52 protein-coding genes, 1 tRNA gene and 1 riboswitch (1 of these 54 running past the window's edge) are annotated in these 55,904 nt (G+C 66.2%); of the genes, 14 read left to right on the top strand and 39 right to left on the bottom strand.

The window, feature by feature from the left end:
- Both KW835_RS27090 and KW835_RS00010 read right to left on the bottom strand, forming a co-directional pair.
- Nucleotides 1–1,257, bottom strand: a 1,257-nt coding sequence (locus KW835_RS27090) for a DUF6531 domain-containing protein (RefSeq protein WP_339385476.1), incomplete at its 3' end; no start/stop codon positions are given.
- Between the two features lie 474 nt (nt 1,258–1,731).
- Nucleotides 1,732–1,836: riboswitch (SAM-I-IV-variant riboswitch) on the top strand.
- A 645-nt stretch (nt 1,837–2,481) separates the two neighbouring features.
- A complete protein-coding gene (locus KW835_RS00010) occupies nt 2,482–2,847 on the bottom strand; it encodes a helix-turn-helix transcriptional regulator (protein WP_339385477.1) in 366 nt (121 codons plus the stop codon).
- A gap of 84 nt (nt 2,848–2,931) precedes the next feature.
- Here KW835_RS00010 and KW835_RS00015 point away from each other — a divergent pair, with 84 nt between their 5' ends.
- The 3 genes from KW835_RS00015 to KW835_RS00025 all read left to right on the top strand — a co-directional run bounded on the left by KW835_RS00015 (nt 2,932) and on the right by KW835_RS00025 (nt 4,729).
- Nucleotides 2,932–3,324, top strand: coding sequence for a hypothetical protein (locus KW835_RS00015; protein WP_218380249.1), 393 nt, complete (start codon nt 2,932–2,934; stop codon nt 3,322–3,324).
- Nucleotides 3,325–3,334: 10 nt separating this feature from the next.
- The gene (locus KW835_RS00020; RefSeq protein WP_218380250.1) at nt 3,335–4,315 is read left to right on the top strand and encodes a DUF2569 family protein; all 981 of its coding nucleotides are present in this window, start codon (nt 3,335–3,337) and stop codon (nt 4,313–4,315) included.
- Nucleotides 4,316–4,435: 120 nt separating this feature from the next.
- Nucleotides 4,436–4,729 (top strand): hypothetical protein, encoded by a 294-nt coding sequence (locus tag KW835_RS00025; RefSeq protein ID WP_218380251.1) that lies wholly within the window; start codon nt 4,436–4,438, stop codon nt 4,727–4,729.
- A 31-nt stretch (nt 4,730–4,760) separates the two neighbouring features.
- On the opposite strand, the gene KW835_RS00030 is transcribed toward KW835_RS00025, so the two are convergent.
- The 7 genes from KW835_RS00030 to KW835_RS00060 form a co-directional block, all read right to left on the bottom strand.
- On the bottom strand, nt 4,761–7,289 hold the full coding sequence (locus KW835_RS00030) for a TonB-dependent receptor (RefSeq protein ID WP_218380252.1): 2,529 nt from the start codon (nt 7,287–7,289) through the stop codon (nt 4,761–4,763).
- Nucleotides 7,290–7,469: 180 nt separating this feature from the next.
- Complete coding sequence (locus KW835_RS00035) at nt 7,470–8,513, bottom strand: FecR domain-containing protein (RefSeq protein ID WP_218380253.1); 1,044 nt, start codon at nt 8,511–8,513, stop codon at nt 7,470–7,472.
- Nucleotides 8,510–9,025 carry a sigma-70 family RNA polymerase sigma factor gene (locus KW835_RS00040; protein ID WP_218380254.1) on the bottom strand — a complete coding sequence of 172 codons (516 nt, stop codon included), beginning with the start codon at nt 9,023–9,025 and terminating at the stop codon, nt 8,510–8,512. Before KW835_RS00040 ends, KW835_RS00035 begins: the two co-directional genes overlap by 4 nt.
- Before the next feature lie 27 nt (nt 9,026–9,052).
- Nucleotides 9,053–9,271 carry a hypothetical protein gene (locus KW835_RS00045; protein WP_218380255.1) on the bottom strand — a complete coding sequence of 73 codons (219 nt, stop codon included), beginning with the start codon at nt 9,269–9,271 and terminating at the stop codon, nt 9,053–9,055.
- A gap of 303 nt (nt 9,272–9,574) precedes the next feature.
- A complete protein-coding gene (locus tag KW835_RS00050; RefSeq protein WP_218380256.1) occupies nt 9,575–10,234 on the bottom strand; it encodes a hypothetical protein in 660 nt (219 codons plus the stop codon).
- A 78-nt stretch (nt 10,235–10,312) separates the two neighbouring features.
- Complete coding sequence (gene mobV, locus KW835_RS00055) at nt 10,313–11,125, bottom strand: MobV family relaxase (protein WP_255593154.1); 813 nt, start codon at nt 11,123–11,125, stop codon at nt 10,313–10,315.
- Nucleotides 11,112–11,327, bottom strand: coding sequence for an AlpA family transcriptional regulator (locus KW835_RS00060; RefSeq protein ID WP_218380258.1), 216 nt, complete (start codon nt 11,325–11,327; stop codon nt 11,112–11,114). Before KW835_RS00060 ends, mobV begins: the two co-directional genes overlap by 14 nt.
- A gap of 889 nt (nt 11,328–12,216) precedes the next feature.
- Here KW835_RS00060 and KW835_RS00065 point away from each other — a divergent pair.
- Nucleotides 12,217–12,903, top strand: coding sequence for a Crp/Fnr family transcriptional regulator (locus tag KW835_RS00065; protein WP_218380259.1), 687 nt, complete (start codon nt 12,217–12,219; stop codon nt 12,901–12,903).
- Here KW835_RS00065 and KW835_RS00070 read toward each other — a convergent pair.
- The gene (locus KW835_RS00070) at nt 12,884–14,638 is read right to left on the bottom strand and encodes an AMP-binding protein (protein WP_218380260.1); all 1,755 of its coding nucleotides are present in this window, start codon (nt 14,636–14,638) and stop codon (nt 12,884–12,886) included. The two genes, KW835_RS00065 and KW835_RS00070, sit on opposite strands and share 20 nt — an antisense overlap.
- Nucleotides 14,631–15,392 carry a nitroreductase gene (locus tag KW835_RS00075; RefSeq protein WP_218380261.1) on the bottom strand — a complete coding sequence of 254 codons (762 nt, stop codon included), beginning with the start codon at nt 15,390–15,392 and terminating at the stop codon, nt 14,631–14,633. The genes KW835_RS00070 and KW835_RS00075 overlap by 8 nt, the downstream gene beginning before the upstream one ends.
- Before the next feature lie 879 nt (nt 15,393–16,271).
- Here KW835_RS00075 and KW835_RS00080 point away from each other — a divergent pair.
- The 5 genes from KW835_RS00080 to KW835_RS00100 are packed head-to-tail and all read left to right on the top strand — an operon-like array spanning nt 16,272 to nt 22,914.
- Nucleotides 16,272–17,492, top strand: coding sequence for a GTPase-associated system all-helical protein GASH (locus KW835_RS00080; RefSeq protein WP_218380262.1), 1,221 nt, complete (start codon nt 16,272–16,274; stop codon nt 17,490–17,492).
- A 34-nt stretch (nt 17,493–17,526) separates the two neighbouring features.
- On the top strand, nt 17,527–18,456 hold the full coding sequence (locus KW835_RS00085; protein ID WP_218380263.1) for a hypothetical protein: 930 nt from the start codon (nt 17,527–17,529) through the stop codon (nt 18,454–18,456).
- The gene (locus tag KW835_RS00090; RefSeq protein WP_218380264.1) at nt 18,453–19,301 is read left to right on the top strand and encodes a hypothetical protein; all 849 of its coding nucleotides are present in this window, start codon (nt 18,453–18,455) and stop codon (nt 19,299–19,301) included. The genes KW835_RS00085 and KW835_RS00090 overlap by 4 nt, the downstream gene beginning before the upstream one ends.
- The gene (locus KW835_RS00095) at nt 19,301–21,778 is read left to right on the top strand and encodes an effector-associated domain EAD1-containing protein (RefSeq protein ID WP_255593155.1); all 2,478 of its coding nucleotides are present in this window, start codon (nt 19,301–19,303) and stop codon (nt 21,776–21,778) included. Before KW835_RS00090 ends, KW835_RS00095 begins: the two co-directional genes overlap by 1 nt.
- Entirely contained in the window at nt 21,775–22,914 is a 1,140-nt protein-coding gene (locus KW835_RS00100; protein ID WP_218380266.1) for a caspase family protein, read from the top strand. Before KW835_RS00095 ends, KW835_RS00100 begins: the two co-directional genes overlap by 4 nt.
- Nucleotides 22,915–23,306: 392 nt before the next feature.
- On the opposite strand, the gene KW835_RS00105 is transcribed toward KW835_RS00100, so the two are convergent.
- Nucleotides 23,307–23,396, bottom strand: a tRNA-Ser gene (locus tag KW835_RS00105).
- A 246-nt stretch (nt 23,397–23,642) separates the two neighbouring features.
- Between KW835_RS00105 and azu the strand changes: the two genes are divergently transcribed.
- Nucleotides 23,643–24,092, top strand: coding sequence for an azurin (gene azu, locus KW835_RS00110; protein ID WP_218380267.1), 450 nt, complete (start codon nt 23,643–23,645; stop codon nt 24,090–24,092).
- 104 nt (nt 24,093–24,196) lie between these two features.
- Here azu and serS read toward each other — a convergent pair whose 3' ends face one another.
- Together serS and KW835_RS00120 are read right to left on the bottom strand one after the other, a co-directional pair.
- Nucleotides 24,197–25,522, bottom strand: a complete 1,326-nt coding sequence (serS, locus tag KW835_RS00115; protein ID WP_218380268.1) for a serine--tRNA ligase — start codon at nt 25,520–25,522, stop codon at nt 24,197–24,199.
- A gap of 147 nt (nt 25,523–25,669) precedes the next feature.
- The gene (locus tag KW835_RS00120; RefSeq protein WP_218380269.1) at nt 25,670–26,614 is read right to left on the bottom strand and encodes a threonine/serine dehydratase; all 945 of its coding nucleotides are present in this window, start codon (nt 26,612–26,614) and stop codon (nt 25,670–25,672) included.
- 194 nt (nt 26,615–26,808) lie between these two features.
- Here KW835_RS00120 and KW835_RS00125 point away from each other — a divergent pair, with 194 nt between their 5' ends.
- A complete protein-coding gene (locus KW835_RS00125) occupies nt 26,809–27,504 on the top strand; it encodes an HPP family protein (protein ID WP_218380270.1) in 696 nt (231 codons plus the stop codon).
- A gap of 246 nt (nt 27,505–27,750) precedes the next feature.
- Here KW835_RS00125 and ispH read toward each other — a convergent pair whose 3' ends face one another.
- Together ispH and KW835_RS00135 are read right to left on the bottom strand one after the other, a co-directional pair.
- Nucleotides 27,751–28,746: a 4-hydroxy-3-methylbut-2-enyl diphosphate reductase gene (gene ispH, locus KW835_RS00130; protein ID WP_218380271.1), complete on the bottom strand. Its 996-nt coding sequence runs from the start codon at nt 28,744–28,746 to the stop codon at nt 27,751–27,753.
- Nucleotides 28,746–29,210 carry a peptidylprolyl isomerase gene (locus KW835_RS00135; RefSeq protein ID WP_218380272.1) on the bottom strand — a complete coding sequence of 155 codons (465 nt, stop codon included), beginning with the start codon at nt 29,208–29,210 and terminating at the stop codon, nt 28,746–28,748. The genes ispH and KW835_RS00135 overlap by 1 nt, the downstream gene beginning before the upstream one ends.
- An 89-nt stretch (nt 29,211–29,299) precedes the next feature.
- Between KW835_RS00135 and radC the strand changes: the two genes are divergently transcribed.
- Both radC and KW835_RS00145 read left to right on the top strand, forming a co-directional pair.
- Nucleotides 29,300–30,013: a DNA repair protein RadC gene (radC, locus tag KW835_RS00140; protein ID WP_218380273.1), complete on the top strand. Its 714-nt coding sequence runs from the start codon at nt 29,300–29,302 to the stop codon at nt 30,011–30,013.
- A gap of 182 nt (nt 30,014–30,195) precedes the next feature.
- Nucleotides 30,196–30,984, top strand: coding sequence for a Smr/MutS family protein (locus KW835_RS00145; RefSeq protein WP_370633570.1), 789 nt, complete (start codon nt 30,196–30,198; stop codon nt 30,982–30,984).
- 38 nt (nt 30,985–31,022) lie between these two features.
- Here the strand turns inward: KW835_RS00145 and KW835_RS00150 are convergent, their stop codons facing one another.
- The 3 genes from KW835_RS00150 to KW835_RS00160 are packed head-to-tail and all read right to left on the bottom strand — an operon-like array spanning nt 31,023 to nt 33,945.
- Complete coding sequence (locus KW835_RS00150; RefSeq protein WP_255593156.1) at nt 31,023–32,537, bottom strand: sensor histidine kinase; 1,515 nt, start codon at nt 32,535–32,537, stop codon at nt 31,023–31,025.
- Nucleotides 32,537–33,211 carry a response regulator transcription factor gene (locus KW835_RS00155; protein ID WP_218380274.1) on the bottom strand — a complete coding sequence of 225 codons (675 nt, stop codon included), beginning with the start codon at nt 33,209–33,211 and terminating at the stop codon, nt 32,537–32,539. Before KW835_RS00155 ends, KW835_RS00150 begins: the two co-directional genes overlap by 1 nt.
- Nucleotides 33,211–33,945: a PepSY domain-containing protein gene (locus KW835_RS00160; RefSeq protein ID WP_218380275.1), complete on the bottom strand. Its 735-nt coding sequence runs from the start codon at nt 33,943–33,945 to the stop codon at nt 33,211–33,213. Before KW835_RS00160 ends, KW835_RS00155 begins: the two co-directional genes overlap by 1 nt.
- A gap of 207 nt (nt 33,946–34,152) precedes the next feature.
- Between KW835_RS00160 and KW835_RS00165 the strand changes: the two genes are divergently transcribed.
- The gene (locus KW835_RS00165; RefSeq protein ID WP_218380276.1) at nt 34,153–34,797 is read left to right on the top strand and encodes a PepSY domain-containing protein; all 645 of its coding nucleotides are present in this window, start codon (nt 34,153–34,155) and stop codon (nt 34,795–34,797) included.
- Nucleotides 34,798–34,844: 47 nt separating this feature from the next.
- Here KW835_RS00165 and KW835_RS00170 read toward each other — a convergent pair whose 3' ends face one another.
- The 20 genes from KW835_RS00170 to KW835_RS00265 form a co-directional block, all read right to left on the bottom strand.
- Nucleotides 34,845–36,914 (bottom strand): bifunctional 2',3'-cyclic-nucleotide 2'-phosphodiesterase/3'-nucleotidase, encoded by a 2,070-nt coding sequence (locus tag KW835_RS00170; protein ID WP_218380277.1) that lies wholly within the window; start codon nt 36,912–36,914, stop codon nt 34,845–34,847.
- 100 nt (nt 36,915–37,014) lie between these two features.
- On the bottom strand, nt 37,015–37,242 hold the full coding sequence (locus KW835_RS00175; protein WP_218380278.1) for a hypothetical protein: 228 nt from the start codon (nt 37,240–37,242) through the stop codon (nt 37,015–37,017).
- Between the two features lie 13 nt (nt 37,243–37,255).
- Nucleotides 37,256–37,744, bottom strand: coding sequence for a RidA family protein (locus tag KW835_RS00180; RefSeq protein ID WP_218380279.1), 489 nt, complete (start codon nt 37,742–37,744; stop codon nt 37,256–37,258).
- A gap of 64 nt (nt 37,745–37,808) precedes the next feature.
- Nucleotides 37,809–38,378, bottom strand: coding sequence for a DUF2199 domain-containing protein (locus tag KW835_RS00185; RefSeq protein WP_218380280.1), 570 nt, complete (start codon nt 38,376–38,378; stop codon nt 37,809–37,811).
- Nucleotides 38,379–38,431: 53 nt separating this feature from the next.
- A complete protein-coding gene (locus KW835_RS00190; protein ID WP_218380281.1) occupies nt 38,432–39,523 on the bottom strand; it encodes a M48 family metalloprotease in 1,092 nt (363 codons plus the stop codon).
- A 169-nt stretch (nt 39,524–39,692) separates the two neighbouring features.
- Nucleotides 39,693–40,289: a LemA family protein gene (locus KW835_RS00195; protein WP_218380282.1), complete on the bottom strand. Its 597-nt coding sequence runs from the start codon at nt 40,287–40,289 to the stop codon at nt 39,693–39,695.
- 340 nt (nt 40,290–40,629) lie between these two features.
- Nucleotides 40,630–41,070 (bottom strand): group II truncated hemoglobin, encoded by a 441-nt coding sequence (locus KW835_RS00200; RefSeq protein ID WP_255593157.1) that lies wholly within the window; start codon nt 41,068–41,070, stop codon nt 40,630–40,632.
- Between the two features lie 72 nt (nt 41,071–41,142).
- Nucleotides 41,143–43,662, bottom strand: coding sequence for an ABC transporter permease (locus KW835_RS00205; RefSeq protein WP_218380283.1), 2,520 nt, complete (start codon nt 43,660–43,662; stop codon nt 41,143–41,145).
- Between the two features lie 94 nt (nt 43,663–43,756).
- Nucleotides 43,757–45,361, bottom strand: a complete 1,605-nt coding sequence (locus KW835_RS00210) for a C13 family peptidase (RefSeq protein WP_218380284.1) — start codon at nt 45,359–45,361, stop codon at nt 43,757–43,759.
- A gap of 70 nt (nt 45,362–45,431) precedes the next feature.
- Nucleotides 45,432–46,382: a formate dehydrogenase accessory sulfurtransferase FdhD gene (locus KW835_RS00215; RefSeq protein WP_218380285.1), complete on the bottom strand. Its 951-nt coding sequence runs from the start codon at nt 46,380–46,382 to the stop codon at nt 45,432–45,434.
- Between the two features lie 82 nt (nt 46,383–46,464).
- Nucleotides 46,465–46,866: a hypothetical protein gene (locus KW835_RS00220; protein WP_370633560.1), complete on the bottom strand. Its 402-nt coding sequence runs from the start codon at nt 46,864–46,866 to the stop codon at nt 46,465–46,467.
- 13 nt (nt 46,867–46,879) lie between these two features.
- Nucleotides 46,880–48,106 carry a formate dehydrogenase subunit gamma gene (locus tag KW835_RS00225; RefSeq protein WP_218380286.1) on the bottom strand — a complete coding sequence of 409 codons (1,227 nt, stop codon included), beginning with the start codon at nt 48,104–48,106 and terminating at the stop codon, nt 46,880–46,882.
- 8 nt (nt 48,107–48,114) lie between these two features.
- Nucleotides 48,115–48,354 (bottom strand): hypothetical protein, encoded by a 240-nt coding sequence (locus tag KW835_RS00230; RefSeq protein ID WP_218380287.1) that lies wholly within the window; start codon nt 48,352–48,354, stop codon nt 48,115–48,117.
- Nucleotides 48,355–48,359: 5 nt separating this feature from the next.
- Nucleotides 48,360–48,977, bottom strand: a complete 618-nt coding sequence (gene fdh3B / locus KW835_RS00235) for a formate dehydrogenase FDH3 subunit beta (RefSeq protein ID WP_218380288.1) — start codon at nt 48,975–48,977, stop codon at nt 48,360–48,362.
- A 25-nt stretch (nt 48,978–49,002) separates the two neighbouring features.
- Entirely contained in the window at nt 49,003–51,969 is a 2,967-nt protein-coding gene (locus KW835_RS00240; protein WP_218380289.1) for a formate dehydrogenase subunit alpha, read from the bottom strand.
- Nucleotides 51,970–51,981: 12 nt separating this feature from the next.
- Nucleotides 51,982–52,194: a formate dehydrogenase gene (locus KW835_RS00245; RefSeq protein ID WP_218380290.1), complete on the bottom strand. Its 213-nt coding sequence runs from the start codon at nt 52,192–52,194 to the stop codon at nt 51,982–51,984.
- A 137-nt stretch (nt 52,195–52,331) separates the two neighbouring features.
- On the bottom strand, nt 52,332–52,946 hold the full coding sequence (locus KW835_RS00250) for a molecular chaperone (RefSeq protein WP_218380291.1): 615 nt from the start codon (nt 52,944–52,946) through the stop codon (nt 52,332–52,334).
- Nucleotides 52,947–52,960: 14 nt separating this feature from the next.
- The gene (locus KW835_RS00255) at nt 52,961–55,036 is read right to left on the bottom strand and encodes a 4Fe-4S binding protein (protein ID WP_218381006.1); all 2,076 of its coding nucleotides are present in this window, start codon (nt 55,034–55,036) and stop codon (nt 52,961–52,963) included.
- Nucleotides 54,996–55,700 (bottom strand): DUF3306 domain-containing protein, encoded by a 705-nt coding sequence (locus KW835_RS00260; protein ID WP_218380292.1) that lies wholly within the window; start codon nt 55,698–55,700, stop codon nt 54,996–54,998. Before KW835_RS00260 ends, KW835_RS00255 begins: the two co-directional genes overlap by 41 nt.
- Nucleotides 55,693–55,904: the 3' end of a DUF3305 domain-containing protein gene (locus KW835_RS00265; RefSeq protein ID WP_218380293.1), read on the bottom strand. Its footprint extends 337 nt past the window's final position; the window shows 212 of its 549 coding nt (coding positions 338–549); its start codon lies off the right edge, out of view; the stop codon is at nt 55,693–55,695. Before KW835_RS00265 ends, KW835_RS00260 begins: the two co-directional genes overlap by 8 nt.

The raw sequence follows: 55,904 nt of genomic DNA on the forward strand, positions 1-55,904 counted from the left end.
GTGGGGGAAGGCGGTATTCTCGTAGAGGAACTGGCGGGTGGTGTTGCCTGGGTAGGTGACCGTGGCCAGGCGCCCTGCACTGTCGTAGGCGTAGCCGATGACGCTGCCGTCCGAGGCGGTCACGGAGGTGAGCTTGTCGCCCTGGGGGCCATAGGCGAACGTCAGGCTGCGGCCGAAGGCGTTGGTAACGGTGGCCAGGCGGCCGGAGTTGTTGTAGGTGTAGGTGGTGACCCAGCCGTTGCGGGCGGTCTTGGTGAGGAGCTTGCCTTCCAAGGAGAAGCGCAGGGTGCTGCCGTCGCTGGTGGTTTGCAGCGTCCAGCCGGTGGTGTCCGACAGCAGGGTGTCCGCGTTGTTGGTGGCGGTCCAAGCGCCTGTGGAGGTGTTTTTGGCGAAGGCTTTGAGGGAGTCGCCGCCGAAGGTTACTGACACTGTGGCGGGAGCGGTATTGGGGAAACTGTACGGTTCAACGGTGAGGACCACGCGGTGGTTGTGGTCCCAGACCATGCCCAGGTTGTCTGTTGCGCGGCTAGTGTCTGTGGCCCAAGAGCTGCGGTACGTGCGGCTCAGATAGAGAGCGTCCGCACCGTCACCTGACCAGTCGGTTTCTGAACGGAATTTCTCGCCAGATGCGGGCAATATGGGACGGCCCGCAGACCCGCCATCGGAGAAAGAGAAATTACCGCCAGAGCCGCCACCGCCGAAGGCAGGGCAATATTGAGGTGGCTCATTTTTTGGCGGATTATTAGGAGGCGGGTTGCCGGCCGCTCGACACATACCAGCTGCGTTATCTTCCTGATATCCGGGGTTGCACTCGCACGTGCCGTTGATCGCAGTACTATTTGCGGGGCAGTACGGAACGAGCTTTACTGCCAGAGATTGATTATGCCTAGCTTCTCCACTCCAGGGATTAATCGTGAAATAGACGCAATCACCAGCATAGGTCCCGTACCAAGGGCGCGGGGTATCTACAGGCCCCACATAGCGATAACCCAAGAGTCCCGGATTATACTTTTCATATTCCCCCACCTCTTTAGCGAACATATCTCGACATGCAGCGTCCTTGCTTGGAAACCACTTATCTAAAGCCGGGTCATGATTGTGATGATAGTTCGGCACCTGAAATTCATTGGCCGGCCGCATCCCCGCATGCGCCGGATTAATCGCAATACATAAAAACAAAGACAGCGCCATCAAAAAAACCGCATTCTTGAAAGACAAGAAAACGGCCTTGGAATATTTCAGAATACGAACAATCACAACCACTCCCTCCCAACAGAATTATTTTCTCGACCGCCACACCCGAGCACGAGATATATTTCGGTGCACGGTTTCAATGATGGCTACCTGGTTAGCCTTGGACTTAAGGCATAGCATCAGTCTTTTTTTCCGCGCCCGCACTATGCACAAAAATTTTCAACCAACTGTACAAAATTTACAGCTATAAAAAATTATTGTGTCGGAGCGCCTACCCGCTCGTCTCGACTCCACCCACTCGCGCTTTACCGATACAGCTTACTGGGGAAGCGAGAAATCGCGCATAAGCCTCATGCGCGAAAATTGTTACCAAAGGCACTACCGGAAACGAGCGAGGCGCAGCACGCTATAGCAGTGTCGTGACGTGACCACGCGATGCCGAATAGGACCGTTTGAACCACCGAAGCCGATCGATTTCCCCACCGGAATGGCCGCATCGCGGAGTCTTGCAAAGGGCTGCAGAGTCCGTCTAGAATGAACCCACATCAAGAGTCGGGCTGACGCTCGCACCAACCTGCCTCCGGGGCAAGGTGGTCCGCCAAATGGCGATGTGGCCCCATCAAGGCAACGAAGCCCGTGCAGCGTCATCCCTCCTCGTGAGGGATTTTTCGTTTCTGGCTTGGTCTGCCACCCATTCTGGGGAAGTTGACTGGGGGGATTTCCGTCCGAATTGCAGCCCCCGGCACCACGCCATCGCTGCTAAAGAGGAGCAGCTCATGCATGAGCTTGGAAACTTCACGCTGGCCCGCGCTCGACGCTTGGCCGTAGTCACCCAGTGCATCCCCGAGCAGATCGAGCTTGCTCGTGTACTACGAAGCCTATCGGGCAGGCTCAACTTGCACCGCCCCCGACCAGCTGCCATACGGCGTCGTTCGCAGTCCATAGGCACGCCACAGGGCTGCAGAACGGCAAGAACATGAAATTGAAATGCCGAGCAGGCGACCTCGCGCTAGTGATCCATGACGAACCCGGTTGCAAGGCCAACATTGGCCGCATCGTGCGATTGCAGGGGCCGGCCGCACATAGCAAATACTACGCGCGCTATTGTTGGTTGATCTTCCCAGTCGACGATCGACCCTGGCTGGTGATGCGGAACCACGGCCCCGAAGAGGTGCCAATCGCGCCGAACCACCTGATCGATCACCCCGATCAGTGGTTGATGCCGTTGCGGACCGCGGAGGGCCTTGCACGACACCGCTCCCGTTGTCGACATCAAACGAAGCGCGCTTAAGAGGTCTTGCCAAGTGGTCGCACGTGGTAGCTCGCCAAAGATTCAAGCAACCGCTGCTTGTCGGTAGCTGGCAATGCTGCGACTGCGAGGATGAGCTCTGCGAGGACCTCGTCATCGCAGTAGAGATATGGCAAAGGCACCTTGAGCGCCTTGGCGATCAAGCGCGCCGTCGCAATCTGCGGCTCATGCACGCCGGTTTCATAGCGGCTCATGCGTGCACTGGCGCTGCCTTCATCGATGCCAATGGCCACCCCAAGACGGTCCTGCGGCATCCCTAGGCGCTCGCGTGCCATGCGCATGCGCCGACCGAATGTGGTCGATCTGGACGCTTTGGCCGGCTGCTGAACAATCGTGGAAGACACCCTTCGAATTTCGTAAATTCGCCATAAAATTTCTCTACGAAATTCGAAGATTTCATGTAACAGCAACCAAATGACGGAGCGGATATGAAAGCAAAAAGTCTTGCGAGGAACGCACTCACCGTCCTCGCGCTCATCCAATTGGCGGGATGCACTGGGCACCTCAAGCTCGTGGAAGATGGCAAGGTCCACTCAGGCCGGTACGACCAGCTGTCCAAGTCGTTGGAGATCAATGTGGACGGCGTGCTGTACCGCGGGAGCTTCGTGCAGGGAGTTTCCGCCGGCTTCGGCACCGCCATGACGGGCACCCGGGTTGGCATCAGCACGGTGATGGTCACTGACGGCAGCGGGCAAGCACTGCTCACGTCTCCTGAAGGCAAGGTGCTGCGATGCGTCTTCGGCCCCGTGGTGGCGTGGCGCGGCCAGGGTCAATGCCAGACCAATGAAGGCCGCCTCTTCGACCTGCTGATTGGGCAGTAGGAGTATCACTATGGCCCCATCTTCCGCGTGGATTGAAGTCTCCCAAGAAGAGGCCAGGAAGCACCCTCTATACGGCGTGCGGGGCTGGCTGCTGCTGTTTGCAGTCGGCATGCTTCTCGCTGCTGTCAAGTCGCTGGGCGATGCGGGTTCGATGGCTAAGGATGCAGGGCTGACTCTCAGCCAGATGTTCGAGCTCGGGATCCCCCTCGTGCGCTTCTACAAAACTGCACTAGGGGCCCAGGTCCTTCAAACTACTGTCGTTCTCTGGATGATGCTTGCCAAGCCGGCAGCATTCCGTGTGATGACGAGCTGGATTCTGATCATAGGTTTTCCCGCCACCGCTGTCGTGCAGTTGGTCCTGGCCCCCTTCGACGGCAACACCGCCACGCTGAGCGAGATGTCGATCCTGTGGGCCATTTCCTGCGCCACCTCGGTCACGTATCTCAACCTTTCGCGTCGAGTGCGCGTGACCTTCGAACACCGGATTCGCAGCGACGATGCGATGATGGCCGTGGTCGCGGCGCCGCCCAGTGCACTTACGAGGGAACAACGCGAGGTTCCGTCTGCACAAGCGCCGGCTCGCCAGCATGTCCACCCGGCCATCCACAGTTCAGCGGCAAGCGAAACCGTGACCGACGAGGATCACTGGGCGCAAGCCTTGGCGGAGTTCGACGGACCAGGGCGCCGCCCGGGACTGTGGGCTCGCTCATTCGTCCAGGCTCAAGGTGACGAGATCAAGGCCAAAGTGTTCTATCTTGGTGCCCGGGTAGATGAACTTGCCCGCACCAGGTGCAAGCTCGCAGAGGGCGATGGTCCAGCGAACGCAAACACATCGGCGTCGGCGACCGCAACGTCAAGTGCACCTCAGCAGAAGGCGACTTGCCCAAACTGCTCGAAACCACTGATGCTCACGGACCAAGAGTGTTCGCACTGCAAGGCGATTTTTGGTCCTGGCGCTACGTGGGGTCCAATCCCTCTGGCAACAAGCTGATCAGCGCCTACACCTCGTCGCAGAGGCGTCTGCATTCGGTGCTTCTCGCGCTGCGAGAACCCTGGCGCCAAGAGCGGCGTGCATGCGCTCAAGGTTCATAAAACCATCCTTCAGTGGGGCATGATCGCCAAGCAGCCGCTGGGCCCGCAGTTCGAGATCGTGGCACTGGAGGCGGATACCCCCACGCGGGCGAGCCCCTGCGCGTGCTGTTCGAAGGCCAGCCCATCGAGCGCATCCGCCTGTCGCTCGGTGAAAAAAAGCGCCGCGGTCACCAGGGTGGCCGACGGCACGGCCACTATCACACCGGCAGCGGGCCCCAACCAGTTGCGGGCGGTACGACGTGTGCCGGTGGCCAACGACGCACGCAGCACCAGCATGAGCTGGGAGCACCTGCTGGCACTTCTGCCGCATTGAGATCCATGGCCCCGCCTGCGCGCGCCCTGGGCTAGAACATGCCGCGCAGCGTCACGCTCGCATAGCGGGGCTCACCGTACCAGTTGCCGTAGCCCGAGGTGCCCACCGTCTGGTAGTAGGTCTTGTCGAACACGTTGCGCACGTTGAACATGGCCGACCAGTGGCGGTTGATGCGGTACTCGGCGAACAGGTCCCACACCGCGCGGCCGGGCTCACGGAACTGGAAGGGCGTGGTGCGCCCCGTGGACTGGCCGTTGGCGTCCAGCACTGCAGCCGTACCCGCCACGTAGGTGGCGCTCTGCACGTTGACGCCGCCGCCCACGCGCCAGGCCGATGCGTCGCCCGGCAGGCGCACGCTGGTAAACAGCTTGAGCAGGTGTCGCGGCGTGATGCTGCTGTAGCGCCCGTTGTCGGCCTTGTTGCTGTTGCTGTTGAAGGTGTAGCCAGCGCTCAGCAGCCAGCCGGGGCGCAGCTCGCCGCTGGCTTCCAGGTCCAGGCCCTGGCTCACGATGCGGCCATCGTCCAGCCAGCAGCAGTTACTGCCCAGCTCGCCCGGCGTGGTGGGATAGGCGCTGTCGCGCACCGCCTCGCCGTTGCGCCTGATGTGGTAGAGCGCGGCGGCAACGTCCAGGCGGCCGTCGAGCAGTTCGCCCTTGATGCCGACCTCGGCGTTGCGGCCGGTGATGGCGTCCAGCGGCGAGCCCGGCAACGGCCCCTTGAGCCGGTCGGCCTGCGACTTGTAGGTCTCGGCCAAGCTGGCATAAGCGGTCCAGCGGCCGTCGAGGTCGTAGGTGAGGCCGCCGTAGGGGGTGGTGATGCCACTCTCCTGGTAATGGGTGACCTGGTTGCTCGTGGGCCGGCCCTGAGCGTTCAGGTCGCGGTAGATATAGTCATAGGCGTGGCGGCTGTGGCGCGCGCCGGCGATGAGCTTGAGCCGGTCGGCCAGCTGCAGCCGCGCCACGCCGAACACTCCGCTCTGCTCGATGCCGTAGTTCGGGTAGTCGAAGAACGGCACGTGGTTGCCCGGGTCGGGATAGGCCGCAGGATTGAACGCGAAGATGTTTTCCAGCGTATACATCGTGGACGAGCGCCGGCCGAGCGCGGTCGATTCCACGCGCTGCCAGTTGCCGCCGGCCAGCAGCTCGTGGTTGCGGCCCAGCAGGTCGAAGCGGCCCTTGAGCGTCACGTCCACGGTGCTCTGGTCGGCCGTGTAGCGGTAGCTCGTGGGCTGGCTGACTCCGCCGCGCCCGGTAGTGGGCGCGATGGCGGTGGCCCAGCCCACGCCAGCCCGGTCGTCGCGCTGGCCCACGTGCATCGCGTTGAGCGCCAGCGACCAGCCTCCGACCAGCTGCTGCTCGAGCTTGGCAAAGGCGGTGTTCACCTCGCGGTTGAAGTGGCTCCAGTCGCTGGCCAGGTAGATGCTGCGCGGCAGCTTGAGGTCGGCACCGTTGGTGGCGCGCGGTAGGCCGTTGCCCACGTAGGGGTCGTGCCGCCGGTCGTGGCTGGCACCCAAGGTGACCAGGGTGTCGGGAGTGGCGTCCCATTCGAGCACGCCGTAGAGCAGGGCGGCATCGCTGTCGCCGCCGCGCTGGAAGCTGTCGGTCTCGCGGTACGAGAGCACGGCACGTCCGCGCAGGCGCCGGTCTTGCGTCAGCGGGCCGGACACATCGACGTCGCTGCGCAGCGTGTTCCAACGGCCGGCCGAAAGCATCACCTCCACCTGCGGTTCGCGCGTGGGGCGCTTGCGCACCAGGTTGATGGCGCCGCCCGGCTCGCCCGAGCCGGAGAACAGCGCGTCCGCACCGCGCAGCACCTCCACCTGCTCGAACTGGGCCGCATCGGGCACGGCGTTGAACAGGTAGCCGTGGTACAGGCCGGCGCCTCCGTCCACCTTGAGGTTGGTGATCTTGAAACCACGCGCATAGTAGCTTTCGATGACCGAGCTGGTCTGCTGCACCGTCACGCCGGGCGTCTGCTCGGCCACATCGCGCAGGCTGGTCAATTGCTGGTCTTCCATGCGCTGGCGCGTCATAACGCTCACTGTCTGCGCCACCTCGCGCGGCTTTTGCGCCATGCCGCCGATGCCCAGGCGCGCCGCAGCGTAGGAGCTGCTGCCGTCGCTGGTGGAGGCACGGTCCGCCCGAGCGTCCACGCGCACCTCAGCCAGGGAGGCTGTGGCGCTGGGAGCGCGTGGCGCCGTGCCCGCGGCGGGCAGCGCGCGCAGTGCGTAGCCGCCGTTGGCCTGACGCACCGCCTGCAGTGGCGTGCCGGCCAGCACGGCGGCAAACCCGCCTTCCACGCTGTGACTGCCGCGCACGCCGGGACTTCGCAGGCCGGCCGTCTGCTCGGGCGTGAAGGTCAGCGCCACACCGGCATGCACGGCCACGCTGCGCAGCGCCGCATCGAGCGGGCCGGCAGGAATGTCGAATGCCAGCTGCGCGGCTGCAGAATTTGTCGCAGCAGCCGGAGGTGCGGCAGACGCCTGCGCCTGTGCCCAGGCCGTGCTGGCCAGCAGCACGGTGATGGCGCATGCCACGCGATGCAGATGTGTACGGGGCATAGGGGTTGCGATAGGGCGCAACGTCTGGTTGCGTGCGGGGGTGTCCCTCATGTCGAAGATCCTCGGGTTCCGGTTTCTGGTTGCGAAAGAAAATCAGCTCACCAGAGAGGGACGCGCGAGACGCCAAAACAGCTCATGCCCGACCGCGGGGCGGTGTCATCCCGCTGCGCGGGGCACTGTCTACTCCTGCGGCTCCACCACCACCCACCACTGCGCGCGCGTGCGCACCTGCACTGGCAGCGAGTTGGGAAGCAGGGCCAGCACGGCGTCGGTGTCGGCCTGCGGTCCTAGGGGAAACACGCCCGACAGGCGCAGGCCCGCCACGGCCGGGTGAGCGCGCAGCCAGCCGCGGCGGTAACGGCCTAATTCGACCAGGAAGTCGTCCAGTCGCTGGTTCTCTACCACTAGCAGGCCCTGGCTCCAGGCCGTGTCGCCCGGCACCGCGGCGCGCAGGCCGTGCGCGGCATCGGCGCGCAGCCATGCGGCCTGGCCGGCCTCCACGCGCAGCGGGGTAGCCCCGCCCTGGGGTTCCAGCTCCACCGCGCCTTGCAGTACGGCCACACGGGTTTCGGCCGGCTCCTGGCGCACGCTGAAGCGCGTGCCCAGCGGCCGGATACGGCCCTGTTCGGTCTCGACCACGAACGGCCGTTCGCCCAGAGCACCACCGGGGTGCCCGGTGGCCACCATCACCTCCCCGGCCAGCAGACTCACCTGGCGCTGCATCGCGTTGAAGTGCAGCACCACACGACTGGCCGTGCCCAGGGTCAGCACCGTGCCGTCGGGCAGGGTGACGGTGCGCCGCTCGCCTGTGCCGCTGGCATAGTCGGCCTGCAGGTGCTGCCAGGGCTGCTGGCGCCAGGCCAGCCAGGCGGTGGGCGCCACCACCAATGCGGTGGCCAGGCCCAGCAGCTGCCGGCGCCGGCCGCGTGGCGCCGCCGTCAGCCCGTGGTAGGCGGCACCGCCCGCGTTCAGCCCCGGCAGCGCCTGGGTGACGGCAGCCAGGTGCTGCCAGGCGCGTGCATGGTCCGCATGCGCGCCCAGCCAGGCCTGCCAGTTCGAGCGATCCTGTGCGCCCGCCTCGCCCGAGCTCAGCAGCACGAACCACTGCACGGCCGCCTGCGCCACCTCGGGCGCCAGCGGTAGCCCGCCGGCCCGCACGCCCGATGCGGCGGGCGGGGCAGACAAGCGCTGCGGCGCAGCGAGGGGAGCAGATGTGCCCGTCATGGCGCCAGCTCCAGCAGAAAGCAGCGGCCCAGCGCCAGCGCCAGGTCGCGCTTGAGCGTGGCCAGCGAGATACCGAGTCGCGTGGAGATCTGCGCATGCGTCAGCCCTTCGAGCTGGGCCAGCAGAAACACCTCGCGTGCCCGCGCGGGCAGGCAGTCGAGCACATGGTCCAGCACCTGTAGCGACTGCAGGGCGATCAGTCGCTGCTCTGGCGATGGCGCCAGTTCGGCCGGCAGCGCGGCCAGCGTGTCCAGGTAGGCCCGCTCGAGCAGGCGGCGGCGATGCTGCTGGATCAGCAGGCGCCGCGCCACCGTGGCCAGAAAAGGCCGCGGCTCCTGGATGCGCGCAGCCACGCCCGCCGAGATCACATTGACGAAGGTGTCCTGAGCCAGGTCGGCCGCCTCGTCGCGGTTGTCCAGCCGCTGCCGCAGCCAGCCCTGCAGCCAGCCGTGGTGCGCCACGTAGAGCGAGTGCAGGCTTTCTTCCTGGGAGGCGGCAGCAGCGGGAGGCAAGGCAATTCTATGTATTGAGAACTATTCTCAATTGTAGCCTGATGAATCCCCTGCCAGCCGGTGCACGGCAAGCGACGTATCCTCCCGCCCTTCGAGCACATGCGCACGCAGTACCTCGCCCACATTCTGTGCATTCACATTTTGTGCCGCAGTCGAAATCCGAGGATGATGTTCGCCGCTGGTGCCCTCGTCGACTACGATCCAGGCCCCGCGAGGGGCCAGTGGCAAAGTGTGCGTGAACGTCATGTCTAAATGGGCGCTGTGAGCAGAACGCCTTGTGTGAGGCTTCGGTCGACAGGGGTTTGGGGGCGGGCTGTCCCAGGTCCAGGTGCTGTGGATCACCATGGGGGTGCGCGCGATTTCGTTGTGCGCAGGCACCGTTTCACAGCCGTACGCATGAGCGATGTAGGCAGGAGGGACAGGCCCCTGTTCGCGCATCAATTTCTGGTGACGTCCATCAGCTCGAGGTCCCGCAGGAGGTTTCGCACCTGTTTCAGCTCATCACGAAGAGCTGCGCGACGGCCACCCTTGAAGGCGTTGCGAGATGACTCAGCCAACCCCTCCGCGCTTGTCGGGCCTGTTGACTGCATCCACGGCTTCCACCGCTTGATTGCCTCGCGCTGCTTCTCGCGCTGCGCGGGTGTCCACTGTCGAGCTGCCACGCGCCGACTCCTCTAATAGTTCGTTTGGCCGAGAATCTATTTTTTTCCGAGCTCGCGATGTGGCCCGGCGTGCGGGGCTACGCTCCCCGGCATTGTTCACTTGCTGCGGCCCATGCGCGATGTTGGCTTGGCGGGCGAACAATGCCGGCGGACGCCTGACATTTGCGAGGGCTTCCAAGGTCGCGCGGCTCTGGTTCTGCGCCTTGAGGGCGAGGCGCAGGTAGCGCTCAGCCACATCGAGGTTGCTGCCCACGTTCGCAGCGGCACGCCTGGCCATCTCGGCGAAGATGCTCTCCAGCGCGCAGGCCTGGGCGAAAAGCTTCCCCTCCGCCTGGGACAAGTCGCCGTTTCCGATCAGATCGGCTTGAGCATCCAGCGCCTTGAGCAGGTCATCAGCGCCAAATGCTGCCGCCTCGGAAAACGCGAACTCCTTGGCAACCAATGCGCTAAGAAATCCACCGCCGAGTACGGTCCGCGCGGCCAACAGCGGATCGATGGGCGTAGAGGCCCCCGTGTTGGCAGGCACAGAAGATGCGGAGGTGGGCATGGTGATCGTGGAGTGAAAAGATCGATATTGCGTCGAAGGAAAAGCCTACACAGGTGTAGGATTTGATCTCAGGTTGGGTTACTTGGTCGGATCTTCGAACTTGGGCCCCCTGCCCTTGCTGGTAAAGATCTTTTCCATGGTGCGCAGCTTCTTCGCCTTAGGTGCGAGCTCGATGCCGAGCGTAGGGAAGCAGAGCTCGGGCGCTTGCCTGATCCAGTGGATGAGCTGAGGGCGGAGTGGTGATCGCAGCAGCGGATCCTGACGACGCTCAAGCTCATCCAGCACCATCTGAAATGCCCGATCCCTGTCCGCCGCCGAAAGGCGCCCCAGAGGCGGTCGCAGACCGTAGCGCTTTCCTACCTGCTGGTGGAAAGCTCGATGCGCCGCGCGCAGCTGAGCAGCGTTGCCCATCAACCTGGACCCATTCATCTTGCCTTCGCACAGTGGGAGAACAAGTACATGCATATGCGGCGCACGCTCATCGAGGTGGACCACCGCACTGAGGATCTGCTCACTCCCGTACTTGTCACGCGCCCACTGCAGACAGGCGGGGAAAAAACCGCCGGAGGCGCCAGCATGGCCGGCCGGAAGGGAGAAAAGGAGTTCGAGGGCCCGCACTGCGTCGACTCGCAACTTCCGCACGCCTGCCTCCGCCATGAGTGCATTCGCGCGACGATTGACCCCCTCTGCATCACTAGGACCGGCAAGGACTACGTTCTGAGCGGTACGCGTCGGGTCGATACGATCCAGCTGCGCATGGTTGTCCCGCAGATTGTGCTGAGACGCGCTCTTGATGATGCCCTCGCGCTTCAGTTTCTTCATGCGCAGAACTGTGCTTGAGGCGCTTACATCAGAGGCATCGGGCAGAGTGGTCGAGTCAGCTGCGGTCAAGATCGCCCTCCTTTCGTGCGCCCAGTTCGATGAGGGCCGCTATGTCTGCTGCCCGCCATGCGGTGGCGCGAAGCCCCAGCTTGACAGGAGCAGGATACCGGCCCGTCTTGACCCCGGCATACCAAGTTGATCGGCTGACAGGAAAGCGGGCGAGAACGGCGTTGAGCCTGAGGAGGTGATCTTCTGAGTTATGTGACTTCATGGTCGTCTTTCAAATTGTGAAAAGTCGCCAATCGCTCGAGGCAGTGCTCCGCGCGCACACCCGATAGAACCGGGGTACTAGCTAAGCAATGTCATGCTCAGTAGAATGCATCCGTCTGCCAGGACAGGATCCACCGAGTACTCTCGCGATTGGTTCCAGAATTAGCCTCGTTTGCCGAAAGGCAGCGGGGCTTTTTCGTTGTGCGTCGAGTCGAATCTCTCTGCACAGGCTTGAATTCTGTGTGATTTCCGCCGTCATATGGGCTGTACAAAACGGTCGGAGCCCCGGTCGACGCTGCGTGGCCTATAGCTTTTGTTGAAGGCTCAACAAAACGCTTTGTGCAAAAAAAGTCTTGGCCCGCCTGCAGAGTGGCAACATCAAATCCACTGCTTAATTAGGGGCTTTATCCAGCACTGTCGCCCACCTTCTCTTACACACCAAGGGTGAATTCCCCTCGGCCGTACTCGACACCTCGAGTCTCGAGCCTGAGGCCCAATAGAGGATGGAAGCAGTCGGGCAGATCACGCAACGAGGCCACAGGGTGCGGTCCCCGTGCCGGAATGCTCCGCTATCGCGTGAGCGATTGACTACGCCTTCAAGCGCACGGTGGACCTCACGCGCTTCGCTTCATCTCTGATGGGCGTCTGTAGACTTCCCCGCGCATAGTGCCATTTGACGCAACGCTGATTCCATCAGCCATGCAGCAGGCCTGCGGGCAGTGCTGAACAGGCCGAGGTGTTTTCTCGTAGCGCGAGCCTGGCCAGCGCCATCCCTTCTGGACATACACCTCTACTGTGATGAAGTCGTCAGTCGTCGGTATCACTCCCATGGTGGCGGGCGTTGATTGCTTGCAGAATTCAGGCAGTGTTTGTTGCATGCCAAAAACCCCATGAGCCAGGAGCCACTCGACGCATTTCTCTCCCAGTCTTCATGGACGGCGTCACTGACTGAAGACGAAGCTCGCCGCGTGCGCAAGGCGATCACCGTGCGCAGCTATCCAGCTGGAACTGCGGTTTTTACAAGGGGCACCCCGTCATCACATTGGGCCGGGGTGATGGACGGAATGCTGAAGCTCGACAACATCACCGAAGAAGGCCGCATCAGTACCTTTGCTGGAGTCCCTTCGGGCGCTTGGTTTGGCGAAGGGTCGGTGTTGAAAGACGAACCCCGTCCATACGCCGTGACGGCGCTTACGGACAGCGTGGTGGCGCTTCTACCGCGCGCCGAGTTTCTTCGCCTGCTGCATGAGAGCCATCCGTTCGCGCTTTGGCTGATCGCGCAGTTGAACGCCCGTCTGGCGCACTATGTCGCGCAGGTGCAGACGGATAGGCTGGGGGACACGACGGCGCAGGTGGCCTATAGCCTGTCAGGCCTCTTCAACGACGCACTGTTTCCCACCACCGCGCGACGCATCACGCTGTCACAGGAAGAGCTGGGACGACTGTCGGGCGTGTCGCGCCAAGTGGCCAACCGGGCGCTTCAAGAGCTGCAGGATCGTGGCGCGATCCGCCTGGGCTACGGGTCGATTGAAGTGATCGACCTCAAGGCGCTGCAAGCTATTGCGCGGGAAGGCTGAGGCCTTCGGGTGCCCCCTCGGCTGGAAGCTGCGCCAGCCGGGTGATCGCATCTTGGCTACCCGCGATTTCACGCAGGCGGAATTTCTGGATCTTGCCGGTCGCCGTGCGGGGAAGCGCGTGGAACACGACCTGCCGCGGGCACTTAAAGCGAGCCAGGTTCTCGCGGCAGAACGTGATCAGCTCCTCGGCGCTCACCGTGCCCACCGCGTCCGGCTTGAGCTCGACAAAGGCGCAAGGGACTTCGCCCCAGCGTTCGTCGGGCTGGGCGACCACGGCGGCCAGCATCACTGCCGGGTGGCGGTGCAGAACGTCCTCCACCTCGACGGACGAGATATTCTCACCGCCCGAAATGATGACGTCCTTGGAGCGGTCGGTGATCTGAACGTAGCCATCGGGGTGCAGCACCGCGATGTCCCCGGTGTGGAACCAGCCGCCCTCGAATGCCTTGGCCGTGGCTGAGGGGTTCTTGAGGTAGCCCTTCATCACCGTGTTGCCTCGAATCATGATCTCACCGGCCGTTACTCCATCCGCCGGTACAGGCTGCAATGTGTCGGGGTGCAGCACGCGCAGGTGCTCCAGCGCGGCAGCCCGCACGCCCTGGCGGGCCTGCAGCCGTGCGCGGCCTGCCGCTGGCAGGGCGTCCCAGCCGGGTTGCCGCACGCAGCTCACGGGCGTACCCGAGACTTCGGTGATGCCATACACATGGTCCACGTCGAAGCCCATGGCAGCAATCTCCTGCAGGATGGCGGCGGGCGGCGGCGACCCTGCCGTGAGAACCCGCACCCTGCGCGGCAGCACGATGCGCTCGTTCTGCGGCGCGTTGGCCAGCATGGCCAGCACGGTCGGCGCGGCACAGAAGTGGTCCACGCCATGCTCGGCAATGGCCTCGAAGATGGCTTTGGCCGATACCTTGCGCAAGCACACGTGCGTGCCCGCCGCTGCCGTGATCGCCCAGGTGAAGCACCAGCCGTTGGCGTGGAACATGGGCAGTGTCCACAGGTAGACCGGGCTGCGGGGCATGGACCAGTCGGTCAGCTGCAGCAGGCTCATGAGGTAGGCACCGCGGTGGCTGGGCACCACGCCTTTGGGGTCGCCGGTGGTGCCCGAGGTGTAGTTCAGCGCGATGGGCTCCCATTCGTCCTCGGGCCACACGCCCTCGAATGCCGGGTCGCCTTCGGCCAGCAGCGCCTCGTACTCCAACGCGGCGAAGCCGGATTGCCCGTGCATGCCTGTGTCGTGAACAACGACGACCAGCGGCGCATGGGCCAGCCCCGCGATGGCCTTTTCAGCCAGCGCCATGAATTCGCTGTCCACGAGCAGAACGCGCGCCTCGCCGTGCTGCAGGATGAAGGCGATGCCCTCTGCATCAAGCCGGCAGTTGATGGCGTTGATGACCGCGCCGCACAGGGGAATGCCCAGATGTGCCTCCAGCATGGCCGGCGTGTTGGGCGCGAGGATGGCCACTGTATCGCCGCGCTGCACCCCGCGTAGCGCCAGCGCGCTGGCCAGACGGTAGGCGCGCTCGCGCGTCTGGGCCCAGGTCTGTGTGGCGCCCCCATGCACTACGGCAATGCCGTCAGGATGGACCTGCGCGCTGCGATCCAGAAAGCCCAATGGCGTGAGTGGCCGGTGATTGGCGGGGGTGCGTCCCAGACCGCGCTGGTAGGGGCTGGACGATGGGGTTGGGTGATAGGTGGCGTGCACGCGGATGTCTCCTGTGTCGTTGTCATTCATGGAAAGTGGTGAACGACTCCACGCTCTCGCGCTCCGTCACCAGAGAGTTCTCCACGCTGGCGGGGTCGGCGTAGCCCAGGCTCATGCCGCACACGACCATCTCGCTGTAGGGAATGCCAAGCTCGGAGTGGATGGCCGCGTGGAACCTGGTGAACGCCACCTGGGGGCAGGTATCGAGCCCACGCGCTCGGGCGGCCACCATCACGCTCTGCAGGAACATGCCGTAGTCCATCAGGCTGCCGGCCTGCATAACACGGTCTACCGTGAAGATCAGCCCTACCGGCGCATCGAAGAAGCGGTAGTTGCGGCCATGCTGCGCGTGCATGCGTGCCTTATCGTTCTTGCCGATGCCCAACAATCCATACAGGTCCCAGCCTACCTTGCGGCGACGGTCCACGTAGGGCGACACCCAGTCGAGCGGGTAGTAGTGGTAGGGCTCGGTCAGGCCTGCACAGGCCTGCCCATCGTCGTGCAGCGCGGTGATGGCATCGCTCAGCTTTTGCTTGGGTGCACCCATGAGCACGTGCACCCGCCATGGCTGCGTGTTCATACCTGATGCTGCGTAGCGGGCCACATCCAGGATGCCCAGCAACTTGTCGCGCTCGACTGGGGTTGGCAGAAATGACCGGATACTGCGCCGCGAGACAATGGCCCAATCCACGGCATGCTGCAGTTCTGGCGCTGTCAGGGACGTATTCGAACTCAGCCTGGAGGAGTGCGTAGGGTGCCCTGGACGAGATGGTGAAGGGATCATTCCGACATGCTAGGCAGGCACTTCGGTTGTGACTGTCGATGCGATGACATTTGATCCGCGAGAAGCTTGAATGTGTCTAGATGGCGGGGCCTGGTTCATGCGAATTTCGCAGAATTTTCAACGTGGATTCGCTGGCGGCTTACCCCACACCTGCCCAGGCGACAGCACGTCCACAGCCCCCCTGCACTTTCAGATAGAAGTCGTCGTCACGCCACAACTCGGCCTGAAAGAGATGGCGCACGCCAGCACGCACACCCAGCAGTTGGTTCGCATCGAAGTCCTGCGACCCACCAAAGCTCACCACCCGTCAACTGGCCAAGTAGTGCTTGTACCGCGCCGCATGCAGCGGCAGGGTCTGGATGATTTTGATCAGCTCTTCTTCGCCAAGGCTCAGGAGCTCAGGCTCACTAGACCAGTCCCTCAATGGAGGACTTGATCGGCCCTTCGTCAAACAAAGTCGCCTGTGTCATCCCGCTTCTCCTAACGGAAATCCCGGCTCTCGGTCGCCACCTGCCAAGCGCGTCGGCCTTAGGCTGATTGCCGAAGTTCACGAGCGCCTGCTATAGGGCTGAACGCTGCGGGTCCGGTTGTCCAGCGGACTCCGTACGGCGCCACCGCCCAAATTGAGGGCGCGGGTGTAGCTCATGGTCGCTGTCGCACCCGTGTGCTCCAGAAGCTTCTGCCCCGTGCGGATGTCGCTTTCCCACTGCGGCCGGCGAGGGCTAAACAATGGCGCGACTTAACGAACGTCCGGCGCTCGCATGCGTGTGTGTTACAAACTTGCAACGGCTGACGCTAACCCTCGCGTACAGCGATGCTGGACCTTGGTAGGCGCGCTTCGGGGCGACGCCGTAATCCACTAGATTGGAAGGAGAGACAATGTCGGCAGCAGTTCTTCAGGCGTTCATGCAGGTGAGCCTGATCGATCTCGACGGTGAAGATTCGCGGCTGGAAAAGCTGCAGGCGGCTTCTGCGGCGCTGGCGGACGAGTTCAGTGCCAGGCCCATCAGCATGGCGATCCCAGCGCTGGCGGCCATCCTGCGTGATGACAACAAGGACCCGGCCAACGCGTTCGATGACACGGCACGCGCCATTGGGAACCACTGGAGCACCTACCAAAGCGTGTTCCGCGACGGCAAGGCCAACACGCTATATCGCGGGGTCGCGCTTCAGGCGCTCGTGACGGCTACCGAGAGTCAGCCATCCTTGGGTACGGCTATCGCCCTGTTGATGCGGAACTTTGCGACAGCCGTTGAGCTGGGAAAGTATGCCAAGCCCATCAAGCTGCTCGTCGATGCCGCCGATGCCGCATTCGCGAAGGAGCGCGAGGCACTGGCCGTGCCTGCGCAAGGTGTGAGCACGAAACTGCCCAACGTCGTCAAGGCCACGAAAATTGATCGAGCGAAGCTGCTAAAGCAAATCGAAGGGGCAGTGGGCCCGCACAACCGTGCTGGTACGGCTGGCGACAACCCAAACCCGCAGTGGCCCAACGCTGGAAATCCATGGAGCTACGATTTTTCTGATCGGCTTATGCCCATCATCGCTGACAACGTCGACATCGCCATAGCTGAAGCGGCCAGATTCGACGAGAAGAATCAACAAGGCGTCGCGAACAGGATCGCTGCCCTCGGCACGATTGATCCGGCGATCCAAAGGTCGATGCGGCTGCTGTGGTGGCGCCAGTCGCTGTATTCAACGTCGGCTGACAAGTCCTACCGCGAGCTCGGCGCAGCCGAGGCTGTGATCCACGCGGTTGCCGATCTGGCCAGTCACCTGCCCGATGCCTATGAGCGCGCCGTTGACTCATTCCTGTCGGAAGCGATCTTGGCCCTCGGGCTGGGCAACGATGCGCAGGGCCTTGGTGCGATCCAGGCGACCGACGCGTCGGCGCGAACTGCGCTGGATGACTGTCTGGCGTTCCAGAGTCCTGCAGGGTTGGTGATGACGGGCGTTCTCCAGAAGGATGGTGCTGCCCCGATCTGTGCGCCGACGCTGACCTATCAGGGCTGGGCCGTCTGGCTGCTACGTGAAGTGATGGCCGTGCGGGCCGTGCAAGAGGTCCAGAGAGCTACAGAGGCTGAGGACACGGCCGATGAGTAGCAGTTGCTCGCACCACGGTTGCTACGCACCCACCATGACGTGCGTGCGCGGCGAGGAGCCCGAGGATTGCCCTCACTTCGCGAACGGGGCGGCGGCCGCTGATGCTGAGGCTCCGGCGGAAGATGGCGAAGGCGCCGGACATCAGCTTCGCTTTCCGTGGACCGGCAACGCCATGGGGCCAGCCGATCTGCCCTACGTGGCTGGTGCTTCCAAGTTGAAGTTGCTGACGCTCGCTGGTGCGTCGGACGCTGGCAAGACCTCGCTACTCGCGGCGTTCTACCTGCTGATCGCCCGGGGCATCCGGCCCGATGGCGTCGAGTTCGCAGGCTCTGTGACCCTGGAAGGCTGGGAGAACATCGCCGGGAGCTTGCGCTGGACTTCGACCAGTGGCCCCACGTTCCCGCCCCATACCGCTACGGGTGGCGGCCGTTACCCCGGGATGCTCCACCTTGCTCTGGATACGCGGCAGGGGCGGTGCGAGCTGGTGGCAGCCGATGCTCCCGGTGAATGGTTCAGCTACTGGGCCTCCAACCAAGCCAGCCCACAGGGCGAGGGTGCGCGTTGGCTTTCCGAGCGTACGGATGTCTTCCTTGTGATCGCAGACTCTCAGGCTCTGGCGGGGTCTGAACGAGGGCAGGCCCGTGTTGCCTTGGTCAACCTCCTTCGTCGCATCGGCACAGAAGCAGCGGGTCGACCGGTCGCGCTCGTGTGGACGAAATGCGACGTGACCGTGTCGCCTGAAATGGAAACGCGAATCAACGAGGCTGCCCAGCGCAGCCTCGACCGATACCAGGAGTTTCGCGTCAGCATGCTCCCGGCACCCGGTGAAGAATCGCGGAACCGCGGCCGGGGGATTGTCGAGCTGCTGGCGTGGATCCTGTCGGCCAAGCCCGCGCTGGTCGCACGCGAGGAGCGCGAAGACGCGAGTCGAGCCCTTTTTCAGACATTTGGAGTGTTTGCATGAGCGGCTCCGATGTCAACGTTCGCATAGCGCTGTTCGGCGAATCCGATAACGGCAAAAGCCACTACGGCGCGCAATTGCTCGAGCGCATCGAAGCTGAAAAGTGTGAGATCAAGCTGCGAGTGGCTGCGGCGGACGTCTCCGCTTTCGACGAGGTGCGCCGGCGCCTCAGTGCGGGCTTGCTGGCAGAGCACACGCCATCGGGCGTCTATCAGGACGTGATCTTGCCGGTCGTCGATGCGGCAGGCCGGGCGATGGATTTGACTTGGCCGGACTACGCCGGCGAGCAGGTCCGGCAGCTTATCGACAGCCGGGCTATGAAGCAAGAGTGGCTGGACCGGACGCAGACCGCTCACGGGTGGGTCTTGATCGTGCGCTCCAAACTGGCGAAAGGCGACGACGACATCTTCAGCAAGCCGCTGGCGCATGTAGTGCGTACGCACGATGGCGAGGCGAAAAAGCCGAGGCGCTCCATTCAGGCGCGCTTGGTGGAACTCCTCCAAATGCTGCTGCACGCTCGCGGGCTCCACGAGCAAGGGCAGGTGCCGCCGCTGGTGGTGCTGCTGTCGTGCTGGGACGAGTTGAAGCTGCCCGAAGGCACCAAACCTAGTGATCTGCTCAATGAGCAGCTGCCGTTGCTGGCGTCGTTCGTGCGAAGCGCCTGGGGTGCGCGCGCCTCTGTGCTGGGCCTGTCCGCGCTGGGGGGCGAGCTGGACATGAAGCAAGCGGACGAGGCTTTCATCGACCGAGGCCCCGAGAACTCTGGTTTCGTCGTGGAGGCCGACGGCCGCCCGAATCCTGATCTGACGGTTCCCATCGTGCTCTTGGCCGACATGTCGGGGAATTGATGCGGCTGCACCAAGCGGTATATGGGGCGGCAGCCGGGCACGCGCTTCTCGTTGCGAGTGATGCAGGGCTTGCAGCGCAGTTCAGGAACGTCTCATGGCGCACCGACCTGCCGCAGACCTGCCCAGCCGGAGTTGAGTGGGCGCCGTATTTCCGGTTGATCAAGGAGGGCGTCTGGCTGATGTTGGTCCACACGCGCCGTGACGTCGCTGCCAGTCGTGGCGGCATGGTGCTGTCGAGGGCTGCCTTCATTCCGCTTGCCGATGTCGTGTCGCTTGGCGACTTACGCCCGATCGCGGCAATCCTCGAGTCGTCATGGTCCGAGGGTGACGGGCTCGAGCCCATCGAGCTAGGTGCTTTGTTGGATGTGGAGAACGCCGCTGAGCCGTCGCAGGGCGCGGTCGCGATCGCCACGGCGCTCAGCGGAACCGGGCCGAGACCTATCGTGGTCCGTCAGAGCCAGGGCCTCGAGGAGATCATGTTCGAGCTCTGGCGCAGAGCACCCCCAGAGTACAGAAGCAAGCTGACGTTCGGCCTCAGCTTCGGCCCCGACGACGTCCATGAACTTGCCGTGGTCTGCACGCCCGAAGCGCTGATTTCTCGCTGGCTGCCTGTGCAGTTGATCGATCTGCAGGTGTCGGTCGAGGCGGGAGCCCATGCCGCGACGATTCTGGATTCGCCTGGCGAGACGTCCGTCCGCGACTTTGCAAAGCAGGCCGGTCTTCGCCTGGACTCGCCGGTCGCCGTTGCTGTTGCCGTGCAGGCGCTCGAGCTTTGGCGCCGGCCGGACACCCCGGACGATGACATCCAGCTGCTGCGCATGCTGATCGATGCGAGTGACAAATCGGCGGCGGCCGAAGCCGTGAAGCTTGCGGCCACGAAGCGGGTTCTGGCTTCGGCGGCGGATTGGACCGTAGACAACGTGAAGGCGGTGCGCAACCTGGATTTCTCTGGGCTGGCAGAGGCGTCCATGCTTTCCGGCGCCGTCCAGTTGTGGGTCAACGACAAGGCCAGCACCGTCCATGCGGACGGCCTGCAGGAAGTTCTCGCTGCCTGGAACTCAGGCAAACCCACGCCGATGTGGTTGGCCGCGGTAGAGGCGGGCTTTCGTGCAGCGAGCGAGGCCAAGACGATTCAAAAACGCGGCTTTGAAACCGTCTGGCAACTGCTGAAGATCGAGGCTGCCCAATCGTCGAGACTGCTGTCGCTGCTCGATCCGGCCCACGAAAAGCGCGTGCTGGAAGTTGTGGACGATTCGGTTGCAGCCGGTGTCGCTGACGCGCTTGTGCCTAAGCTGCTTACCAAGGGATGGTGGCACATAGGTGGCGTCTTGCTGGCGCGTTCTCGCCCCCCCCTCGAAGCTGTGGAGGCAGCACTGGCTGCGTCGCCGGCCAGCAAGGCATCAGCGCAGGCGCTGTTGACCGGCGCGCTCAGCAAGGCCTGTGATGCGGAGGTGGTGGACGTCGCGATCGCCATCCAAGTTCAGCATGTGACCAAGATGGCTGCCCAGGCCTGTGTCCGCACGCCGTCCGTGCTGAAGCGCTTTGACTGGAAGCGCTTCGAGTGGTTCCTGCTGCTCAAACAGGCATTCGATCTGTCGCCTGACGTCTTGGATGCTTTGCCGAACCGCAACTCCGGCCTTGGCGAGACCATCGCCGCGCAGATAGCGGTCGAGTCGCTTTGGGGCGTGGTAGCGACCACGCCACTCGCCAACATCGTGGACGTCAGCGAGCGCGAGCGCGCCTGGGATCTCATTCCAAGCCTTCATTCGGCCAAGATCCTCGATGCGACCGCGCGCGGTTGGCTGGATCGATTTGAGCGCGAAGAGCAGGGCCTGGCTTCCGTGGAGCCCCGCCTCGCGGAGGTGATCGTCGCGATCGTCAAGCGCCGCGGCTATCTGATCGACGTCCTGCAGCGGGCGCCCGCGGCATTCCTGCTGTATCTGAACGAATTCGGCTTCGAGAGTGACAGGGAGGTCTATGACTTCCTGATGGATCTCAGCCAGAGCGCCCTGCGCCTCAGCGAGGCAGCCGCCAAGGCCTTGGGCGAGCTCATCAAGGCGAACGAATGGCGCAATGCGGCTCGCGATGCGAAGAATCTGCTCATTGTCCGAACGGACTTGAAACCGCTGTATCGCGAGTGCTATCGCTTGCTCGGTCCCATCGACATACTGTGGGTCAGCTTCAACCTTGGCTTGCCGTCGCCGCTCACCAAAACCGAGGCCTGGGACGCGTTCGAGACGGAGGCGGTGACGCTTTACCCGAGCGGGCCGTGGCACGACGAGCTATGGAGCCGCAGCGGCGGAGATCCGGGCGACCTGTCCAATGAAGGGTCTGGCCGCGCCAGCTGGCATCGCTGCATCCGGGGCTTGCGCAATGGAATGGTGCCGGGAGCGGAAGCCGTTCTTCACGTAATGGCCGCGCAGTACCCCTACAACGACACTCTACGGCAGCTCCAGCGGCAGCGCTTTTGGCCATGACTCAGAAAAAAAAGAACTTCGACGGTGGACGGGCGTTGGTCATCGGCATCGGCGAGGGATATTGCCCTTCGCTGCAATTGCCCAGCCTAGTCCGCAAGGACGCTGAAGCGGTGGCGCAGCTCCTGTGCGATCCCGCGCTGTGCGGTTACCCGTCCTCGCAGGTTCGGCTGCTGCTGGACGAGCAGGCGACCAAGTGCAATATCGTCGACGCACTGCGCGAGTTGGCGGCAATGGCGAAACCGGACGACACCGTCATTGTTTTCTTCTCAGGGCACGGCGGACGCAGGATTGGTGCACCCGAGTACGCCGGCTACCTCTACCCAGCGGACTACGTGCCAGGTGATCCAGAAGGCACAGGCTTGCTCGCGCAGGAGCTGACAGAACTGCTCGAGGCGATTCCCGCAGTGCGCGTGGTTCTGCTCATGGACGCCTGCCATGCCGAAGCCGCAGCGCACGTGAAGGCTGAAGGGGAATCCAAAGGCATGCTGTCGGGTCTTCGAGACGCCGCGCTTGAGAAGCTTTCCTCGGGCGCTGGGCGAGTGGTCATTGCTTCATGCAGAGAGACTGAGGTGTCGATGACCTCAACCTGGCGCGGGCACAGCCTGTTCACGCATTTTCTGCTCGAGGGGTTGCGCGGCCAGGCACCTGGCGCTGACGACGGGACGGTGCGTGTGCTGGATCTCTTCACGTTTCTTTCTGAGCAGGTCCCAGCGAATCCCGTCGGCGAGAAGATTCAACATCCTGTTCTGCGGGCCCGCACGGAGAACAATTTCCCACTCGCCCTGCGCAAGGGCGGCTGGTTCAAGGGGGAGGATGCGGCCGCAGTACAGGCACCAGCACCGGCCCCGGCTGCACCTGCATTGGAGACCGTGGCTCCAAGTTCACTCACGATCGACTGGCGCAAGGTCGCACCTGTCATGGCTCAGCTCTATCCCAGCGGGCCAGGGCACAACGAGATCTGGTCTCGTGCCGGCGGAGACCCATCGGCGCTTTCGCCGGCGGGCAATGGGCAGGCCGCCTGGCACGCGGCGCTCCGCCTGATCCACAACGGCGGCGGGGGCAATATCACGATGGGCGCGCTGCTGGACGCCGCTCTGAACGACTTTCCGGGAAACAGCCAGCTACGATCGATGTGAGCAGGTCGTAGCGATCCCGCGAATACTGAAGCTTCGACAGAGCTTCAGCGGTGGGCGACCCCTTTTGGGCGTCGAGTTCAGCAATGCGAACGACGGCACCCGCTGCCCAGCCGGCATCGCAGGATTGGAGCATGTTCTAGGCAGGTTGCGGGCATCAGACCGATGTGGCTCCAGGACCACTTCAGTAGTCGAGCTTCTTCGACATTCTTCGCCCATACGCTTGATCTGGCAACAGCTACAGCCGACTTCAAAATCAGGCCATCGATCGTTGAAGTCCAATGTAGTTCAGAAGCGCCTGACAGCAGCCACTATCCCATGGCACACCCAATGGCATACCCATTGCAACGTGAAACAAAAAACCCCAAGTGAATCAATCACTTGGGGTCATGTATTGGCGGAGAGGGTGGGATTCGAACCCACGGTAGTGTTGCCACTACGCCTGATTTCGAGTCAGGTACATTCGACCACTCTGCCACCTCTCCTGTGTGTCGAAGCCTGCGATTATAGCAGGAGTTTCAGATGCACCATCTACGCGAGCCCTCCCGGGGCCGCCGCCCGAAGGGCACGGAGATTTATCGGGAATCCCGCCGCATTCGCCCAGCTCTTGATGCAGGTCATGGGTTGCCAAAGGGCCTGGTGGCAGCATCCATGTCAGCCGGCAAAGCCTGCGAGCCCGAAAGATTGCGGCTCCTTTTTGCGTATTCCTCACCCCTTCAAGGACATCCACCATGCGATTCGCACACATCATCGTTGCAGCCTCCCTGTTCGCCGCAGGCACCGCCATCGCGGGGCCGTGCGACCTCGAGATCGAGAGCACCGACGCCATGAAATTCAGCAAGGACAGCCTGAGCGTTCCCGCCAGCTGCAAGAAAGTCACGCTCAAGCTGGTGCACACGGGCAAGTTGCCAAAGGCCTCGATGGGCCACAACTGGGTGCTGGCCAAGGCCGCAGACGTTCAGGGCGTGGCCAACGACGGCATTCCGGCTGGCGCTGACAAGGGCTACATCAAGCCCGGCGACGCGCGCGTGCTGGCCGCCACCAAGCTGATCGGGGGCGGCGAAAGCGACACCATCAGCTTCGATGCCACCAAGCTCAAGGTGGGCGAGGCCTACAACTTCTTCTGCTCGTTCCCTGGCCATATCGGACTGATGAAGGGCAGCTTCGCGTTGACCAAGTAGTCCGGCCACGCCTGGCCTGCGGTTGTTGCATTCACGGCAGCAGCCGCAAGAAAAAAGCCCGGTCGCACATGCGGCCGGGCTTTTTTTATGGGGTGCGTGGGTCGTCAGGCAGCGGCCGGCGCGAGGACCGCCACTCCGCCCAGGTAGGGGCGCAGCACTTCGGGCACGGTCACGCTGCCGTCTGCCTGCTGATAGTTCTCCAACACAGCCACCAGCGTACGGCCCACGGCCAGGCCCGAGCCGTTCAGGGTGTGCAGCAGTTCGTTCTTGCCCTGCGCGTTCTTGAAGCGGGCCTGCAGGCGGCGGGCCTGGAAGGCTTCGCAGTTGCTCACCGAGCTGATCTCGCGGTAGGTGTTCTGCGCGGGCAACCACACTTCCAGGTCATAGGTCTTGGCGGCGCCAAAGCCCATGTCGCCAGTGCACAGGCTCATCACGCGGTAGGGCAGACCCAGCTTCTGCAGCACGGCTTCGGCGTGGCGGGTCATTTCTTCCAGCGCGTCGTAGCTCTTGTCGGGATGCACGATCTGCACCATCTCGACCTTGTCGAACTGGTGCTGGCGGATCATGCCGCGCGTGTCGCGGCCGTAGCTGCCCGCTTCGGAGCGAAAGCACGGCGTGTGCGCCGTGAGCTTGATGGGCAGCTCGGACTCGGCCACCACCACGTCGCGCACGAAGTTGGTCAGCGGCACTTCACTGGTGGGGATGAGGTACAGCGCCGCGTTGTCCGGCACGGGCTCGCCGTCCTGGCCGCCCTTCTTGGCCGCGAACAAATCGCCTTCGAACTTGGGCAACTGGCCTGTGCCCTTGAGCGAATCGGCATTCACGGCGTAGGGCACATAGCATTCGGTGTAGCCGTGCTCCTGGGTCTGTACGTCCAGCATGAACTGGGCGAGCGCGCGGTGCAGGCGGGCGATGGAGCCCTTCATCACGGTGAAGCGCGAGCCCGAGAGCTTGACGCCCATGTCGAAGTCCAGCCCCAGCGGCGTGCCGACGTCTACATGGTCTTTCACTTCGAAATCGAAGGTGCCGGGCGTGCCCCAGCGGCGCACTTCCACGTTGCCGGCTTCGTCGCTGCCCACGGGCACGGATTCGTGCGGCAGGTTGGGCACTGCGACCAGCATGGCCAGCAGTTCGGCCTGCACTTGTTCCAGGCGGGCGGCGGATTGCTCCAGTTCCACCTTGCCTGCGGCCACCTGGGCCTTGATGGCTTCGGCACCATCCTTGTCGCCGCGGCTCATCAGCATACCGACCTGCTTGGACAGCTGGGTGCGCTGGGCCTGCAACTCTTCGGTGCGGGTCTGCAGCGTCTTGCGCTCGGACTCCAGGGCCTGGAACGCGGAGACATCCAGGAAGGCCTGGGGCTTTTTGCGGGTTTCCAGCCGCGCGATGGCGGTGTCGAGGTCTTTGCGAAGGAGAAGGATATCTAGCATGACTGGATTTTAGTTCCCCCCGCAATCCAATCCCCCTGAGTCGCTTCGCGCCTTCCCCCGTAGGGGGACGCACCCGCTGGCCTGGCACAGCCAGCTCCACGGGTGCGCTCGCGCAGGCAGTGCCAGATGCATGCGCTGCTTTCGGACTTAGCCGAGGCTGGTAGGGTCGAAGTTGGCGCCGCAAAGAATCAGGGCCACGGTCTCTTGCGGCTGGGGCTTGTACGCGCCGGTCTGCAGCGCGGCCAGGCCCAGTGCGGCGGCGGGCTCCACGGCCAGCTTGAATTCCTTCCACAGCCACAGTTGCGCGGCGCGGATGGCTTCGTCCGGCAGCAGCAGGGCGTCGTGCACATGGCGCTGGCTGACGGACCAGCCGATCGCGCCGATGCGGCGTGCGCCCAGGGAATCTGCGGCCACACCGCTGACGTCTACGTCCACCGGCTCGCCAGCGGAGCGGGCGGCATGCAGCGTGGGGGCGCGCTCGGGCTCAAGCGCCACGACGTGGGCGCGGCTTTCCACCCAGGCGGCCACGCCGCCGATGAGGCCGCCGCCGCCCACGCTGACCAGCACCGTGTCGGGCAGGCGGCCGCCCTGCTCCTCGATCTCTGCGGCCAGGGTGCCGGCGCCAGCGACAACCTCGGGCTGGTCATAGGCGTGTGCCTGCAGCGCGCCGGTGGCTTTCTGCCGCTCCACGCAGGCTTCAAAGGCTTGTGAATAGGCAGCGCCGGTAACCACCACCTCGGCCCCCAGCGATCGCAGGCGAACGCGCTTGGCCTCGGGCGATACCTCGGGCACGAAGACCTCGCAGCGCACGCCCAGCGCCTGGGCGGCGGCCGCCACGGCGATGCCGGCGTTGCCGCCGGACGCAATGATCACGCCGCTGTCGGGCACCGGGTTGGCCAGCAGCCGGTACAGCATGCCGCGCGCCTTGAAGCTGCCGCCCACCTGCAGGTGCTCCAGCTTGAGCCAGACCTCCGCGCAGTCCACCCCCAGGGACCGGCCGGGCACGCGCATCAGTGGCGTGGTTCGCAGAAAGCCAGGCTGGCGGTCTTGGATGTGGCGGCGGGCGTCGGCAATGGCGGCGCGATCGATCATGCGGGGGCTCCCAGGGACAAAAGGCAAGGCAGGCAGTGTAGGGGCTGTGCAGCGCCCCGGCAGCGTGCGGCAAGTCCGTGCGCTACACACCGATACACCCCGGCCCTGCGGTGGGCCATGGCAAGTGCCGATAACATGGCCAGGACCGCCGCCGGGACCTTGCTTGCTCTCGGGCGGTGCCACCAGGAGGCAGCATGTTCTTTGTTTTCGGCCCGTCAGGGCAGATGTACCGGGGTGGTCCGGAAAACCTGGCGCAGATCTCGGCGGTGCGGCGCGTGCAGCGGCCCCAGGCGCTGCGCACGCGCCAACTGGATGTGCCCACCGAGCCATTCCAGCCCCCCGCGCCCCTGCACCCCACGCCCGCGCCGCCCCAGAACCTGCGCCTGCAGGACGCAGTGAGCGCCTATGCCCAGACGGAGCAGGGCCCGCAGCAGGCCCGCCAGCCGCTGAGCAAGGTGAGCGATGTGATGACCACCGGCGCCCTGAGCGTGCAGCCCGGCCAGCGCGTCAACGATGCCTGGCAGGCCCTGGCCGAGCACAAGGTGGCCCAGGCCCCGGTGGTGGATGCGCTGGGCCGCGTCATCGGCCTGCTGGTGCGCGCCGACATGGCTCCGCTGGACCTGCTGCCCGAACCCGGCGCCGTGAAGCAGGCCATCGACCTGGCCCGCCGCCCCGTCTCGGATGTGATGGTGAGCCCGGTTCCCACGGTGGCCGCCGACACGGAACTGCGCCGCGTGGCGGCCGTGCTGCTGGACACGGGCCTGCCCGGCCTGCCGGTGACGGACGAGGCGGGCGTGCTGTCGGGCTTCATCTCGCGCACCGACATTCTGCGCGCGGTGGCGGCAGACCCGCCTCTGGACCTGTGGAGCGGGCCGGCTGTGGCGCTGTAAGGGCAAAAGGCACCAAAATACAAGCCAAAATGGCCGCCAGCGCTTTATGGAAAAGCGCCAATAGCTATCAATTATGTAGCAAGCCTGAAAAAAGGACCTGCGTGCTTCTATGGCTGGACGCAGCCGTACCCCATGCTTTCAAAAAATCAAAACCGCTCACTCTGAGCCCGCCCCAGCAGGGCGCAAGGCTTCGACAGGCTTAGCCCGAACGGCAGTGTTTGATGAATGACTGAGCGCCAACCCGTATCAATGCCCCGCAGGCCCGGTCTCCGGCGTGCGCTGGCTGATTTCCAGGCCCGTGGCCGCATCGATGCGCAGGCCCTTGGGCAGCGGGAATTTGATGGTCTCCTCGATGCCGTCCATAGTGCGCACCGACACCGCACCCAGCGCCTTGACGCGGTCGATCACGTCGCGCACCAGAATCTCGGGCGCCGATGCGCCCGCGGTCAGGCCGACGCGTGTGACGCCCTCGAACCATTCCGTGCGCAGCTCGTCGGCGCTGTCGACCATGTAGGCCCGCGTGCCCAGCCGGTCGGCCAGCTCGCGCAGGCGGTTGCTGTTGGAGCTGGTGGGGCTGCCCACCACGATGACCAGGTCCACCTGCGGCGACAAGATCTTGACGGCGTCCTGCCGGTTCTGCGTGGCGTAGCAGATGTCCTGCTGCTTGGGCTCGCGCACCTGCGGAAAGCGCGCACGCACGGCGGCGGTGATCTCGGCCGCGTCGTCCACCGACAGGGTCGTCTGCGTCACCACCGCGAGCTTGGCCGTCTGCAGCGGCTGCACGTGGGCCACATCGCCCACGTCTTCCACCAGATGGATGCCGTGGTCGAGCTGGCCCATGGTGCCCTCCACCTCGGGGTGGCCCTTGTGGCCGATCATGATGAACTCGTAGCCCTCCTTGGCGAGCTTGGCGACTTCGACGTGCACCTTGGTCACCAGCGGACAGGTCGCGTCGAAGATGGAAAAGCCCCGGGCCTCGGCCTCCAGTTGCACCGCGCGGCTCACGCCATGGGCGCTGAACACCAGCGTGGAGCCGGGCGGCACGTCGGACAGCTCCTCGATGAAGATCGCGCCCTTGGCCTTGAGGTCGTTGACCACGTAGGTGTTGTGCACGATCTCGTGGCGCACGTAGATGGGCGCACCGAACTTCTGCAGCGCGCGCTCCACGATCTCGATGGCGCGGTCCACGCCGGCGCAAAAGCCGCGCGGTTCGGCGAGCAGGATTTCTTGCGGGGCGGACATCACAGGATCCCGATCACTTGCACTTCGAACGTGACCGGCTGCCCGGCCAGCGGGTGGTTGAAGTCGAACAGCACCGCGCCATCCTCCCGCACCTGCAGCACCGCGCCCGCGTAGCTGCTTTGCCCGTCGGGCGTGGGGAACTGCACCACATCGCCCACGCTGTAGCGCTCATCGGGGTCGCCCAGCTGGTTGAGCAGCTTCTTGGCCACCCACTGCTGCATCTCGGTGTTGCGCTCGCCGAAGGCCTCGCCGGCGGCCAGCTCGAACGTGGCGCGGGTGCCTTCGGCCAGGCCCAGCAGGCGCTGCTCCATGGCGGGGGACAACTCGCCCGCGCCCAGGGACAGCGTGGCGGGTTTGTCGGCAAACGTGTTGATCACATCCCCCGCCGGGCCGGCCAGGCGGTAGTGCAGCGTGAGAAAGGAGCCCGGCTGCACCGTGGGAAGGGAGGCATCGATAGAGGTCATGAAAGTCCCGATAAACTGACTCGTATTGTAGAAAACCGGGCAAAGCCCTACGCCCGCTGATCCCTGACGGGTGCCGAAAACCCTGCGCCATGCCCCTCAAAGACCTCCCACCCGACGCGCAGCCCCGCGAAAAGCTGCTGGCCCGCGGCCCCGCCGCACTGGCCGATGCCGAACTGCTGGCCATCCTGCTGCGCACGGGCATCGTGGGCAAGGGCGTGCTGCAGATGGCGCAGGAGCTGCTGGAGCCCCCCTCCATCGACCCCGACACCGGCAAGGTCGCAGGGGGCTTTGACGGGATTGCCGGACTGCTGCACACCGGCCCTGCCGACCTCGAACGCATCAAGGGCCTGGGCCCCGCCAAGCGCGCCGAGCTGGTGGCCGTGCTCGAACTCGCCCGCCGGGCCCTGGCCCAGCAGCTGCGCGAGCGCGAGGTCTTCGACTCGCCCGATGCCGTCAAGCAGTATGTGCAGCTGCACCTGGCCGCCAAGGGCCACGAAGTGTTTGCCGTGCTGTTCCTCGACGCGCAAAACCGCCTGCTGGCCATGGAGGAGCTGTTTCGCGGCACGCTCACCCAGGCCAGCGTCTACCCACGCGAAGTGGTGCTGCGCGCCCTGCACCACCAGGCCGCCGCCGTGGTGCTGGCCCACAACCACCCCAGTGGCAGCGTGCAGCCCAGCCGCGCCGACGAGGCGCTGACCCAGACGCTGAAAACCACGCTGGCACTGGTGGATGTGCGGGTGCTCGACCACGTCATCGTGGCGCCCGGGCAGGCCCTGTCGATGGCGGAGAACGGGCTGCTGTGAAAGCTGGCGCTCCGCCACCCGCCCCCGTGCCCACGCCTGCGCCCTTCACGGCACTGCAGGCTGCACTGGCACGGGCCGGACGCACGACCGCCAGTGCGCCCCAGCCACCGGACGACATCGACCCCGCTGAACGGCCTGCCGCAGCCCCCACACCCACGACCCGCGCAACCCGGCGGGCCGCGCTGGCAAGCCAGCGGGCTGCCGCCAAGGCCGCCCAGCGCCCGCTGCAGCCCCCCCGGCCCCACGGCACTGCCGCCGGCGAAGCAGCGCCACCTGCAGCGGCCCACCGCCGTACACCGCCCACAAAACGACGGGCCAGCGAACGCCTCACGCAATTGCAGGACCTGGCCACGGTGGCCCGCCGCCTGCGCGAGGCGCAGGAGCGCGCGCAGGCAGAGGACAAGGCCCGGCGCGAGGCGGCCGCGCGGCAAGAGGCCGAGCGCCACCTCTTCAGCCGCAGCGTGGGCGCGGTGACACCGCTGCGCAATCCCAACCTCGCGCGGCTGCGCCGCCACCAGCCACCGCCGCTCCCGGTGCAGCACTGGCTGGACGAGGAGCGGGTGCTGATGGAATCGATCAGCGACGACTTCGACGTGAGCACCCTGCTCGACACCGACGACCAGCTCAGCTTCAGGCGCCCCGGCGTGGGCGTGGAGGTGACGCAGCGCCTGCGCGCCGGGCACTGGAGCATTCAGCGGCAGCTGGACCTGCACGGCCTGCGCGTGGACGAAGCGCGCGAGGCGCTGGGCGAATTCATCCGCCAGGCCCACAAGGCAGGCCTGCGCTGCGTGCGCGTTGTGCACGGCAAGGGCCTGGGATCGCCGGGCAGGAGCCCCGTACTCAAGAGCCGCGTGCAGCGCTGGCTGGTACAGAAAAGCGAAGTGCTGGCCTTTGTGCAGGCGCGGCCGATCGACGGGGGTGCAGGCGCGCTGGTGGTGTTGCTGCAGCCCGTGCATCCACGCAAGCGGTAAGGGTTGGTGCGCGGGCATCGGGCCGCACCGTGACCGCCTCAGCCCGGCTTGCTGCGCGCAGGGCTCAACAGACCCTGCATCTCCAACCGCACGCCCAGGCCCTTGAGCGCCTCACTCTTGCGCAGTTGCAAATGCCCTCCATAGGCCTGCACGATCTGGCTGGCAATCGCCAGGCCCAGCCCGCTGCCCTGCACGGATTCGTCAAAGCGCACACCACGCTCGCCCGCGCCCTGCAGTTGCTCGGGCGTCATGCCCGGGCCATCGTCCTCGATGTCCAGGTGCAGGCACGCGTACCCGCCACCGCCCTGCGTTGACAGCGGCGCAGAGGCCGCCATCGATACCGACACGGTCAGCCGCACCTGCGAAGCAGCCCACTTGCCCGCGTTGTCCAGCACGTTGCCCAGCACCTCTTCCAGATCCGCGCGTTCTCCGCGCCAGTGCAGCGGGCCGTTCGCGGCGTCTGCCAGCACCCAGTCCAGCTCCTGCGCGGCGTGCAGGCGCTCCATCATGCGCAGCAGCTGGGCCACGCAGTCGCGCACGTCCACTGCCTGGCCGGTGCTGCCGGGGTGGGCGTGCAATGCGTCGCTCAGGGTGCGGGCCTGGTAGCGGTCCACCAGCTGGGCCATGGCCTCGACCTGGTGCTGCACCTCGGCGCTGGGCACCTGCGGCTGCGCACTGGCCTGAGCGCTCAGCAAGGCCAGGGGCTTCTTGAGCGCGTGGTTCAGGTCCACCGCATGCGCCCGCGCGCGGGCCACGACGTGCGCGTTGTGCGCCAGCAGGCCTGCCAGCTCGTTCTGCAGGGGCTGCAGGTCGCGCCCCGTGGGGGCAGCCAGGTACCGTGCCACGTCGGACCCCGCACCCTGCGGCGCGCGCAGGTCGGCCAGCATCGCCTCCAGCCGGCGCAGTGGGGCCAACCCCACCCGCACCTGCAGCCACGCCAACCCGCCGGTGAGCAGCATCAGCACCAGCCCGGCCACCACGAGCGTACGGTCGATCTGCCGCATGCTGCTGTGCAACTGCGCAGCCGGGCCGTAGACCGTCAGCGTGACCTGCACGGGGGGCTGGCCCAGGCCGACCGGCTGGGTCAGCGCCAGCAGGGGTTCCTGCAACGGCCCCGTGGCCCTGTGCAGCGTGGCCGAGCCGGTGGTGGACACAGGCTCGGCCGGCAGGTTGTCCATGTCCCACAGCGAACGCGAACGCAGCACATCGCTGCCCGCCTGGGCGCGCCAGTACCACCCGGCGTAGATGGCGCTGAATTCATCGGCACCGCCGGTGGACTCCCGCAAGCCACCCTGGGGCCCCAGATGCAGCCGCGCGCCCACGCGCTGGGCCTTGTCGCGCAGCACCTGCTCGAAACTGGCCAGCAGGCTCTGGTGCATCTGCGTGCGCAGCCACAGGCCGCCGGCGCCGACCAGCAGCAGCATGGGAACCAGCGCCAGCAGCGCGATGCGCGTGGCCATCGGCCATTGGGCCAGCGCCAGCGCCCAAGCGGCGCCGCTGCCGGCCCTGGACGGCCCGGGCGGCTCAGACGGAGCGGAGGTTTCGATGCGCATCAGCCCTCCACGTCGGACGCCACCAGGCGAAACCCCTGCCCGCGCTCGGTCACCAGCTGCGGCGCGCCGCCGAGCTTTCGGCGGATGCGGCCTATCAGCACGTCCAGCGTGTTGGAGTCCGGGTCGAGGTCGCGCGCATACACGTGCTCGCTGATGTCGGCACGCGTGAGCAGCTTGCCCGGGTGGTGCATGAAATACGCCAGGATCCTGTGCTCCTGCGCCGTGAGCTGCAGGCTCTGGCCCAGCAGCGAAAAGCGGCCCTGCACCACGTCGTACTGCAGCGGGCCGGCCGCCAGCACGGCGGCGGCCGACCCGGCCGTGCGGCGCAGCATGGCCCGCAGGCGCAGCACGACCTCGTCCATCAGGAAGGGCTTGGTCAGGTAGTCGTCGGCCCCGGCGTTGAAGCCCGCGACCTTGTCGCTCCAGCGGTTGCGGGCCGTGAGCACCAGCACCGGCCAACTGCGGCCCGCGTCGCGCCAGTCGCGCAGCACGCTCAGCCCGTCCTTGAGCGGCAGGCCCAGGTCCAGCACCGCGGCGCTGTAGGCCTCGGCACTGCCGGCAAAGGACGCAGCCTCGCCGTCGTGCTCCACATCCACCGCAAAGCCCGCGGCCTCCAGCGCCACGCGCAGTTGCTGCGCCAGCGCCACATCGTCTTCCACCACCAGGATGCGCATCAGTCGTCCACCTTCTGCCGCGTGACTTCCAGGCTCACCGCGTCCACCTCCAGCTCCAGCTTGAAGCCGTTGGATTGCTGCAGCTCCACGCTGTAGTAGGGGCGGCGGCGGTGGTCCGTTTCCAGCTCCACCTCCAGCACCAGGCCCGAAAAGCGTGGCCGCAAGGATTCGAGCATGACGGCCATCGACTTGGGCGCAGCCGGCGTGCCCGCTGTTTGCGGCGGGGTCAGCACCTCGCCGGTGTTCACATCCAACAGCAATTTCATCTCGCCAGCGGGCTGGTCCGAGAGCTTGACCTCATACACCGCCTTGCCCTGCGCGTCGCGCTCGAACTCGGCATTCACCACGCGTGAACCGTAGCGCTGCTCCAGCTGCTTGATGTAGCGGGCCATCTGCGCCAGGCCGACTGGCTGCGTGGGCCAGTCGCGCTCCTGCGCGACGACCGAGCCCGTGGCCGCGTCCACCAGCACCTCGTGCTTGATGCCCCGGGCGTCGATGATCTTGATTTCGTAGCGCAGCTCGCCCTTGCGGCCGTGCTTGGTCTCCACGTCGATGACGCGCCCGCCGTACTGGCGGCTCATGTCCGCAATGATGCTGTTGAGGGGCTTGAGCTGCCCGCTCTGCACACCGCGCCGCGCCACATCCTGTTCGGCGGCAGGGGCTTGAGCGCAGGCCAGCGCCACCGTGGCACAGGCAGCTGCCTGCACCCAGGTCCGCAAAATTCCATTCTTCATCGCCGGGCCGCCCCAAGATGAAGAAGGCCCCCTCGGGGGGCAGTGACCACACGAAGTGGGGAACGTGGGGGCCATTTCCGTCATCGCGCGATTATTGCGGCTGGCATTAAACAAAGCATGAATGGGTGCTTCACCAAAGGTTTAGGAACAGTTGCGCACACTGCCTCCCAGTTCTTCAAACCCCTGCCACACCGAAAGGAAGCACCCATGAAAAAGACCGCTCTGACCTTGACCCTGGCCGCTGCCGCTGCCGCTGCCCTGCCGTCCATCGCCTTTGCCATGAGCGCGCAGGATGCGGTCAACGTGATAGCCCAGAACCACTACGTGGCGCCGCACGACCTGCAAAAGCAGTACGGCTACTGGACGGCCGAGGCCGTTTCCAATGACGGGGTGCGCGCCACCGTGCTGGTGAACGATGCCAACGGCAGCTTCACCGCCGTGCGGGCGGGCGCCGTGGGCACCACCCTGCCCAGCGTGGAGCGCGTGGCCCAGCAGGTGCGCGCCGCCGGCTACAGCTTCGTGTACGACGTGGAGCTGGACGACGGCTTCTGGCAGGCCAAGGCCCGCCAGTCCGTGACCAACCGCGAAAAGGTGGAGTTCGTGCTGCACCCCGTGACGCTGGAGGTGCTCAGCCAGGTGGGCCGCAGCGGCGGCACTGTGAACGGCCAGCCCGTGCTCAGCGCCGACCAGGTGCTGGCAACCCTGCAGAACGCGGGCTACACGCGCGTGCGTGGCATCGAGTACGAAGACGGCTACTGGGAAGCCGAAGCCACCAACACCGCCAACCTGGCGGTGGAACTGCGGGTGGATGCCGTGACGGGCGCGGTGCTGCGCGAACAGCTGGACGATTGAGCCACCCCGGCGGACAGGACGCTCTGAGCGTGCCCGCCCCCACTCCATCACTTGGACAGATCGACCGCGTACTTCGACGTGCCCTTGCCCGATCCATCATCGGCCGCCAGCAGCGACACATTGGCCAGGCCCGCGGCCTGCGCCACGGCAAGCGCATTGGCGCCAGAGCTGAACACCACAGGCCCCGCCACCGCGGCCTTGGCAAAGCGCCAGCTCTTGGCCGCACCGTTGGCCGCGCGCGTCACCGCCGGGTTCTTGCGGATGTAGTCGATCACCACGTCCCGGTTGGCATCGGGTGACGCCCAGATCGTGCCCGAGCCGTCGAGCTTGTCGATGAAGCTCTTGCCGCTGGTGGCGCGGTAGTTGTTGGTGGCGATCACGAACTCCTGCGCCACGTCGATGGGCTTGCCCAGGTAGGTCAGGTTCTTGATGCGGCTGCCCACGGGCTGCGTCACGTCGATCTCGTACTGCACGTCGGGCGTCGTGAACATGTCGAAGTTGTAGCCCGGGAAGGTGCTGATGAGCTGTTGCTCGCCAGTCTTGGCAGGGTCGATCTGGTTGAAGCGCTTGGCCGCGGCTTCGAGCCAGTTCTTGATGTCGCCACCGTTGACCTTCACCGCATACACCGTGTTGGGGTAGAGGTACAGGTCGGCCGCGTTGTTGATGGCCAGCGGTCCCACGGCCACGTCGGTGTAGTCGGCCCCGCCCTGGAAGCCGCTCTTGAACGGCGCGCTCACCGACAGCACGGGCAGCTGCGCATGCTGCGGCAGGCTGGCCTTGATGTAGGCGGCCACATAGGCCTGCTGCGCCTGGTTCACGATCTGGATCGCGCCCGGGTCGCCCACGTCGGCGAACAGCGTGCTCATGCGGAAATCAGTCTGGCCGATGGGTGTCTTCACGTACTGGATGGCCGCCTGGTGCTGGACCTCGACCAGCGGGGCGATGGTGCTGTCGGCGTCCACCGTCACGGTGGCGCCGGACGCGCTCTTGTTCTGGATGTTGCGCAGCTCGGACTTGCTGGCCGACTTGTTGACCACCCACTTGGCGCCGTCCCACTGCAGCGCCAACTGCACCACGCCCAGCGCCTTGCCCCAGGAGCTGGCCATCACCGCAGGCACGCCGTTCACGGTGCCGGCCTTGTGGTCCACGCCCGGCATATTGAAGCCGGGCGTGGCGGCCGTGTCGGGGAACACGCCGTGCTGGTGGCCCATGACCATCGCATCGATGCCCGCCACCTTCGAAAGATGCAGGCCGGGGTTCTCCATGGTGGGCGAATACGCCGCGCTGTCCATGCCGCCGTGCAGCAGCGCGATCACGATGTCGGCGCCCTTGGCGCGCAGCTCGGGCACGTACTTCGTCGCGGCTTCCACCGCGCCTTGCGTGGTCACCTTGCCTTCGAGGTAGCGCTTGTCCCAGTTCATGATGCCGGGCGTGGTGAAGCCGATCACGCCCACCTTGATGGGCAGCTTCACTTCCTTGCCGTCCGTGCCCTTGGCCACCAGCGTGCGTTCGAGCACGGTGTAGGGCTGCACCAGCGGCTTCTGGGTCTTGTTGCTGATCACGTTGGCCAGCACCATCGGAAAGCCCGCGCCCGCACACTTCCTGGTGGCGTCCACGCCATCGACCTCCAGCCCGCCGCCCAGCACCTGGTTGAGGAACGGCAGGCCGTAGTTGAACTCGTGGTTGCCCAGCGTGCCCGCGTCAAAGCCTAAAGCGCCCATGGCCTTGTACATGGACAGCTGCTGCGTGCAGGGGATGGGGCTGATGGTGGCCTCGTAGTCGGCCACCGCCGTGCCCTGGATGGTGTCGCCGTTGTCCACCAGAAGGGTGTTGGCAAACTCCTTGCGCGCGGCGCGCACCAGCGTGGCGGTGCGCTCGAAGCCGTAGCTCTTGTCCTCGGCCAGCTTGAAGTAGTCGTAACTGCGCACGTTGAAGTGCAGGTCGGTCGTCTCCAGCACGGCCAGCGTGGCGGTGGCGCCGGCGTTGCTGTTGTTGCCGCCCCCATCGCCGCCGCCGCATGCGGACAGCGATGCGGCCAGCGCCAGCACGCTCAAGGTGGCGGTGCGGCGCGACAGGTGCAGGATGGACGGAATATGGCGGAGTGTGCGTTCAGGCATGAACAAGGCCCTTGTTGAAACAAGCGACCGAGTGTCTGGCCCGGGTTTGACAGCGGTGTGACGTGGCGGAGCTGCCGCACGGGCCTGCGCAGGCGCAGGCTCAGGCGATGCGGTGCACGTCGCCGTTGTGGGGCGAGGCGCTTTCGTGGAACAGGTCTTCCAGGAACTGCGCGAGTTCGTGCTCTTGCACGAAGTCGGGGATCACGAAGCCCGAGGGCGTGCGCTTGCCATCGGCACCGACACGGTAGGCCTGCCACAGCGCTCCCTCGCGCCGCACTTCGACGATGCGGCCGAAGACATTGAAACGGGGGTGTGTCGGTGCATCCATCGACGGTTCTCCTTCAGGCAGCGGGGTGCGAAACCGTCGTGGTGGCAATCAGGTCCACCTCTACCGTGGCGTTCTTGGGCAGTTGCAGCACGCCCACCGAAGTGCGCGTGTGCGCCCCGGCTTCGCCCAGCACGGTGAAAAGAATTTCCGAGGCACCGTCCGCCACTTCGCTTTGCTGCGTGAACGCAGGTGCCGACTGCACATACACGGTGATGCGCAGGATGCCCTGCACCGCATCGAGCGACCCCAGCGCGCGCTGCAGCAGCGCCAGGGCCCGCATCGCACACACCTTCGCGGCCTTCTGCGCATCGGCCAGCGAAGCACTCGCACCGGCTGCGCCCGTGACCACCACGGTGTCGCCCACGCGCGGAATCTGGCCGCTCAGGTAGACGTGGCGGCCGTCGCGCACCAGCGGCACATAGTTGCCGCCGATCTTGATCTCGCCGTCGAAGCTGTAGCCCAGGGCCTGGGCCTGTTCCTTGAAACGTTGGTCGCGTGACATGAAAAATGAGGGGCTCGAAAAAAAGAAAGTAAAAGGATGACGTCGCTGGAGGAAACGCCCGGCGTCACGCCCCGAAAGGCAGGATCAGCGCATGGTGGCGCTCGGCGTCCATGCCCTTGCGCTGCTCCAGCGCCAGCGCGTGGCGCGATGCGGGCAGCAGGTAGGCCAGGGGCCGGCGGTCCGGGTCCATGTCAAGGCGCACGGCCAGGCCCTGCGTGGCGCGGTAGCCCTTGAGCTGGTTGGCCACGATGCCCTGGATGACGGGCGGCGTGCCGCCGCTTTCCTCGAAGAAGACGAGGTAGTCGTCGTGCTGCGCCTGTGTCACCTCGACCCAGACGCCCCAGCCGAAGTAGTCATCGCGGTACGTGAAGGGCACGGGCAGCACGCAGCGGATGAACCAGCGCTCGCCATCGAGCGTGCAGAAGTCCTGGTTGTAGCGCGCGCGGCGGTAGCGGTCCAGGTAGCTGAGTTCGAACACGGCGTCCGGCAGGCCGCAGCCGATGTCGGTGGCCAGCTCGTCGTGCCACTCGCCGCAGCTGCCGCACCGAAAGCCGGGGCGCTTGGCGGCCTTGCGAGGTTTGGCGGGCGGTGCAGTCTTGCGGGCGGTGGTCTTGCGGGCGGTGGTCACGGGCATGGCGGGCAGGTTGCGGTGGGACTGTGTCTGTGGCCCGCAATTTAACAGGCGCGTCAGGTATGCCGTGCGAAGGGATCGACGAGCGAGGCCAGTGTCACGCCGGCCGGCTGCCCTGCGGTTTCAGGGCGCCAGGCGGGCTCCGGGGCAGCAGCGACGGGCGCGACCTTGATCGGCTGCATGCTGCGCCCGTAGAGGCGCTGCACGCGCTCGTCGAGCGTGGGGTGCGAGTCGAGCCAGCGCTCCATGCGGCCGCCGCTGTCCAGGTCCACCAGCAGCATGTGCTGCACTGAGGGATGGTTCAGGCCCGTGTGGCTGTGCTGCTCGTAGCCGCGCGGCATGTCGCGCCGCTGGGCCATGACCTTGCGCAGCACGCCACCCAGGCCGTCGCGGCTGCGCGTCCACTGCACGGCGCGGGCGTCGGCCAGGTACTCGCGCTGGCGCGACACGGCCGCCTTGAGAACACGGCCGGTGAACCAGCCCGCGAAGCCCGCGAGCATGATGGCCGAGCCGAACCACCACGACAGCCCCCTGCGCTCGCGCAGCGTGTCGCCGAAGTTGTAGACCAGCTCCAGGCCGAACACCATGCCGGCCAGCTGCATCTTCAGGCGCGTGTCGCCCTCGTGCAGATGGCTCAGCTCGTGCGCGACCATGCCCTGCATCTCCTCGCGGTTCAGGTAGTCCAGGGCGCCCTGCGTCACGGCGATCACGGCGTCGCTCTCGTCCCAGCCGGCGGCAAACGCGTTGATCGCATCGGTGCGCGGCATCACCATGATTTCGGGGCGCGGCATGTGGGCGGCAATGCACAGCTCGTCGACGATGTTGGACAGGCGCTGCTCGGCATGCGAGAGCGAGGGCCGCAGTTCGCGCGCGCCCACCCGCCTGGCCAGCTTGACGCCGCCCGCGCGCAGGTTGGACGTCTCCACCCACCAGCCGCCCAGAACCAGCATGAGCGACACGCCCACGTTGGCGGCGAGAAAGCCGTGGGGAAACGGCAGCCGCCCCGGCAGCACCGCCGCCATCAGCACCCAGGCCAGCGCGAGTGCGGCATGAACGGCCACGATAAGCACCGCCACCGCGAGCGCAAAGCCCAGCAGCAGGCGGTGCGTCTCGCTGCGCGCATCCGCCTGGTGGTCCCAGAATTTCATGGCCCCTCCCTGTATGAGATTTTCTCGCGCAAGCCTTCAGGCCGCCTGCGGCCACGGCCGAAGCTGCCGTGGTGTCCGCCGGCGCACCCCGCCCGCGCCTGTGCAGGCCCGGCTTCGGCGCCCACGGGGCAAGCGCCCCGGCGGGCCAGGCTACCGAGGAGAAACCAGACTAAGAGAAACGAACCTGCGGCGCAGCGCGCTCTTCTTCGCTGCGCGTGGACTCGAGCATGGGCACGGTGGGAAAGCCCAGCAGGCGCGCAACGACCAGGTCAGGGAACTGGGCCGCTGCGTCGTTGAACTCCAGCGCCTGGTCGTTGTAGGCCTGGCGCGCGAAGCCCAGGCGGTTCTCGGTGCTGGTGAGCTCTTCGGACAGCGACTGCATGGTGGCGTCGACCTTGAGGTCGGGATACGCCTCGGCCACCGCCATCAGGCGGCCCAGGCTGCTGCCCAGCAGTCCCTCGGCAGCGGCCAGCGCGCCCATCGCATTGGCGCTGGCAGGCTCTGCACGCACGGCAGCGGCGGCTCCCTGCGCCTGCCCGCGCGCCTTGATGACGGCTTCGAGCGTGGCGGCCTCATGGGCCAGGTAGCCCTTGGCCACTTCCACCAGGTTGGGCACCAGGTCGTGCCGCCGCTTGAGCTGCACGTCGATCTGCCCGAAGGCATTGGCGATGCGGTTGCGCAACTGCACCAGCCGGTTGTAGACGGTCACGGCCCACACCAGCAGCACAGCGATCAAACCCAGAACGATCCAAGCAGTAGCCGACATGTCCCACCCCCCTTGTTGTGAATTGAATGAATGGATGATGGGCGCATCTTAGTGGCGCGCCTTCCCCAAACGGTCCATACATTTCAGCGGGTAGGGATTTAAGCATCAAAACAGCCTGCAACGCCTTCCCATCAAGCGCTTAAAGCTATAAAATAAATAGCAATTGATGCTATTGGCGCCCACCCGGCCCATCCACAGGGTGCGAGTGAACAGCCCAGCCGCCCAGGGGGGCCGCCCCACCCGCAGCCTCCACCGACAGCAGCCCCACCAGTGCACCCGTGGAACCGGCTTTGCCGGGCCACCGGGTGCGTCCCCTTTCAGGGGGAAGCGGCGCAGCCGCTCAGGGGGTACTCCTGTTCCTCATCCAGTCGGCGGTGCCCATGAAGCTTTCCTTCAAGCGGGCCCGCAGGGCCTCGGGCACACCGGTCTCGCCCATGGCCTGGTCCATGCAGGCCACCCATTGGTCGCGCTCCTTGATGCCGATGGAAAACGGCATGTGCCGCATGCGCAGGCGCGGGTGGCCGAAGCGGCTCTGGTAGTGGTCGGGCCCACCCAGCCAGCCGCACAGAAACCAGAAGAGCTTCTGCCGCGCAGAGACCAAGTCGCTGCCGTGGGCCGCGCGCAGCTCGGCGTAGCCGGGCTCCAGGTCCATAAGGTCGTAGAAGCGCTCGGTGAGGGCGAGCACGCGTTCTTCGCCGCCGATCCACTCGAAGGGGGTGGTCACGGCGGCGGTTGCGGCCTCTTCGCCGGAGGCGTTGTCTTTGGAAACGTCGGAATTCATATCAAAAGTGCCGCCAACGCTTGCCCATCAAGCGCTGACAGCTATCAAATTCATACCATCAACCCAGCGGTTCTATTCCGCCGCTCGGCGCAGCGTGTCCACCACGGGCCGCAGCAGCACCTCGCGCAGGCCCCACCAGCCCGCCGCCAGCGCAAGCACGGCGCCGGCCACGGCGCCTGCAAGTGGCACCCACGGCGCGGCCGTCCACGTGAAGTCGAACACGAAGCGCGCCAGCGCCCAGCCCACGCCCACGGCCACGCTGCTGGCCAGGAAGCCCGCGAGCAGGCCCACGCCCATGAGCTCGGCGCGCTGCACCTGCCGCAGCAGGCTGGCGCGCGCACCCACGGCGCGCATGATGGCGTACTCACGTGCGCGCTCTTCGCGCGTGGCGGTGACGGCCGCGAACAGCACCACCAGGCCTGCCGCGAGCGTGAAGGCGAACAGGAACTCCACCGCACGGATCACCTGGTCCAGCACGCGCTGCACCTGGGTGATGGTGGCGCCCATGTCCACGTTGGTGATGTTGGGAAACTGGCGCACCAGTGCGTTGTCGAAGCCATGGGCCTCGGGCGCGCGGTAGGCGGCCAGGTAGGTGACGGGCACGTCCTTCACGCTCGCCACCGGGTACATCACGAAGAAATTGGCGCGCATGGAGCCCCAGTCCACCTTGCGCAGGCTGGTGATGCGCGCCTCGTTCAGCACGCCGCCCATGTCGAACTGCAGGCGGTCGCCCATCTTCAGGCCCAGGGTCTCGGCGATGCCTTCCTCGACGCTGATGGCGCCCTCTTCGCCCGCCGTCCACCGGCCGGCCACCACCTGGTTGTGGGGTGGCGCTTCGGTGGCGTTGGAGAGGTTGAATTCGCGGTCCACCAGGCGCTTGGCGCGGTCGTCGGTGTAGTCGGCCGGACCCACGGCCTTGCCGTTCACCGCCACCAGGCGGCCCCGGATCATGGGATACCAGTCGTACTTGGCAACGCCGCTGTCCTTGAGGGTTTGCTGGAAGGCATCGGCCTGGTCGGGCATCACGTTGATCACGAAGCGGTTGGGCGCATCGGGCGGCGTGGCCTTGCGCCAGCTGTCCACCAGGTCGGTGCGCAGCAGCACCAGCAGCACCAGCGCCAGCAATCCCACGGCCAGGCTGCTGACCTGCACCACGGCATAGGCCGGCCGCGCCGAGATCTGTCGCGTGGCCAGCACCAGCCAGCGCGGGGCGGTGGCCTCGTTCACGCTCTTCCTGAGCAGCTTGACCGCCACCCAGGCCAGGCCCGAGAACAGCAGCACCGCGCCCGCAAAGCCCCCCACCGCAATGAGGCCCAGCTTGATGTCGCTGCTCACCGCCAGCAGCAGCGCCGCGAAGCCCGCGATGCCGATGCCCAGCACGGCCAGCGAGGCGGGCTTGAGCCCGCCCACGTCGCGCCGGATCACCCGCAGCGGCGGGACCTGCGCCAGTTGCAGCACCGGCGGCAGGCCGAAAGCGAACAGCAGCGTGAGCCCCATGCCCAGCCCGAAGGCCACCGGCCACAGGCTGGATGCCGGCAGGGCCGACTCCACCAGGCCCGCCAGCAGCAGCACGAAGGCATGGTGCACCGCGTAGCCCAGCACCACGCCGAGCGTGCTGGCAAACAGGCCCACCAGCGCGAACTCGGTGGTGTAGGCGCCCGCGATGGTGCGCTGGCTCTGCCCCAGCACGCGCAGCATGGCCGACGCATCCAGGTGCTCGGCGGCAAAGCCGCGCGCAGCCAGCGCCACGGCCACGGCCGAGAGCAGCGCGGCCAGCAGCGCCACGAGGGAGAGGAATTTCTGCGCACGGTCCAGCGTCTGGCGCATTTCGGGGCGGCCGCTCTCCAGCGACTCCACGCGCACGCCGTGCACCTCGGGCTTTTTCAGCTCGGCCACGGCCCAGTCGTTGAAGGCCTTGACGGCCGGAGCAGGGCCCGTGACGGCAAAGCGGTAGGTCAGGCGGCTGGCGGGCTGCACGAGGGCGGTGGCGGCCAGATCGGCCTCGTTGACCATGACACGCGGCGCAAAGCTCATGAAGCCCGCACCCCGGTCCGGCTCGATGACGATGATGCGTGCGATGCGCAACTGCGCGTCGCCCAGCAGCAGGAAGTCGCCCATGGCGAGGTTCAGGGATTCGAGCAGGGGCGCATCCACCCACACCTCGCCCTGTGCCGGGATGTCGCGCGTGGGCTGGTCCAGCGCGCCGGGCGCATCGGCCACGCGCAGGCTGCCGCGCAGCGGGTAGCCCGGCTGCACGCTCTTCAGGGCCACGAGCTTGCTGGCGCCGCCCTGCGCATCGCTGGCACGGCCCATGGTGGGAAAGCCCAGCGTGGTGACCGAGTTCAGCCCCAGCGCCTTGGCCTGGTCCACAAAGGCCTGCGGCGTGGGGTTGTCGCTGGCCACCACGGCATCGCCGCCCAGCAACTGCAGGGCATCGCGCTGCAGGCCGCCCTGCAGGCGGTCGGCAAAGAAGCCCACCGAGGTGAGCGCGGCCACCGCCAGCGTGACGGCAACGATCAGCAGGCGCAGCTCGCCCGCGCGCAGGTCGCGGGCCAGGGTGCGCCAGCCCAGGCGCAGAAAAGACAGGTTCATGGCGCGGACCTTAGCGCAAAGCGAACGGGCCGTCAGCCCGTGGGGTGTTTGCCGCCGGGCACACGGACAGGTTGCGGCGGCCCGCCCCGGACATTCAGGGACGCACGGTGGCTGCCGCTTCGCTGCCCTCGCCCGCGTTCAGGCGCTGCTCCAGCGCCTTGAGCACCGGCTCGATCTGCGCGCCCACGCGGATCTGCGGGTTGGAGAAGCCGTCGGCCTTGCCCGCCTCCACCTCGCGCTGCTGGATCAGCGGCACGGCCTTGGCGAACGCGTCGGTGAAGGAGCGGGTCTGGCGCAACTGCTCGTTGAACACCGCGCGGCCGAAGAACGTGAGCTCGGACAGCCTGCCGCAGCCGTACGAGGTGTGCGTGGCATCGGCCGCCGTCATGATGAGCGTGGCATCGGTGGCCAAAGGGTCGATCCACCCGCCCGAGAAGCAGGCCGACACGGCGATCACGCGGTGGCGGATGCCGGCATCGTCCAGCGACGCGCGCAGCATCTCGGGCGTGACGGGCTCCACCTCCAGCGGCCAGTGCGATGCCGCCAGTTCGTGGTTGCGCGCGCCGTGCGATGTCATGTAGACCACCAGCACATCTTCCTCGCGGTCCATGCGCTCGGCCAGGGCCTGCACGGCACGCTGCAGGTTCTGCGGCGTGGCCCACAGGTGGGTCCCGGCGGTTTCTGCGTGGTTGAGCAGATGCAGCACGCGGCCGTCGGCGTCAAAGCGCTCCTTGAGCAGCGTGCTGACCATGGTGCTCTCACGGCGGAAGACCTCCTCGCTGGCGTAGGGGGCGAAGACGAGGCCGTAGACATCGGCCACGCCGGGCCGCTCGGGCGCCAGGGCCTGCTCCTGCTGCGGCCACAGTGCCTGCTGGGCTTCAAAGACAGCTTGCGACAGGTGCAGGCGTGCCGGCTCCGGAGCGGAGCCCTGGGCTGCGGCGACGGCTTCGGTGTCCAACTCCCAGGGTCGGTCGGGAAACTGCCAGGTCCCCAGGGCCGCCAGGCCCACCAACCCGGCGGCAAAGACCGCTGTGCGCATGCGCGAGCGGATGAAACGTGCACTCACCACGACCACCGCCGCCAGCAGCCACGCGAACAGCGGGATGTACAGCGCCCACATCACCCATCCGGCGATCTGCCCCTGCCAGGTCTGCGGCCTTTGCGCCGCCCAGCCCAACAGACCATGCATGAGCAGTGTGGGGACCATGGGCGCCCAGGTGGAGAGTGCGAACCACGCCGCCAGGCCGCCCGAAGGTTCGGGGCTTGCAGCCCCTGGTGCCGCTGCCTGTTCCCGCAGCGCCGGGGCCATGGCCCACCACGCAAACCACAGCAGCGCCAGCGTTGTCCAGTACGGAATCAGCCAGCCTCGCAGGTTGAACTGCGCGGGACCCACGATCTCCAGGCGGGCGACGGCCGTCAGCAGCGCGCCACTGGCCAGCGCCAGCACCACCAGTTGCCAGGGCGTGGGCGCCGCCGTGCCGGTGCGGGGTCTCAGGAACAACCCGGCGCGCAAGCCTTCGCGGACCCAGTCCCAGAGGGACAGGCGGGCAGAGCCCGCAGGCCCGCCACCCGGGGTGTCAGCAAGCGCCCCGGGCACAGTGGGCTGTCCGCTCAGCGGCACTTCGATCTCTCCGGGCACAGGGCCCCACTGGCTGGGCAAGGTGTCGGCCCAGCCGCCATGCACTTGTCGGTCTTTCATGCGCGCATCATGCCATCGGCGCATGACCGCGCTGCAGGCCTCGGTGCTCTGCCGAAATGGCGGCCGGAAACTAGGGCAGTGCCACGATCCCTGGACCCGGCGCAACGGCCGGCGCCTGGGCGATGTCGGGCTGCAGCACCAGCCGCTCGGCCCCGCTGTAGCAGACGAAGCGCCGGTTGGTCGCCCGCCCGATGGCGCACAGGCCCAGCTGCTGCGCCACGGCATGGCCCATCTGCGTCATGCCACTGCGCGACACCACGATGGGCACGCCCATCTGGGCCGACTTGATGACCATTTCGCTGGTGAGGCGGCCCGTGGTGTAGAAGACCTTGTCGGCGCCTGACATGGGTTCGGGAGACGCTGCCTGCTGCAAGCCATCGCCAGACGGCACAGGGCCTGGTGCTGCGTTCATCCACATCCAGCCCGCGATGGTGTCGATGGCGTTGTGCCGCCCCACGTCCTCCACGAAAGTGAGCAACTCCTCCCCCTGGAACAGCGCGCAGCCATGCACCGAGCCGGCGGACTTGTACGTGCTCTCCTTCAGGCGAATCGCATTGACGATGCCATACAGCTGGGCCTGCGTGAGACGCGCCTCGGGCAGCACGATGCGGTCCACCTCGTCCATCAAGCCGCCGAACACGCTGCCCTGCCCGCAACCGGTGGTCACCACCTTGCTGGCGGTGCGTTCCTCGATGCGATCGATGCCGTGGCGGGTGCGCACCGCGGCGGCATGCACGTCCCAGTCGACGGTGATGGACTCGATGTCGAACACCGACTCGACCAGCCGCTGATTGCGCAGGTAGCCCAGCACCAGCAGTTCGGGGTGGGCGCCCAGGGTCATCAGCGTGACCAGCTCGCGCTTGTCCACATAGACGGTGAGCGGGCGTTCCGCAGGAATGGAGACCTGCTCGCGTTCACCCAGCTCATTGACGACCTCGACGCCATGGGTCAGGGGTGCCTGCGCGCGGGTGAGACGGGGCAGGGCCAGGGGAGCGGAATCCGGTGAAGCGCTGGAGGTCATGCAAGGACTATACGCAGGCGATCGGCGCGCTGCGGCGCAGGGCCTGCTGCCGCGCACCGCAAGCCGCGGCAGCAGGCCGCCCTCAGGGCTTCGGCGCCGACGCAGCCGCTGCAGGCGTGGCCGTGCTGGGTGGGCTGCTGGCCGTGCCCGGCGGCGAATGCGCGCCGGAGGCTTCGAGCGGCTTGGCCTCGGGCGGCGTGTAGGCGAATGGCCCCGGGTCGGCGCAGGCTGCGCCGGTGCCTGCAGCCGGTTTGGCGGCAGGCGTGGTCTTGCGGTAGTGGGCGGCCACCTTGTCCTGCGCAAGGCAGAGCTTGTAGTTGTCCACCTTGCCCGCCCATGCGGTCTTGGCCGCAGCCTCCGCCGCTTTGGCGGCCGCCTCGGGAGACGGCGGCGGCAACTTTGCCAGAGCGATGCTGGTAGCGCCGGTGGCACACAAGGCCAGCGCCAGGGTGCGGATGCGGTGGATCGTCGTCATCGTCATCATGGGGAGCCTCATGTCATGCCTGAGCGGGCTTGCCACCGGCCGCTGCCGCCGAGGCGGCTGCATCGGAAGTGCCTGGGGTGCTGCGCTGCCGCGGGATCTTGCCGGCCTCTATGTCGTCGTACCAGAGCTCGTGGTGTTCCTTGGCCCAGGTCTCGTCCACGTAGCCGGTCTTCATGGCCTTGTAGGCACCGCGCATGCCGATGGTGCCCATGTAGATATGGCCCAGGAACATCATCATCATCACCACCGTGGCCACGGCGTGCACCATGTGGGCGATCTGCATGGTGCCGCGCTCGTAGATGAGCCCGGGGATGAGCTTGTCCAGCACCAGACCCGAGGCAACGACAATGGCGCCCAGGCCCAGCACGCCGGCCCAGAAGACGATCTTCTCCCCCGCGTTGAATCGGTGCGAAGGCACCTCCTGCCCGGACAGCATGCCGCCGCCCTTGGCAAGCCAGGCGATGTCTTCGCGCCGGGGCAGGTTGTCCTTCAGGAAGGTGAAGAACACGATCACCAGCGACACGGCGAACAGCGGCCCGGCAAAGTTGTGCACGTTCTTGAGCACATAGGCCAGCCAGCCGAAGAGCGTGGCGCCCATGATGGGCAGCAGGAAGAACTTGCCGAACGCCATCACGATGCCCGACACCGCCAGCGCCACGAAGGCGATCGCGTTGGCCCAATGGGCCGAGCGCTCGAACGGGGTGAAGCGCTCGATCTTGCGGCCCGTCTCGGCGCCATGCAGTTCAATGGTGCCCTTGCGCCAGTAGAACAGCGCAATGGCGCCCACCACGATGAGCAGCAGCGAGCCGCCGTACGGGATGATCCACTGGTTGCGCACCTGCCGCCAGGCCTCGCCCGCATTGGTCACGCGCGAGCCCGGGTACTGCACGAAGGGCTGGATGAGGTTGCCCGCCTCGGGCGCCTGGCTCTTGGGCAGGCTGCTGGTGCCTGTCACGCCCTGCCCCACCTGTCGCCACATCGGCGCGTTGTTGCCGGGTTGCACCTTGGCGCGCTCGCCGTTGGTCTGCTCCAGGTACTTGGGATCGGCGCTGGCGTCCGGCTTGACCTCGAAGATGTTCTGGCTCTGGATGCCACCCGGGGCCTGCGGGGCCGCCGTGGCGGGTGCAGCGGCGGCTGCGGGCGCGGATGCGGCATCCGCCGCGGCGGCCGGGACCTGCGCCGCCGCCGGCCCCCACGCCAGGCCGGCCGCCAAAGCCATTGACCACAGGATGTGTTGCATGGCGGGCCTCACTTCGCGGTGGTGCGCGAGTACTCGTTCTGGCCGTACTGCTGGCGCGCCTTGAGCTGCGCCTCCCAGCTGGCCTTGTCACCCGCCTTCCAGCCCGGCTGCGTGAAGGAGCTTCCCGTGCCGGCGTAGGGTGCCGCATCGCTGCGAATGCCGGCGCCGGTTTGCGGCTTCTCGCCGCAAGCCGCCAGCGCCGTCAGGGCCACGGCGGCAGCGGCGAGCCCCCAGGTACGTTGCGCCATCTTCATCATGACTTGCCCCCCGCCGGCTGGCCGGCCTGCTGCGAGCCGTAGGCCGTGCCCCAGCCCCACACCTCGGCGCCCTTGCCGCGCTGGACCACCCGGTTGCGGAAGATGTCGGCCACCACGTCGCCATCGCCAGCGAGCAGCGCCTTGGTGGAGCACATCTCGGCGCAGGCGGGCAGCTTGCCCTCGGCCAGGCGGTTGCGGCCGTATTTGTCGAACTCGGCCTGGCTGCCGTGGGCCTCGGGGCCACCGGCGCAGAAGGTGCACTTGTCCATCTTGCCGCGCACGCCGAAGGTGCCGCTGGACGGGAACTGTGGCGCGCCAAAGGGGCAGGCATAGCTGCAGTAGCCGCAGCCGATGCACACGTCCTTGTCGTGCAGCACCACGCCCTCTTCGGTGCGGTAGAAGCAGTTGACGGGGCAGACGGCCATGCACGGCGCATCGCTGCAGTGCATGCAGGCCACCGAGATGGATTTTTCGCCGGGCACCCCGTCGTTGAGCGTGACCACGCGGCGGCGGTTCACGCCCCAGGGCACCTCATGCTCGTTCTTGCAGGCGGTGACGCAGCTGTTGCACTCGATGCAGCGCTCGGCGTCGCAGATGAATTTCATTCGTGCCATGTCGTGTCTCCTGGGCGCTGCGCAATCAAGCGCGTTCCACGTTGCAGATCGTGGTCTTGGTTTCTTGCATCATGGTCACGCTGTCGTAGCCATACGTGGTCGCCGTGTTCACGGCCTCGCCGCGCACGATGGGCGCTGCGCCCTTGGGGTAGTACGCGAGCATGTCCGCGCCCTGCCAGCGCCCCGAGAAGTGGAAAGGCATCCACACGGTGTCGGGCGCAACGCGCTCGGTGACCAGCGCCTGCACGTTCAGGCGCGCACCGGTGGGCGAGCTCAGCCACACGCGCTCGCCGTTGCGGATGCCGCGGTCGGCCGCCGTCTTCGGGTTGATCTCGACGAAGGACTCCTGCTGCAGCTCGGCCAGCCAGGGGTTGGAGCGGGTTTCCTCGCCGCCGCCTTCGTACTCGACCAGGCGGCCCGAGCTGAGGATGAGCGGGAACTTCTCGTGCACCTTGTCGGCGATGTTCTTCTCCTGCACGCTCTTGTACAGGGTGGGCATGCGCCAGAAGGCCTTCTTGTCGTCGTGCGTGGGGTACTTGGCCATCAGCTCCGGCTTGGTGCCGTACAGCGGCTCGCGGTGCTGCGGGATGGCGTCGGGGAAGTTCCATACCACCGCCCGCGCCTTGGCATTGCCAAAAGGGTGGCAGCCGTGCTTCATGGCCACGCGGATGATCGCACCCGTCGGGTCGGTCTTCCAGTTCTTTCCTTCGGCCTTGGCCTTCTCGGCGTCCGACAGGTCGTCCCACCAGCCGAGCTTCTTGAGCAGCACATGGTCGAACTCGGGGTAGCCCGTGGTGATCTCGCTGCCCAGCGAGAACGATCCGTCCTCGGCCAGCAGGTTCACGCCATCCTTCTCGACACCGAAGTTGGCGCGGAAGTTGCCGCCGCCGTCCATCACGTGCTTGGAGGTGTCGTACAGGTTGGACGAGCCGGGGTGCTTGAGCTCGGGCGTGCCGTAGCAGGGCCAGGGCAGGCCGAAGTAGTCGCCCGTGAAGTCGTAGCCCGTCTCCTTGTCCTTGCCGCCCTTGGCCTTCAGGGTCTTCACGTCGAACAGGTGCATGTTCTTCATGTGGGCCTTGAGCCGCTCGGGGCTCTGGCCCGTGTAGCCGATGGTCCACACGCTCTTGTTGATCTCGCGCAGGATGTCCTCGGGCACGGGCTCGTCCATGCCCTTGACCTTCTGCATCTTGTAGTTCTTGGACAGCTCGGCGGCGAAGCCCAGCTTCTCGGCGAACTGGTGCATGATCATGTGGTCCGAGCGGCTCTCCCACAGCGGCTCGATCACCTTCTCGCGCCATTGCAGCGACCGGTTGGACGCGGTGCACGAGCCGCTGGTCTCGAACTGCGTGGCCGCGGGCAGCAGGTACACAGCGCGGTTCGGATTCAAATCTTCGGCCTTGCCGGGCATGGCGGCCATCGCGGCGGTGGCGGAGGGGTAAGGGTCCACCACCACCAGCAAATCCAGCTTGTCCATCGCGCGCTTCATCTCGAGGCCGCGCGTCTGCGAGTTGGGCGCATGCCCCCAGAAGAACACACCGCGCAGGTTGGAGTCCTGGTCGATGAGCTCGTTCTTCTCCAGCACGCCATCGATCCAGCGCGACACGGTGATGCCGCTCTTGGTCATCATCGCGGGCGACGAATACTTGGCCTTGATCCACTCGTAGTCCACGCCCCACACGGCCGCGAAGTGCTTCCACGAGCCTTCGGCCAGGCCGTAGTAGCCGGGCAGCGAATCGGGGTTGGGGCCCACGTCGGTCGCGCCCTGCACGTTGTCATGGCCGCGGAAGATGTTGGTGCCGCCGCCCGTCTTGCCCACGTTGCCCAGCGCCAGCTGCAGGATGCACGACGCGCGAACGATGGCGTTGCCGATGGTGTGCTGCGTCTGGCCCATGCACCACACCACGGTGCCGGGGCGGTGGGCGTTGAGCATGCTCGCCACCTTGAGCACCTGCGCCTCCTTCACGCCGCAGGCCTCTTCGACCTTGTCGGGGGTCCACTTGGCCAGGATCTCCTCGCGCACCTTGTCCATGCCGTAGACGCGGTCGTTGATGTACTGCTTGTCTTCCCAGCCGTTCTTGAAGATGTGGTACAGCAGACCGAAGAGGAAGGGAATGTCGGTGCCCGAGCGGATGCGCACATACTCGTCAGCCTTGGCTGCCGTGCGGGTGAAGCGGGGGTCCACCACGATCATCTTGCAGCCGGTTTCCTTGGCATGCAGCATGTGCAGCATGCTCACCGGGTGGGCCTCTGCCGCGTTGGAGCCGATGTACATCGCGACCTTGCTGTTTTGCATGTCGTTGTACGAATTGGTCATGGCCCCATAACCCCAGGTGTTGGCCACGCCGGCCACCGTGGTGGAGTGGCAGATGCGCGCCTGGTGGTCGCAGTTGTTGGTGCCCCAGAAGCTCACGAACTTGCGCAGCAGATACGCCTGCTCGTTGTTGTGCTTGGACGAGCCGACGAAGTACACGCTGTCAGGGCCGCTGGCCTTGCGCAGCTCCTGCATCTTGGCGGTGATCTCGTTGAGCGCCGTGTCCCAGCTGATGCGCTCGTACTTGCCGTTCACCAGCTTCATGGGGTAGCGCAGGCGGTACTCGCCATGGCCGTGCTCGCGCAGCGCGGCGCCCTTGGCGCAGTGCGCACCCAGGTTGATGGGCGAGTCGAACACCGGCTCCTGGCGCACCCACACGCCGTTCTCGACCACGGCATCGACCGCGCAGCCCACTGAGCAGTGGGTGCACACGGTGCGGCGCACTTCGATCTTGCTGTCGCCCAGGCCCACCTTGGCGCCTTCTGCGGCGTTGGATTTCTTGACCAGGGTGAGCTGCGACGCGGCAATGCCGACGCCGACACCCAGGCCCGAGCGACGCAGGAACGAGCGCCGGTCCATGGTGGGCAGGGCCTGCGACAAACCGCGGCGCAGGCTGTGAACGAAAGGAGAGGCAGGCGCGGCGCCCGGCGCAGCGTGCGGCGACTTCTTGGTGAGCAACATGGGGCGCCCCGGTCAGAGTTGGGTGGTCTTGTAGTACTGCTTCACATGGGCGGACAGGTGGTACCCGCCGCCCTTCTCCGGCGCCACGCGGGGGGGCTCGGACACTGCCGCATCTGGAGAGGGGGCCACCTGGGGAAGGGCCACCACGGCGGCCGCTGCGGCGCCGACGGTGGCGGCGCCGGCAAAGAAGCTGCGGCGCGAAGGTTGGGGCTGGCTGTTCTGCATGTTTGTCTCCAGAATGGCTGGCAGCTATGAAATGCTGTTCATACAGTCTATGTCACTGAGTGCAACACTGCAATCGAGGCATACCAAGTTACTCATCTTTTATAGCGCTTCGCACAGACTGCGCGAGCGCCACGCGGTCAATCGAGCATGTCGAAGCCCTGCGCCTCCACCGCCGCGAAAGCCCGCGCGAAATGTGCTGTCGCAGCATAAAATTTTGCTTGCGGGTGGGCTGCCAGGGCATCGCACAGCGCACCCACCCAGGGCTGCAGGTGCGTGGCAAAAAAGTCGCGCTGCGACGCCAGGTTGCACACCGCCACATCGTCGCCGGCGATCAGGTAGCGCATGACTTCGCACAGGTAGGCGATGTGGTCTTCGGTCTCGGGCATGGCCGCCTCATCGCGCGCAAGCCCCAGGCGGGCCAGGTCGGTACGCAGCCGGGCCAGGGGCTTCTCGTTCAAGAAGCCGCTCACGTAGTGCGATGCGTACAGGTACACCTCGGGCTTGCCCACGCCGCCGAACAGGCGGTCGAACTCCAGCGCAATGGCTGCTTCGTCCAGCGCACGCGCTGCGCCCACCAGCTGCTGCCAGGGCTCTTGTAAAAAGCCACCCGCGGCCGGTGCCTCGGTCACCGCCACGCGCAATGCCGACAGCAGCTCTGGGCCGGGCGCCGCGTAGTACAGCTGCGACAGCAGGCCATACAGCTCGGCGCGCGCGGTTTCTTCGTCCAGCGCCGAGCTGCCGGCAGGGGTCATTGAAGGTTGAGCGCTCACAGGTCCGTCACTTTCGCTTCGCTTTGGGAGGAATACAGGTCGATCACTCGGCAGTCGCTGCACATCTTCAGGCGCTCCAGCGCCTCGCCCTGGAACATGGGGTGGCCCGAGAGCTTGCCCAGCATGGCCTCGATGGCCTTGACCGTGCCAAACGGCTTGCTGCAGCGCACACAGGCCCAGGGCTTGGCTTCGTTGAGCACGCGCAGTTGCGCACGCTCGGGCGTGAGCAGCAGGCGCGGCTGCAGGGTGATCGCGTCTTCGGGGCAGGTGGTGGCGCACAGGCCGCACTGCACGCAGTTCTTCTCGATGAAGCGCAGTTGCGGCATCTGCGGGTTGTCCTGCAGGGCGCTGGCGGGGCACGCGCTCACGCAGCTCAGGCACAGCGTGCAGCGGTCCTTGTCCACAGTGATGCTGCCCAGCGGCGAGCCCGCGGCCGGCAGCGCAATGGCGTCGGGCCGCACCGCGGCCGGGGCTGGCGCGTATTCGATGAGATGGTCCAAAGCCATCTCCAACGTGCTGCGCTTTTCCTGCGCCACCGCAAACCGTGCGGGCACGGCGGGCGTGGCCTGGCGGGTCTGCCCCAGGGCCTGCAGCGCGGCATCGAGCGCCGTGGGGTGCGTGGCACGCACCAACTGCAGGTGGCTGCCCGTGTAGCCCAGCCCGCGCAGGATGGCCTGCGCCACGTCCATCTGCGCCTGCAGGCCTTCCAGGTACTGCGGGGCCTCTTCATCGGTCACCAGCACCGCGATCTGCGACGCGCCGTAAGCCACGGCGCTCAGCCACAGGTCCACGCCCAGGCTGGCCGTGTGCCACACCGCCACAGGAATCACCCGCGCCGGCACGCCGTGCGCCACCTTGAGTTGCGCCGCGCGGCCCAATTCCTCCACCAGCGCCTGCCCGCGCTCCTGGCTGTGCAGCAGCAGCACGGCGTCCTTGCCACCGGCTGCGGCATAGGTGGACAGCAGCGTCTTGAGCTTCAGGCCCTGGTCCGTGGCGCTGGGGTAGGCATAGGTCAGCGCGCCCGTGGGGCACACCGTGGTGCAGGCACCGCAGCCCACGCACAGATGGGAGTTCACCTTGATTTGCTGGCGGCTCTTGTCGCTGGCAATGGCCTCGGCCGAGCAGATGTCCACGCAGGCATTGCAGCCCACGGTTTCATTGCGGCTGTGGGCGCACAGCTTTTGCTTGTAGGCAAAGAACTTGGGCTTTTCGAACTCGCCCACGAGTTCGCGCAGGCGCAGCAGCGTGGCGATGTCGCGGCCGTCCCAGCGAAAGTACCCCTGCGGCGGCGCGTGCTGCACAAAGGTGGGCGCGGCCGTGGCGGCGCGCAGGTCGAGCACCATGTCGAAGCGCTCGGTGTGCGGGGCCGCCTCGCGGCTGAAGTCGATGGCACCTGCGACCTGGCAGACCTTCACGCAGGCGCGGTGCGACTGGCAGGCGGTCAGGTCGACTTGGTAGTCGAGGCCGATGGCATCTTCGGGGCACGCAGCCACGCAGGCGTTGCACCGGGTGCACAGGTCCAGGTCGATGGGGTTGTCGGCCGCCCATTGCAGATCGAACGCGCCCAGCCAGCCCGTGAGACCCGTGATGCGCCCGCCCAGCACCGGAAAGCGCCGCGCCTGCGCGCCGCCTGCGGTGCCCGGGCCCTGGGTAAACACCGTGACATCCAGCACGTCGGACACCATGGCCGCAGCGCGTTCGGCCACATCCAGCGCACCAATGATCAGCAGGCGGCCGGTGCTCTTGAAGGTGACCGTGGGCACCGGTGCGGGCTCGGGCAACTGCGCGGCGGCGAGCAGCGCCGCGATCTTGGGGGTGGCGCGGTCCGCATCGCGGCTCCAGCCGCCGGTCTCGCGGATGTTGACGAAGCGGATGGGGGAGATGGCGCCCTCGGTCTGCTGGCCCAGCTCGGCGAACAGGCGCTGCTCTTGCGTGCAGGCCACCACCACGTCCTGGCCGGTCTTGATGGCCTGCTGGAATGCCCCGGCTTCGCGCCGGCACAGCGTGGAGTGAAGGGTCAGACCCTGGTCTTCATGCAATGCCGCGCCCAACGCTTTCGCGTCGAGGGGCATCGTCTGGTTGCAGTCGCAGATGAGCGTCGTGGTCATGGTCGGGTTGGCTGGCTGGCGCGTCGGCTGCCCCGGTGGGGGACGGCTCGGGCGCGCCGGGCTCGCTGGAGGACTCGCTAGGAACAGCGGTGCATACCCCCGACTGTGCCACGTCTGGCAGCATTTCCTGCTCCGCATCATCCCGAGGCTGAGCGTGCGCCGGGGGCTTTGCCCCGTCACCCTCCCCCTCCGTGGCCTGCTTCTCGCGATCGAAGAAGCCCATGGCATGGGCGCTGGCCATCTGGCGCAGCATGCCTTCGGGCAAGGGGTCGGGCTGCGTGTAGTCGCCGACGTAGATGTCGAGGCCGTCCATCACATTGAAGTGCGGGTCGGCAAACAGCTTCTTCATCGCCAGGTTGCGCACCTCGGGCGAGACCGCGCGCTGCACGAAGGGCTTGAAGTCGGACTCGGGCGTGAGCGCCTGCGCATCGGCCAGCGTGGGCGCGGGGGGCTGCTGAGGGGTCGCAGGTTCGGTCGGTGCCTGGGGTACGCCAGCCGGTGCCTTCGCACCAGACTCGGCCTGCGCCGCAGCCAGCGCCGGAGCCTGCGGTGCAGGCTCCTCCACGGGCTTGCCCGCCGCCACATCCTGCTTGCGGCGCGACCAGCGCGAGAGGAAACCGTCAGCCACGGTGTCCTCCACCGCCGCGGCGCTTGTCGGTGGACACGGACGCAGGATTGCCGAAGCGGTCGGTCAGCGGCTGGAAGCTGTCGGGCCTGCGCCGGCGCTTGGGCTCGGGCACGTAGTGCTCGTCCACGAAGGCCTGGAGCGCCTGCAGCACGGCGGGCGGTGCGGGCACCTGCTCGACCGTCTCCTGCGCATCGAGCCAGCGGC

Source organism: Acidovorax sp. sic0104, from assembly GCF_019219095.1.
In the GTDB taxonomy this organism is placed as follows: domain Bacteria; phylum Pseudomonadota; class Gammaproteobacteria; order Burkholderiales; family Burkholderiaceae_C; genus Acidovorax.

Excerpts from the sequence above, each read along its gene's own strand:
- KW835_RS00155 (WP_218380274.1), bottom strand. The coding sequence starts at position 33,211 with ATGCGCATCCTGGTGGTGGAAGACGATGTGGCGCTGGCGCAGCAACTG.
- KW835_RS00175 (WP_218380278.1), bottom strand. The coding sequence starts at position 37,242 with ATGGATGCACCGACACACCCCCGTTTCAATGTCTTCGGCCGCATCGTC.
- KW835_RS00185 (WP_218380280.1), bottom strand. The coding sequence starts at position 38,378 with ATGCCCGTGACCACCGCCCGCAAGACCACCGCCCGCAAGACTGCACCG.
- KW835_RS00255 (WP_218381006.1), bottom strand. The coding sequence starts at position 55,036 with ATGCCCCTCGACGCGAAAGCGTTGGGCGCGGCATTGCATGAAGACCAG.
- KW835_RS00030 (WP_218380252.1), bottom strand. The coding sequence starts at position 7,289 with ATGCCCCGTACACATCTGCATCGCGTGGCATGCGCCATCACCGTGCTG.
- KW835_RS00085 (WP_218380263.1), top strand. The coding sequence starts at position 17,527 with ATGACGTGCGTGCGCGGCGAGGAGCCCGAGGATTGCCCTCACTTCGCG.
- KW835_RS00070 (WP_218380260.1), bottom strand. The coding sequence starts at position 14,638 with ATGAATGACAACGACACAGGAGACATCCGCGTGCACGCCACCTATCAC.
- KW835_RS00125 (WP_218380270.1), top strand. The coding sequence starts at position 26,809 with ATGTTCTTTGTTTTCGGCCCGTCAGGGCAGATGTACCGGGGTGGTCCG.
- KW835_RS00080 (WP_218380262.1), top strand. The coding sequence starts at position 16,272 with ATGTCGGCAGCAGTTCTTCAGGCGTTCATGCAGGTGAGCCTGATCGAT.
- KW835_RS00045 (WP_218380255.1), bottom strand. The coding sequence starts at position 9,271 with ATGACGTTCACGCACACTTTGCCACTGGCCCCTCGCGGGGCCTGGATC.
- KW835_RS00075 (WP_218380261.1), bottom strand. The coding sequence starts at position 15,392 with ATGATCCCTTCACCATCTCGTCCAGGGCACCCTACGCACTCCTCCAGG.
- KW835_RS00195 (WP_218380282.1), bottom strand. The coding sequence starts at position 40,289 with ATGTCGGCTACTGCTTGGATCGTTCTGGGTTTGATCGCTGTGCTGCTG.
- KW835_RS00035 (WP_218380253.1), bottom strand. The coding sequence starts at position 8,513 with ATGACGGGCACATCTGCTCCCCTCGCTGCGCCGCAGCGCTTGTCTGCC.
- KW835_RS00065 (WP_218380259.1), top strand. The coding sequence starts at position 12,217 with ATGAGCCAGGAGCCACTCGACGCATTTCTCTCCCAGTCTTCATGGACG.
- KW835_RS00160 (WP_218380275.1), bottom strand. The coding sequence starts at position 33,945 with ATGAAGAATGGAATTTTGCGGACCTGGGTGCAGGCAGCTGCCTGTGCC.
- KW835_RS00150 (WP_255593156.1), bottom strand. The coding sequence starts at position 32,537 with ATGCGCATCGAAACCTCCGCTCCGTCTGAGCCGCCCGGGCCGTCCAGG.
- KW835_RS00135 (WP_218380272.1), bottom strand. The coding sequence starts at position 29,210 with ATGACCTCTATCGATGCCTCCCTTCCCACGGTGCAGCCGGGCTCCTTT.
- KW835_RS00050 (WP_218380256.1), bottom strand. The coding sequence starts at position 10,234 with ATGCCCACCTCCGCATCTTCTGTGCCTGCCAACACGGGGGCCTCTACG.
- radC (WP_218380273.1), top strand. The coding sequence starts at position 29,300 with ATGCCCCTCAAAGACCTCCCACCCGACGCGCAGCCCCGCGAAAAGCTG.
- KW835_RS00205 (WP_218380283.1), bottom strand. The coding sequence starts at position 43,662 with ATGAACCTGTCTTTTCTGCGCCTGGGCTGGCGCACCCTGGCCCGCGAC.
- KW835_RS00190 (WP_218380281.1), bottom strand. The coding sequence starts at position 39,523 with ATGAAATTCTGGGACCACCAGGCGGATGCGCGCAGCGAGACGCACCGC.
- KW835_RS00015 (WP_218380249.1), top strand. The coding sequence starts at position 2,932 with ATGAAAGCAAAAAGTCTTGCGAGGAACGCACTCACCGTCCTCGCGCTC.
- azu (WP_218380267.1), top strand. The coding sequence starts at position 23,643 with ATGCGATTCGCACACATCATCGTTGCAGCCTCCCTGTTCGCCGCAGGC.
- KW835_RS00245 (WP_218380290.1), bottom strand. The coding sequence starts at position 52,194 with ATGCAGAACAGCCAGCCCCAACCTTCGCGCCGCAGCTTCTTTGCCGGC.
- ispH (WP_218380271.1), bottom strand. The coding sequence starts at position 28,746 with ATGTCCGCCCCGCAAGAAATCCTGCTCGCCGAACCGCGCGGCTTTTGC.
- KW835_RS00165 (WP_218380276.1), top strand. The coding sequence starts at position 34,153 with ATGAAAAAGACCGCTCTGACCTTGACCCTGGCCGCTGCCGCTGCCGCT.
- KW835_RS00170 (WP_218380277.1), bottom strand. The coding sequence starts at position 36,914 with ATGCCTGAACGCACACTCCGCCATATTCCGTCCATCCTGCACCTGTCG.
- KW835_RS00060 (WP_218380258.1), bottom strand. The coding sequence starts at position 11,327 with ATGAAGTCACATAACTCAGAAGATCACCTCCTCAGGCTCAACGCCGTT.
- KW835_RS00020 (WP_218380250.1), top strand. The coding sequence starts at position 3,335 with ATGGCCCCATCTTCCGCGTGGATTGAAGTCTCCCAAGAAGAGGCCAGG.
- KW835_RS00240 (WP_218380289.1), bottom strand. The coding sequence starts at position 51,969 with ATGTTGCTCACCAAGAAGTCGCCGCACGCTGCGCCGGGCGCCGCGCCT.
- KW835_RS00250 (WP_218380291.1), bottom strand. The coding sequence starts at position 52,946 with ATGACCCCTGCCGGCAGCTCGGCGCTGGACGAAGAAACCGCGCGCGCC.
- serS (WP_218380268.1), bottom strand. The coding sequence starts at position 25,522 with ATGCTAGATATCCTTCTCCTTCGCAAAGACCTCGACACCGCCATCGCG.
- KW835_RS00090 (WP_218380264.1), top strand. The coding sequence starts at position 18,453 with ATGAGCGGCTCCGATGTCAACGTTCGCATAGCGCTGTTCGGCGAATCC.
- KW835_RS00180 (WP_218380279.1), bottom strand. The coding sequence starts at position 37,744 with ATGTCACGCGACCAACGTTTCAAGGAACAGGCCCAGGCCCTGGGCTAC.
- KW835_RS00200 (WP_255593157.1), bottom strand. The coding sequence starts at position 41,070 with ATGAATTCCGACGTTTCCAAAGACAACGCCTCCGGCGAAGAGGCCGCA.
- KW835_RS00210 (WP_218380284.1), bottom strand. The coding sequence starts at position 45,361 with ATGAAAGACCGACAAGTGCATGGCGGCTGGGCCGACACCTTGCCCAGC.
- KW835_RS00095 (WP_255593155.1), top strand. The coding sequence starts at position 19,301 with ATGCGGCTGCACCAAGCGGTATATGGGGCGGCAGCCGGGCACGCGCTT.
- fdh3B (WP_218380288.1), bottom strand. The coding sequence starts at position 48,977 with ATGGCACGAATGAAATTCATCTGCGACGCCGAGCGCTGCATCGAGTGC.
- KW835_RS00230 (WP_218380287.1), bottom strand. The coding sequence starts at position 48,354 with ATGGCGCAACGTACCTGGGGGCTCGCCGCTGCCGCCGTGGCCCTGACG.
- KW835_RS00100 (WP_218380266.1), top strand. The coding sequence starts at position 21,775 with ATGACTCAGAAAAAAAAGAACTTCGACGGTGGACGGGCGTTGGTCATC.
- KW835_RS00025 (WP_218380251.1), top strand. The coding sequence starts at position 4,436 with ATGATCGCCAAGCAGCCGCTGGGCCCGCAGTTCGAGATCGTGGCACTG.
- KW835_RS00215 (WP_218380285.1), bottom strand. The coding sequence starts at position 46,382 with ATGACCTCCAGCGCTTCACCGGATTCCGCTCCCCTGGCCCTGCCCCGT.
- KW835_RS00225 (WP_218380286.1), bottom strand. The coding sequence starts at position 48,106 with ATGCAACACATCCTGTGGTCAATGGCTTTGGCGGCCGGCCTGGCGTGG.
- KW835_RS00120 (WP_218380269.1), bottom strand. The coding sequence starts at position 26,614 with ATGATCGATCGCGCCGCCATTGCCGACGCCCGCCGCCACATCCAAGAC.
- KW835_RS00220 (WP_370633560.1), bottom strand. The coding sequence starts at position 46,866 with ATGATGACGATGACGACGATCCACCGCATCCGCACCCTGGCGCTGGCC.